The organism is Rhodococcus sp. NPDC078407 (assembly GCF_044542515.1).
In the GTDB taxonomy this organism is placed as follows: Bacteria; Actinomycetota; Actinomycetes; order Mycobacteriales; family Mycobacteriaceae; genus Rhodococcoides.
Map to the genome: position 1 here is coordinate 1 of NZ_JBITUQ010000025.1, position 57,374 is coordinate 57,374.

At 63.8% G+C, this 57,374-nt stretch carries 49 protein-coding genes and 3 tRNA genes (1 of these 52 running past the window's edge); 25 read left to right on the top strand and 27 right to left on the bottom strand.

Features of this window, described 5'->3' with window-relative positions; all coding sequences use genetic code 11:
- Positions 1 to 144: 144 nt before the first annotated feature.
- From ACIGGF_RS20810 to ACIGGF_RS20825, 4 genes are all read right to left on the bottom strand, one after another.
- Entirely contained in the window at positions 145 to 3,462 is a 3,318-nt protein-coding gene (locus ACIGGF_RS20810) for an arabinosyltransferase domain-containing protein (RefSeq protein WP_397523057.1), read from the bottom strand.
- Between the two features lie 75 nt (positions 3,463 to 3,537).
- Positions 3,538 to 6,741, bottom strand: coding sequence for an arabinosyltransferase domain-containing protein (locus ACIGGF_RS20815; protein WP_397523058.1), 3,204 nt, complete (start codon positions 6,739 to 6,741; stop codon positions 3,538 to 3,540).
- Positions 6,719 to 8,488 (bottom strand): glycosyl transferase, encoded by a 1,770-nt coding sequence (locus ACIGGF_RS20820; protein ID WP_397523059.1) that lies wholly within the window; start codon positions 8,486 to 8,488, stop codon positions 6,719 to 6,721. The genes ACIGGF_RS20815 and ACIGGF_RS20820 overlap by 23 nt, the downstream gene beginning before the upstream one ends.
- 157 nt (positions 8,489 to 8,645) lie before the next feature.
- A complete protein-coding gene (locus ACIGGF_RS20825) occupies positions 8,646 to 9,344 on the bottom strand; it encodes a nitroreductase (RefSeq protein WP_397523060.1) in 699 nt (232 codons plus the stop codon).
- A 79-nt stretch (positions 9,345 to 9,423) separates the two neighbouring features.
- On the opposite strand from ACIGGF_RS20825, the gene ACIGGF_RS20830 reads away from it, so the two are divergent.
- Entirely contained in the window at positions 9,424 to 9,876 is a 453-nt protein-coding gene (locus ACIGGF_RS20830) for a winged helix-turn-helix transcriptional regulator (RefSeq protein ID WP_397523061.1), read from the top strand.
- A 45-nt stretch (positions 9,877 to 9,921) separates the two neighbouring features.
- On the opposite strand, the gene ACIGGF_RS20835 is transcribed toward ACIGGF_RS20830, so the two are convergent.
- Genes ACIGGF_RS20835 through ACIGGF_RS20845 form a run of 3 tightly spaced genes read right to left on the bottom strand, consistent with a single transcriptional unit; the run spans position 9,922 to position 14,028 of the window.
- A complete protein-coding gene (locus ACIGGF_RS20835; RefSeq protein WP_397523062.1) occupies positions 9,922 to 11,811 on the bottom strand; it encodes a galactan 5-O-arabinofuranosyltransferase in 1,890 nt (629 codons plus the stop codon).
- 4 nt (positions 11,812 to 11,815) lie between these two features.
- Positions 11,816 to 12,580 carry a decaprenylphospho-beta-D-erythro-pentofuranosid-2-ulose 2-reductase gene (locus tag ACIGGF_RS20840; protein ID WP_397523063.1) on the bottom strand — a complete coding sequence of 255 codons (765 nt, stop codon included), beginning with the start codon at positions 12,578 to 12,580 and terminating at the stop codon, positions 11,816 to 11,818.
- Positions 12,577 to 14,028, bottom strand: a complete 1,452-nt coding sequence (locus ACIGGF_RS20845) for an FAD-binding protein (RefSeq protein ID WP_397523064.1) — start codon at positions 14,026 to 14,028, stop codon at positions 12,577 to 12,579. The genes ACIGGF_RS20840 and ACIGGF_RS20845 overlap by 4 nt, the downstream gene beginning before the upstream one ends.
- 47 nt (positions 14,029 to 14,075) lie before the next feature.
- On the opposite strand from ACIGGF_RS20845, the gene ACIGGF_RS20850 reads away from it, so the two are divergent.
- The gene (locus ACIGGF_RS20850) at positions 14,076 to 14,594 is read left to right on the top strand and encodes a GtrA family protein (RefSeq protein ID WP_397523065.1); all 519 of its coding nucleotides are present in this window, start codon (positions 14,076 to 14,078) and stop codon (positions 14,592 to 14,594) included.
- Positions 14,595 to 14,768: 174 nt separating this feature from the next.
- Positions 14,769 to 15,797, top strand: a complete 1,029-nt coding sequence (locus ACIGGF_RS20855; protein ID WP_397523066.1) for a TerC family protein — start codon at positions 14,769 to 14,771, stop codon at positions 15,795 to 15,797.
- Positions 15,798 to 15,860: 63 nt separating this feature from the next.
- On the opposite strand, the gene ACIGGF_RS20860 is transcribed toward ACIGGF_RS20855, so the two are convergent.
- From ACIGGF_RS20860 to ACIGGF_RS20880, 5 genes are read right to left on the bottom strand one after another with little or no spacing between them, the layout of a single operon-like run.
- Positions 15,861 to 16,442, bottom strand: a complete 582-nt coding sequence (locus tag ACIGGF_RS20860; protein ID WP_397523067.1) for a dTDP-4-dehydrorhamnose 3,5-epimerase family protein — start codon at positions 16,440 to 16,442, stop codon at positions 15,861 to 15,863.
- On the bottom strand, positions 16,439 to 17,311 hold the full coding sequence (rfbA, locus tag ACIGGF_RS20865) for a glucose-1-phosphate thymidylyltransferase RfbA (RefSeq protein WP_397523068.1): 873 nt from the start codon (positions 17,309 to 17,311) through the stop codon (positions 16,439 to 16,441). The genes ACIGGF_RS20860 and rfbA overlap by 4 nt, the downstream gene beginning before the upstream one ends.
- 51 nt (positions 17,312 to 17,362) lie before the next feature.
- The gene (locus ACIGGF_RS20870; RefSeq protein ID WP_397523069.1) at positions 17,363 to 17,689 is read right to left on the bottom strand and encodes a hypothetical protein; all 327 of its coding nucleotides are present in this window, start codon (positions 17,687 to 17,689) and stop codon (positions 17,363 to 17,365) included.
- A 44-nt stretch (positions 17,690 to 17,733) separates the two neighbouring features.
- Positions 17,734 to 18,942 (bottom strand): WXG100 family type VII secretion target, encoded by a 1,209-nt coding sequence (locus tag ACIGGF_RS20875; RefSeq protein WP_397523070.1) that lies wholly within the window; start codon positions 18,940 to 18,942, stop codon positions 17,734 to 17,736.
- Positions 18,939 to 19,715: a hypothetical protein gene (locus ACIGGF_RS20880; RefSeq protein ID WP_397523071.1), complete on the bottom strand. Its 777-nt coding sequence runs from the start codon at positions 19,713 to 19,715 to the stop codon at positions 18,939 to 18,941. Before ACIGGF_RS20880 ends, ACIGGF_RS20875 begins: the two co-directional genes overlap by 4 nt.
- Positions 19,716 to 19,912: 197 nt before the next feature.
- Here ACIGGF_RS20880 and rfbB point away from each other — a divergent pair, with 197 nt between their 5' ends.
- Complete coding sequence (gene rfbB / locus ACIGGF_RS20885; protein ID WP_397523072.1) at positions 19,913 to 20,920, top strand: dTDP-glucose 4,6-dehydratase; 1,008 nt, start codon at positions 19,913 to 19,915, stop codon at positions 20,918 to 20,920.
- Here the strand turns inward: rfbB and ACIGGF_RS20890 are convergent.
- Entirely contained in the window at positions 20,917 to 21,909 is a 993-nt protein-coding gene (locus tag ACIGGF_RS20890) for a YbhN family protein (protein ID WP_397523073.1), read from the bottom strand. The genes rfbB and ACIGGF_RS20890 overlap by 4 nt on opposite strands.
- Positions 21,906 to 22,649 (bottom strand): DapH/DapD/GlmU-related protein, encoded by a 744-nt coding sequence (locus ACIGGF_RS20895; protein WP_397523074.1) that lies wholly within the window; start codon positions 22,647 to 22,649, stop codon positions 21,906 to 21,908. The genes ACIGGF_RS20890 and ACIGGF_RS20895 overlap by 4 nt, the downstream gene beginning before the upstream one ends.
- A gap of 153 nt (positions 22,650 to 22,802) precedes the next feature.
- Here ACIGGF_RS20895 and ACIGGF_RS20900 point away from each other — a divergent pair, with 153 nt between their 5' ends.
- Both ACIGGF_RS20900 and ACIGGF_RS20905 read left to right on the top strand, forming a co-directional pair.
- The gene (locus ACIGGF_RS20900; RefSeq protein WP_397523075.1) at positions 22,803 to 23,903 is read left to right on the top strand and encodes a DegT/DnrJ/EryC1/StrS family aminotransferase; all 1,101 of its coding nucleotides are present in this window, start codon (positions 22,803 to 22,805) and stop codon (positions 23,901 to 23,903) included.
- Positions 23,903 to 24,859 carry a Gfo/Idh/MocA family oxidoreductase gene (locus tag ACIGGF_RS20905; protein WP_397523076.1) on the top strand — a complete coding sequence of 319 codons (957 nt, stop codon included), beginning with the start codon at positions 23,903 to 23,905 and terminating at the stop codon, positions 24,857 to 24,859. The genes ACIGGF_RS20900 and ACIGGF_RS20905 overlap by 1 nt, the downstream gene beginning before the upstream one ends.
- Here the strand turns inward: ACIGGF_RS20905 and ACIGGF_RS20910 are convergent.
- Positions 24,853 to 27,021: a hypothetical protein gene (locus ACIGGF_RS20910; protein WP_397523077.1), complete on the bottom strand. Its 2,169-nt coding sequence runs from the start codon at positions 27,019 to 27,021 to the stop codon at positions 24,853 to 24,855. The two genes, ACIGGF_RS20905 and ACIGGF_RS20910, sit on opposite strands and share 7 nt — an antisense overlap.
- 94 nt (positions 27,022 to 27,115) lie before the next feature.
- On the opposite strand from ACIGGF_RS20910, the gene ACIGGF_RS20915 reads away from it, so the two are divergent.
- Genes ACIGGF_RS20915 through ACIGGF_RS20930 form a run of 4 tightly spaced genes read left to right on the top strand, consistent with a single transcriptional unit; the run spans position 27,116 to position 31,210 of the window.
- Positions 27,116 to 27,916, top strand: a complete 801-nt coding sequence (locus ACIGGF_RS20915) for a glycosyltransferase (protein WP_397523078.1) — start codon at positions 27,116 to 27,118, stop codon at positions 27,914 to 27,916.
- A 59-nt stretch (positions 27,917 to 27,975) separates the two neighbouring features.
- Positions 27,976 to 29,778, top strand: coding sequence for an amidohydrolase family protein (locus ACIGGF_RS20920; protein WP_397523079.1), 1,803 nt, complete (start codon positions 27,976 to 27,978; stop codon positions 29,776 to 29,778).
- Positions 29,775 to 30,380, top strand: a complete 606-nt coding sequence (locus ACIGGF_RS20925; RefSeq protein WP_397523080.1) for a TetR/AcrR family transcriptional regulator — start codon at positions 29,775 to 29,777, stop codon at positions 30,378 to 30,380. Before ACIGGF_RS20920 ends, ACIGGF_RS20925 begins: the two co-directional genes overlap by 4 nt.
- Positions 30,377 to 31,210, top strand: a complete 834-nt coding sequence (locus tag ACIGGF_RS20930) for an alpha/beta fold hydrolase (RefSeq protein WP_397523081.1) — start codon at positions 30,377 to 30,379, stop codon at positions 31,208 to 31,210. The genes ACIGGF_RS20925 and ACIGGF_RS20930 overlap by 4 nt, the downstream gene beginning before the upstream one ends.
- Positions 31,211 to 31,216: 6 nt before the next feature.
- Here ACIGGF_RS20930 and ACIGGF_RS20935 read toward each other — a convergent pair whose 3' ends face one another.
- From ACIGGF_RS20935 to ACIGGF_RS20960, 6 genes are all read right to left on the bottom strand, one after another.
- Positions 31,217 to 33,094, bottom strand: coding sequence for a glycosyltransferase (locus tag ACIGGF_RS20935; protein WP_397523082.1), 1,878 nt, complete (start codon positions 33,092 to 33,094; stop codon positions 31,217 to 31,219).
- A gap of 97 nt (positions 33,095 to 33,191) precedes the next feature.
- Positions 33,192 to 34,061, bottom strand: coding sequence for a TylF/MycF/NovP-related O-methyltransferase (locus tag ACIGGF_RS20940; RefSeq protein ID WP_397523083.1), 870 nt, complete (start codon positions 34,059 to 34,061; stop codon positions 33,192 to 33,194).
- 39 nt (positions 34,062 to 34,100) lie between these two features.
- Positions 34,101 to 35,015 (bottom strand): glycosyltransferase, encoded by a 915-nt coding sequence (locus ACIGGF_RS20945; RefSeq protein WP_397523084.1) that lies wholly within the window; start codon positions 35,013 to 35,015, stop codon positions 34,101 to 34,103.
- A complete protein-coding gene (locus ACIGGF_RS20950) occupies positions 34,996 to 35,808 on the bottom strand; it encodes an ABC transporter ATP-binding protein (protein WP_397523121.1) in 813 nt (270 codons plus the stop codon). Before ACIGGF_RS20950 ends, ACIGGF_RS20945 begins: the two co-directional genes overlap by 20 nt.
- Positions 35,809 to 35,826: 18 nt before the next feature.
- Positions 35,827 to 36,663, bottom strand: a complete 837-nt coding sequence (locus ACIGGF_RS20955) for an ABC transporter permease (protein WP_397523085.1) — start codon at positions 36,661 to 36,663, stop codon at positions 35,827 to 35,829.
- 94 nt (positions 36,664 to 36,757) lie between these two features.
- A complete protein-coding gene (locus tag ACIGGF_RS20960; RefSeq protein ID WP_397523086.1) occupies positions 36,758 to 37,336 on the bottom strand; it encodes a bacterial proteasome activator family protein in 579 nt (192 codons plus the stop codon).
- A 221-nt stretch (positions 37,337 to 37,557) separates the two neighbouring features.
- Between ACIGGF_RS20960 and ACIGGF_RS20965 the strand changes: the two genes are divergently transcribed.
- On the top strand, positions 37,558 to 38,763 hold the full coding sequence (locus tag ACIGGF_RS20965; RefSeq protein WP_397523087.1) for a cysteine desulfurase-like protein: 1,206 nt from the start codon (positions 37,558 to 37,560) through the stop codon (positions 38,761 to 38,763).
- A gap of 30 nt (positions 38,764 to 38,793) precedes the next feature.
- Here the strand turns inward: ACIGGF_RS20965 and ACIGGF_RS20970 are convergent, their stop codons facing one another.
- Positions 38,794 to 39,783 carry an NAD(P)H-quinone oxidoreductase gene (locus tag ACIGGF_RS20970; protein WP_397523088.1) on the bottom strand — a complete coding sequence of 330 codons (990 nt, stop codon included), beginning with the start codon at positions 39,781 to 39,783 and terminating at the stop codon, positions 38,794 to 38,796.
- 81 nt (positions 39,784 to 39,864) lie between these two features.
- Complete coding sequence (mgrA, locus tag ACIGGF_RS20975; protein ID WP_397523089.1) at positions 39,865 to 40,899, bottom strand: L-glyceraldehyde 3-phosphate reductase; 1,035 nt, start codon at positions 40,897 to 40,899, stop codon at positions 39,865 to 39,867.
- Positions 40,900 to 40,976: 77 nt separating this feature from the next.
- On the opposite strand from mgrA, the gene ACIGGF_RS20980 reads away from it, so the two are divergent.
- The 3 genes from ACIGGF_RS20980 (at position 40,977) to ACIGGF_RS20990 (ending at position 42,556) form a co-directional block, all read left to right on the top strand.
- The gene (locus tag ACIGGF_RS20980) at positions 40,977 to 41,489 is read left to right on the top strand and encodes a MarR family winged helix-turn-helix transcriptional regulator (protein ID WP_397523090.1); all 513 of its coding nucleotides are present in this window, start codon (positions 40,977 to 40,979) and stop codon (positions 41,487 to 41,489) included.
- 58 nt (positions 41,490 to 41,547) lie between these two features.
- A tRNA-Ser gene (locus ACIGGF_RS20985) sits at positions 41,548 to 41,637 on the top strand.
- A 106-nt stretch (positions 41,638 to 41,743) separates the two neighbouring features.
- Entirely contained in the window at positions 41,744 to 42,556 is an 813-nt protein-coding gene (locus ACIGGF_RS20990; protein WP_397523091.1) for a formate/nitrite transporter family protein, read from the top strand.
- Between the two features lie 7 nt (positions 42,557 to 42,563).
- Here ACIGGF_RS20990 and ACIGGF_RS20995 read toward each other — a convergent pair whose 3' ends face one another.
- The gene (locus ACIGGF_RS20995) at positions 42,564 to 43,484 is read right to left on the bottom strand and encodes a pseudouridine synthase (RefSeq protein ID WP_397523092.1); all 921 of its coding nucleotides are present in this window, start codon (positions 43,482 to 43,484) and stop codon (positions 42,564 to 42,566) included.
- 78 nt (positions 43,485 to 43,562) lie between these two features.
- Positions 43,563 to 43,889, bottom strand: coding sequence for an excalibur calcium-binding domain-containing protein (locus ACIGGF_RS21000; RefSeq protein ID WP_397523122.1), 327 nt, complete (start codon positions 43,887 to 43,889; stop codon positions 43,563 to 43,565).
- 172 nt (positions 43,890 to 44,061) lie between these two features.
- On the opposite strand from ACIGGF_RS21000, the gene ACIGGF_RS21005 reads away from it, so the two are divergent.
- Positions 44,062 to 44,265: a DUF3072 domain-containing protein gene (locus ACIGGF_RS21005; protein ID WP_366235876.1), complete on the top strand. Its 204-nt coding sequence runs from the start codon at positions 44,062 to 44,064 to the stop codon at positions 44,263 to 44,265.
- Positions 44,266 to 44,556: 291 nt separating this feature from the next.
- The gene (locus tag ACIGGF_RS21010) at positions 44,557 to 45,603 is read left to right on the top strand and encodes an alpha/beta hydrolase (protein WP_397523123.1); all 1,047 of its coding nucleotides are present in this window, start codon (positions 44,557 to 44,559) and stop codon (positions 45,601 to 45,603) included.
- Here ACIGGF_RS21010 and hisC read toward each other — a convergent pair.
- The gene (gene hisC / locus ACIGGF_RS21015) at positions 45,592 to 46,656 is read right to left on the bottom strand and encodes a histidinol-phosphate transaminase (RefSeq protein ID WP_397523093.1); all 1,065 of its coding nucleotides are present in this window, start codon (positions 46,654 to 46,656) and stop codon (positions 45,592 to 45,594) included. The two genes, ACIGGF_RS21010 and hisC, sit on opposite strands and share 12 nt — an antisense overlap.
- Before the next feature lie 84 nt (positions 46,657 to 46,740).
- Between hisC and ACIGGF_RS21020 the strand changes: the two genes are divergently transcribed.
- The 3 genes from ACIGGF_RS21020 (at position 46,741) to ACIGGF_RS21030 (ending at position 47,846) form a co-directional block, all read left to right on the top strand.
- Positions 46,741 to 47,505, top strand: a complete 765-nt coding sequence (locus ACIGGF_RS21020; RefSeq protein WP_397523094.1) for a dienelactone hydrolase family protein — start codon at positions 46,741 to 46,743, stop codon at positions 47,503 to 47,505.
- 123 nt (positions 47,506 to 47,628) lie between these two features.
- Positions 47,629 to 47,718 (top strand) — tRNA-Ser (locus tag ACIGGF_RS21025).
- A 55-nt stretch (positions 47,719 to 47,773) separates the two neighbouring features.
- Positions 47,774 to 47,846, top strand: a tRNA-Arg gene (locus ACIGGF_RS21030).
- Positions 47,847 to 47,940: 94 nt separating this feature from the next.
- Here the strand turns inward: ACIGGF_RS21030 and ACIGGF_RS21035 are convergent.
- On the bottom strand, positions 47,941 to 49,122 hold the full coding sequence (locus tag ACIGGF_RS21035; RefSeq protein ID WP_397523095.1) for a lipase family protein: 1,182 nt from the start codon (positions 49,120 to 49,122) through the stop codon (positions 47,941 to 47,943).
- Between the two features lie 162 nt (positions 49,123 to 49,284).
- On the opposite strand from ACIGGF_RS21035, the gene ACIGGF_RS21040 reads away from it, so the two are divergent.
- The 6 genes in view from ACIGGF_RS21040 to ctaD are tightly spaced (at most 6 nt apart) and all read left to right on the top strand, a layout consistent with a single transcriptional unit that may run on beyond the window.
- Entirely contained in the window at positions 49,285 to 49,590 is a 306-nt protein-coding gene (locus tag ACIGGF_RS21040) for a hypothetical protein (protein ID WP_397523096.1), read from the top strand.
- Positions 49,587 to 52,841, top strand: coding sequence for a formate dehydrogenase (gene fdh, locus ACIGGF_RS21045; protein WP_397523097.1), 3,255 nt, complete (start codon positions 49,587 to 49,589; stop codon positions 52,839 to 52,841). The genes ACIGGF_RS21040 and fdh overlap by 4 nt, the downstream gene beginning before the upstream one ends.
- 6 nt (positions 52,842 to 52,847) lie before the next feature.
- Positions 52,848 to 53,738 carry a 4Fe-4S dicluster domain-containing protein gene (locus ACIGGF_RS21050; protein ID WP_397523098.1) on the top strand — a complete coding sequence of 297 codons (891 nt, stop codon included), beginning with the start codon at positions 52,848 to 52,850 and terminating at the stop codon, positions 53,736 to 53,738.
- A complete protein-coding gene (gene nrfD / locus ACIGGF_RS21055; RefSeq protein ID WP_397523099.1) occupies positions 53,738 to 54,808 on the top strand; it encodes an NrfD/PsrC family molybdoenzyme membrane anchor subunit in 1,071 nt (356 codons plus the stop codon). Before ACIGGF_RS21050 ends, nrfD begins: the two co-directional genes overlap by 1 nt.
- Complete coding sequence (locus tag ACIGGF_RS21060; protein WP_397523100.1) at positions 54,805 to 56,406, top strand: phytoene desaturase family protein; 1,602 nt, start codon at positions 54,805 to 54,807, stop codon at positions 56,404 to 56,406. The genes nrfD and ACIGGF_RS21060 overlap by 4 nt, the downstream gene beginning before the upstream one ends.
- Before the next feature lie 2 nt (positions 56,407 to 56,408).
- A protein-coding gene (ctaD, locus tag ACIGGF_RS21065) for a cytochrome c oxidase subunit I (RefSeq protein WP_397523101.1) crosses the window boundary here: on the top strand, positions 56,409 to 57,374 show its 5' portion. 771 nt of this gene lie beyond the right edge of the window; only the first 966 of its 1,737 coding nucleotides appear in the window; the start codon lies at positions 56,409 to 56,411; its stop codon lies off the right edge, out of view.

The following is a 57,374-nucleotide window of genomic DNA, read 5'->3' on the forward strand; positions in this document are numbered from 1 at the left end:
CGCTGATCCTCGGTAAGCGAACTTCGTACACGCATACACACGCTCCCCAATAGTCGGAACTGAATTACTCAGTCCAACTTTCGGGGAGCGGTGCAATGCAAGGGTCCATTGACGCGGCGCGGGGCGGGGGTGGGCGGGGCGGGGTCAGTCCTCGAGCACTCGCAGTTGGCCGTCTTGATAGAAGCCCGAGCGAGTGACGTCGGCGGTGTCGAGTTCAGCGGGCACCGCGTTGGGGTAGTACTGCTCGTAGCGTTCCAGCGAGCCCCAATCCCTGGCCCAGTCGTTTTCAAGGTACGTGGGGACGGTGACGGGCTTGGCGAGTAGTTCGGACCAACCCAGGGGGCCGCCGTTCTCGCCCGATTGCCAGGTGTCGGTGGAGCTCACGGCGAGTGGGCGGTCGGGGAGGATGCGGTATTCGGGTACCTCGGCGACGCCGTATCGGTGGTCGAAGGGTCGTTGGCACGGGAATTGCAGTCCGACGGCCCAGTCGAGCAGCACGGGCTGGTCGCTGCCGATCATGGTGTTCAGGTTTTCCATCACCGGTACTCGCGGCGGGGTGAACGCGAGCCACTGGTCGCCGGTGAGGTTGGGGTCGTTGGCGACGATGCGGACGGCGTCGGCGTCGGGTGCGATGTCCGCCAACGGGATTCGGAGGTTACGCCAGGAGGGCGCGGGTCCGATGTCGCGTGGGAGGTAGGTGCCCTGAGCCTGGACGGTGCCGTCGGGCTGACGCTTGCCGTATTCGAGCAACAGCGACTGTCCGTAGGTGAGGGCGCCGGTGTCGTCGTAGGACCAGATGCGTCCGGCTGCGGAGAAGACGACAAGCGGCGCGTCGTCGCTGCGGGCGGGTAGCTGGTACCAGCTCGAGGTGGCCTCTGCGGGCTCCTGGATGCCTTCCTGGTACGAACCGAGTACCGGAGTGGTGGCGGGGTCGAGGCCGAAGGGTAGGGCGGCGTTCGAGCCGTTGACGCCCACTGCGCCGGTGCCGCCGGCAGTACCCGAACTCTGGCCTTCCTCGAAGGCGGGTCCGACGGCCTGCTGGTCGGTATTGCCCTGTCCTGGTTTGACTTCGACGGCGTCGGCGCTGAGGTCGCTGGGCACGCCGTTGGCGGTGAAGTTGCGCAGGGTGGAGCTGGATCCGCCGAGGGGGCCTGCGACGGGGTCGAACTCCTCCGGCAGCGGGCTCAGCACACCTGCGTTGGGGTTCGACTCGACCAACACATCGTTGGCGAGACCGCACGAATTGCCCAGCACCGACTGCACATTGGAGCGTGCGAGCGAGTATGCGGGATATTGCGAGACGGCACCCTTGACGAGGGAGAGCACCTCGAAGAGCACCATGATTCCGGCGATGACGGTCAGTGGTGCGGCAGCGAACTTTCGAATGCGTTGTCCACGAGCCGATGTCGGCTTCGGCACCGGCGGCGCGTATCCCTCGCGCAAGTATTGGAAGGCCGCGACGGCGAGGACAAGTCCGAAGAGAATCAGGAAGAGGGTGCCGGATTCGTTGCCGCTGAGCGAGACGGTCTTGTCGAACCACGGCACGCCGTAGCTCGAGACGTACCAGTAGCCGTTGATGCCCGAGAATGACAGTGCGAGAACGAACATCAGCCCGGCCGCGAACAGTGAGCGATTGCGACGCGATCGCAGGGCGCTGGCCGAGACGGCGACGGCAGTGAGGGCCGCGAGCCCACCGGCGATTCCGGCGTAGGAACCGAAGTGGTGAGTCCACTTGGTGGGGTTGAACATCATGAAGAAGATGGTGCCGAGTACGACGCCGAGCAGACGCCACGCGGGTCCGTTGGAAATGCCGGGGATTCGGCGACGACGCAGCAGTACGAACAGTGTCGTGAACAGGCACAGGAGCATGGCCAGGAACGCGAATCGGCGCGCGACCGAGCCGTCCACGGTCTGGACGAAGAGATAGTAGTACCGCAGGAAGTCCTGGTACCACGCCTCGTTGGGGCCGATGATGGTGCGCACTCGGGTGGACTCGATGACCGTCGCATAGGTCTGGTCGGCGAAGACCACGACGAGGACGAGCACTCCGGCCGCGGCCAGCGGTGCCAGCAGTGCGAGGGTGCCGACCTGGCGGTGACGTCGTACGACGATCCGTGCGATGGGCCGAGCCCCGGCGAGCAGTGCTGCCACACACATCAATCCGGTCGGAGCGGCGGCGAGCGTGAAAGCTCCGATCAAACAGGCTGCGGCGGCGGGCAGCAACCTGCCGGTGGCGATGGAGCGTTCCACCGAGCACCAGGTCAGCAGCGCACCCAGGGCGACGATCGGTTCGGGGCGCAGTCCGTTGTTGTACGGCAACCAGAACGCGAGGAACACCAGTCCGCCGGTCCACAGGGCGACGTTGGATTTGCGTACGGCGCGGCCGAGGCGCGGGACCACCTCCCGGCTGATCACCATCCAGCACAGGACTGCGGCGATGAGGGCGGGCAGACGCATCCACGGGCTCGCGGTCGAGACCTTGGCGAAGACGGCGAGCACGTCGTAGTACCAGCCGAACGGCGCTTCGGGCACGCCGAACCAGCGGAAGTAGTTGGCCATGTAGCCGGAGTGGTCTGCGGCGCGAGCCATCGTGAGCAGATAGCCGTCGTCGGAGGTGTTGGCTCCGACGAAATGCCATCCCACCAGCACGCCGAGAACGGTGACGTCGACGCCGGTGAACTTCCACCAATGGGACGGGAAGAATCTGCGGTGCGCGCGACCGTCGGTGCCGTCGAGTCGTCCGAGTGCGCCGATGGCCAACAACGTGCAGGCGATCGCGAGAATCATGATCAGCGACTTGAGCAACGTCGGCGTCGACGAGAACCGCGAGTCGACGTCGATGGTGACGGACATGTCGGCGGGAGCCGCGCCACTCAGATCGCTGAAGATGCCGACGACCTGGGGACGCAGGTCGCCGTCGAGCCGGCCCTCGCGAGGTTGGCCGTCGTCGTCGGTCAGGCCGGTGAAGGCCGCGGAGGTGTACTCGTCGTTCGAGGTGATCTCGATGGCCGCGCAGCGTGTGCTCTGGACGTCGGCGCGAGGTGCCGTCGCGACCACGACGTTGCGATCGAGAACGTCGACGTTCGATTCACCGACGCGAACGAACAGGCTGTTGAGTGCAGCGCCTTCGCCCTGCGGGGGTGCCGTCGCCAGCAACAGCCCGCCCGACGCGGGGAGTGCAGCGACAGCAGAGCACGGCAGCGTTGCGGTGAGGCTCACGGGTGCCTGGGACACCAGCGGGGCGTCCACGTCCTGCAGGAGGCCGTTCTGCGGCCACGAGATGGTCGCAGTGGTCTGGCTGACGGGCGCGAACGGAGTGATCAGGGCGAAGAGCACGCCGAGGATGCCGGCAACCATCGCGATCAGCCGGGGTATCCGTACCTGAGCACGAAGTTCGTCCGAGGCTCGCAGAGGAGCGGGGACCGGGGGACCAGCTGATGAATCTGTCACGACGTCGGGCACGAGAGTCGATGTTATGCGAGCGTGACGAAGAGGTCACACAGGCACCGTCCCCGTATCCGTCCCAAAAACGGGTAATCAGTCGGTTTTCATCGGTCCGTCGCTGGACAGTCCGGACCGCGACTGCTGCTCGACGGTGATCCGAGCGGCTGCAGCGTCCGGATCGAGTGGCGTGAATCTCTCGATCGATCCCCAGTCGCGGGCGTAGTCGTCGGCCAGATACGACGGCAATGTCTGCGCTCCGAGCAGCAGCTCGGTCCAGCCCAGTGGGCCACCGCCGATCGAGTCTTGCCAGGCGTTGGTGGACTCTGCCCCGGTGCGGTCGGGCAGGATCCGGTACTCGGGCACCTCGGCCACTCCGTCACGATGATCGAACGGGCGCTGGCACGGGAAGGCGAGTCCAACGGCCCAGTCGAGCAACACCGGATCGCTCGATCCGACGAGTGAGTTCAATGTCTGTGTCTTCGGGACACGCGGCGGCGTGACAGCGAGCCACTGATTTCCGGCGAGATCGTCGTCCCCGGCCACGATGCGAACGACATCTGCCTCGGCCGGCAGGTCGTTCATCGGGACCCGCAGATTGCGCCACGACGGCGACGGGCCGATATCCAGAGGCGTGACGCGGCCCAGCGCGGCCACGTCGTCACCGTCGCGCCGTCCGTATTCGAGTTCGACGCGTTGGCCTTCGGTGACGATGCCGTCCGCGTCCACCGACCGGATGCGGCCTGCGGCGGCGATGGCGATCAGGTCGCCGTCCTCGGGTAGCGAATACCACCCCGAGGTCAGGGACGCGGGCTCGGTGGCTCCGAAGCTGCCGAGAACCGGCGTGGTGTCGGGGTTCAATCCGAACGGCAAAGCGACTGTGCTGCCGTTGATTCCGACGTTGTCGACCGTCCCGCCGGAGGTACCTGCGGAGTTCGACGACGTCGCTGCCGCGCTCTCCTCGGAGTCTTCGGGGCGAATGGAGTTGGCACCGCCCTGGGCGGTGTCCTCGGAGTCTGCCGTGAGGTCCTCGGCGACGCCGTCGGGTGTGAAGCCGGTATTCCCGCCGGCACCCAGGGCGTCGGCTTCGGGACCGATCGGTTGGAGTACCGACCCGTCGACGTCGGTCTCCACCTGCACGTCACCGGCGAGTCCGCACGAATTGCCGGCGAGGGCCGAGAAGTTGGAGCGGGCGATGGAGTATGCCGGATATTGCGCCACAGCACCTTTGACGAACGACAGAACCTCGAAGGCGACGACACCGCCGGCGACGACGGTCAGCGCGGAGGGGGCGAAGCGTCGACGCGTGGTGGGTTCTTTTCTGCGATAAGGCAATCGGACGTGCTGGTAGGCGGCGTAGGCGAGCGTCAGAACCGTCAGTCCGAGCAGAATCGTCGAGAAGCCCTTTCCGGCAATGGACGGCGGCTTGTCGAACCACGGAATGCCGTAGCTCGAGACGTACCACCACCCGTTGGAGCTGGTGAACGCTACCGCCGTCAGGAACAGTACGGCGGCGGTGAACAGCGTTCTGTTGCGCGGAGATCGAACGGTCGCCGCAGTGACGGCCACCGCCGCCAAGGCGGCCACCGATGCCGCGAGACCGGCGTACACACCGAAGTGGTGCGTCCACTTGGTGGGCGTGAACATCATCAAAGCCAGTGCGCCCAGGATGATTCCGAGTATTCGACGCGACGGCCCGGTGGCGGTGCCGGGGATGCGTCCGTTCTTGCGGAGCATCACCGCGATGCAGACGATGATGCACAGCAGCATCGCGAACATCCCGAACCGCCGCGCGAGCGAGCCGTCGGGGGAGATGGTCATCAATGCGTCCCAGCGCACGCGTTCCTCGAACCAGGGCACGTTGGGTCCGATGGCCGAGCGCACTCGGGTTGCTTCGAGCACGGTGCTCAGAGTTTGGTCGGCGAAGATCGCGATGACCACGGCCAGTCCCGACGCGATCAGCGGCGCGAGGACCGCGAGTAGGCCCACCTGGCGAGCTCGCTTGACCACGATCATCACTATCGGACGCAGCCCCGCGAGCAGAGCTGCGACGGCGATCAGGCCGGTGGGTCCCGCGGCCAGGGAGAATGCGGCGATCAGGGTGCCGATCGCGGCCGGCAGGAGTCGTCCGGTTGCGATGGCTCGTTCGATCGAGCACCACGTGAGCAGCGCGCCCAGGGCGATGATGGGTTCGGGGCGCAGTCCGTTGTTGTACGGCAGCCAGAAGGCGAGGAACACCAGGCCTGCGGTCCACAGTGCAACACGGTTGGTCAGTACCGCCCGCCCGAGGCGTGGGATGACCTCACGGCTGATGACCAGCCAGCACAGCAGGGCCGCGATGGTGGCGGGCAGGCGCATCCAGATGCTGGCGGTGCTGACCTTGGCGAGGGCGGCGAGCATGTCGTAGTACGGCATGCCGAACGGTGCTTCGGGAACGCCGAACCAACGGAAGTAGTTGGCCATGTAGCCGGCGTTCTCGGACACGCGAGCCATGTTGAGCAGGTAGCCGTCATCGGAGGTGTTCGCGCCGATGAAGTGCCACAGCACCAACACGCCCACCACGACGGCGTCGACCCCGGTGACGGACTTCCAGCGCGACGGGAGAAAGCGGCGGTGGCGTCGGCCGTCCAGGCCGTCGAGCCGATGCAGCGCGAACAAGGAGGCGATGACGGCCATTGCGCCGACGATCATCGCCAGCAATTTGAAGGTCGTGGGACTCGAGGAATAGCGCGAGTCGATGTCCGCACGCACGTTCAGCCCGTCGACCGGGGCGGTGAGGTCGGTGTAGATGCCGACCACCTGCGGCCGAATGTCGCCGTCCACCGTGCTTGTTTCACCGTCGAGATCGACCACCGTGCTGGTGGCGTTCGAGGACACCGTCAGTGCGCAGTCCTCGGACAGCTCGGACACGGGAGCCTCGGCGAGAACACGATCGCGCATCAGCACCTGAAGCCGGCCGTCGTCGACTCGCACGAGCAGTGCTCGCTGTTCGGTCTTTGCCGCTGCGATGGGAGCGGTCGACATGACGGTGCCCCCGTCGGGGAGCTGGGTGGCAGTGCTGCACGGGATCGTCGCGTCGAGATCGAGCGGGGCGTAGCTCACCAGCGGCGCGTTGACGCTGCCGAACGAGCTCTGCGGCCACGACAGGGTGGCGACGTCCTGCTGAACCGGTAGCAGGGGCGTTGCGATGGCCAGGACAGCGCCGATGATTCCGGTGATGATCGCGATCAGCCGGGATGTCTGGAGGTTCGTAGCGGTCGCGGGCACGCCGACGATGCTAGGGGACGAGCGTGCGCACATCCCACACCCACACGCCGCCGGTGTACCGCGGCTCGACACCGATCAGGTCGGTGACGGTGGTGCGCAGGGCAACGGTCCGTTCGCTGGGCGGCAGTACCACGACGTCTGCCTCCCAGAACGTCAGATCCTCGACGGCCTGCTCGCGTTGATCGTCGGTGATTGCCGGGACGGTGCCGTTGTCGTAGACCGACCCCAGCAGCAACGCCGTCGGCCGGTCGACGGCTCCGTACTTGGCGACCTTGTCTTCTTTGTCGCTCGGTCCGACGAAATATCCGGCAGCCAGTGTGAAGCCCATGTCGGCATCCATCTGCCAGCGCAGCGGGCGCGCGTCCTCGGGCCGTGGGAGGGGGACGGTGACGACGGAACCGTCGTCGACGTAGCTCTGCCACTGGCCGTCGGCGAAAAAAGCCGGCGTAGGAGACTTGTCGACGGCAACCAGTGGCGTCGGGATCAGAGGAACCAGCGCAAGAGCCAGTCCGGCGATCCAGAACGCAGGCATCGGACGTAGCCCGTTGCGGAACGTCCGATCGGTGGCCAGCACGAGCAGCAGGGCCAGGGCAGGCACCGCACCCAGTGCGAATCGGGTTTCGAGGACGGACTCGACGAGCGGATACTCGGCGAGTTTCGTCCACGGCAGCGCGATGCCGGTGTCGTCCTTGCCGATCACCAGCGTGGCACCGAGCGAGAGGACACTCATGACGATCGCGGTTGCGGCGGCGGCGCGGGCGCAGGCAACGCGCCACATCCAGACCGCTGCCACCAGGCACAGCACCAGCAGCGGCCAGCCGAAGTACGCGTTCTCCTCAGTGGCGTTGATGCGGACGTTCTGACCCGGCGTCGCCTCGCCGCCGAGGGACTGCGTCGGGAACTGGAACAGTGCCTTGGCGTCGTTGCCCATCGGACCGTGTTCGAGGAATGAATACGACTGCGGGCCGAAGAACTGCCACCAAAGCGGAAACGCCACGAGCGTCAACGCGATACCGGCCGACACCGCGAGCCGGGGCACGGCATTGCGGACGGCCGGCCACAGCAGGCGTGGCCTGGATAGGTAATAGACGACGGCGAAGATCGCGAACGACATAGCGAAGATCAGCAGCGGCTCTTCGCCGAGCAGGATCTGCAACGCAACGATCAGGCCCAGTCCGACGGTGTTCTTGGTGGTTCCGCTGCCGTGGGCGATGCGGATGACGAGCATCGTGATGACCGGCAGCAGAAACAGCACGACGAAGTTGGGGTGGCCGTTGGCGTGCGAGATCGCTCCTGGTGCGAAGCCGCACAGCGCGCCGCCCATGGCCGCGGCACCCTTGGATGCATTGAGCTGGCGGGAGAACAGCCAATACCAGGCGAACGACGTGCCGGCGAGGCCCGCGGTGAGTGCGATTGCCCAGGTCACCGTCGGTCCGAAGAGCAGGGTGATCGGTGCCAGCGGAATCGAGATGCCGAACATCGCCGTGTTCGCCATCATGTTGACGCCGAGCGGGTAATTCTGCAGATCGCTCGACAGCGGATTGTCCAGATGCGCGACGGCATGAGCGGCGACGGAGAAGAACCACTCCCACATCGTCTGATCCTGGCCGCTGTTGTAGAGGTAGCCGCCCGACAGATTGCGCCACTGACCCTGCAGGACATACACCGCGGCGATCAGAAAGCCGACGGCCGCAACAGCGTCACCACGCCCGACGCCGGAGTGCCGAGCCGGTGCCGTGGTCGGCTGCCGCTCGAGAACGCTCTGGTCGTGGGTGGTCATCGCGTCGAGGTTACAGAAAGATCACGGGGGGAGAAAACTCGAACGATCGATGCGACACCGTTGGGAGGGGGCTGCGGGCTGGTCACGCGACCACTTCGCCATGATGGCGTACCGCTTAGGGGCCTTCCCGCAAGTATTGGTTGCCGTCGGCCCTCGATCAGCTGCCGATCCAGGTGGTGACGGTCTTCAGATCTGCCCGGTCGGTTCGGAACGAGTTGATCGGGTGCTCCAGGTCTGCGTATCCGAACGAGATACCGAGCACGATGCGCCGGTGCTTCGGTATGTCGAAGTAATCGTGCAGAAATCCGGAGTAGGACGCGAGGGCGGCCTGTGGGGCGGTGGCGATGCCGAGGCTGTGTGCGCTGAGCAGAAAGGTGTTGACGTACAGGCCGCAGTCGATCGCTCCGTACTCGCCGAGATCGGCCTCGGTGGTGATCACGGCGACGTGTGGGGCATCGAAGAAGTCGAAGTTGCGGAGCATCTGAGCAAGGGCCCGCGGATCCCCCTTCTCGATGCCGACACTGTCGTAGAGCTGCAGTCCGCACGCACGGCGACGGTCGCGATAGTCGCCGGCGTACTCGGTGGGGAAGGGGATGTCACTCTGCACGGCACCGCCGCTGCGGACGTGGTCCTGAAGTGTCCGGCGAAAGCGGTCGGTCCCTTCCCCCTCCGTCACGATGACCTGCCACGGCTGGGTGTTGCACCACGACGGTGTGCGCTGGCTCAGCGCGAGCACACGCTCGATATCGCTGCGCGGTACTGCATCCGACCGGAACTGGCGGCACGTCCAGCGTTCCTCGAGAATTGCGGAGAGTGCCGCAACTTGCTGCCCTCGATCGTTTGTCACAGCGTCCATATGCACCCCTGGTCTCATTTCGAGACTACAAAGTAGCAGCAATAGTCTCATTTCGGGACTGCTGGGTAAGCTCGTCGGTATGCGTCATGCGGAGCTGGCCGATGTGCCCTGCTCGATTTCGAGGTCTCTGTCCGTTCTGGGTGACCGGTGGACACTGGTAATTCTCAAGTGGTCGTTTGCAGGGGTCCGTCGTTTCAACCACTTTCAAAGCGCCATGGGAATCTCGCGAAGCCGCTTGCAGGATCGCCTCGACCGCCTTGTCGAACACGAGATTCTGGCCAAGGTGCAGACCGATTCCGCATACGCGGAGTACAGACTGACCCCTAAGGGTCACGACATCTACCCGGTACTCATGGCCTTCAAGGACTGGGGCGACGAATACATGGCACCCGACGGTGTTCCCGTGCACTACACGCACCGCGACTGCGGGGGCAACGCTCATGTGAGGCTCGGGTGCGATGTGTGCGGCGATGAGATCACAGCTCGTCAGGTGCTGCCGACGCCTGCCGCGGGTAACCCGCTTGTGCCGTGACGTACTCGGCCTGCGGCCGCGGTCTCGATTCGGCGCGCGCAGCGATTATGTAGTGCGTACGACCAGCGCGAAGGGCCCGATGTCGGTCACCGTGAAGCGTGGATCCTCGAACAGCGCCTCGGGGAAGGTGACGGTGTAGCGGCGCACATTGGGGTCGTTGGGGTACACATCCTCGGCCAGGCGCAGGGTGTAGCCGTCGGCTCCGCGGCGGAACAGGAACGCATCGGGCGCGCGCCACTGGCTGTTGTCGAGCGCGTCGATCAACTGATCGGGTGTCTCGAGCTCGGTCCACTGCTCGATGGCCTCGGCTCGCTGATCGAACTGCGCCAGTGGGTTCGCGTAGTGCGAGGTCAGTCCCTGGAATCCGAAGTACGGGTAGTAGCTGAGGAACGACGTGTCGGCGGTCAGCAGGATCGTCTCGTCGCGAGGGCGCTGGGTCTGCTCGGTCAGAGCCTCGTCGACCTCGCGGTAGTACGAGACCGCACTCGGTGGACGCATGTCGGCGCGGTTACCGTCACCATCGGTGTCGGAGTACGCAACGGTGATCTCGGTCTGCAGCACCTGGGGGATGTTCTGCGCGAAGGCCATCGCGCCGACGGCAGCGACAACGACTGCGGCGATCCGAAACCTCGGTGGCTCGTTGATGGCCTGGTAGATCGCACGGCTTCCTTCGAGGAAGCCGAAAACGCCTGCGCTGCCGAGTAATACGATCAAAACCGCTTCGAGGCGGAACGAGAGCAATGTGGTGCCCGCGGCCGTGGCGGCCATGGAGAGCAGCGTCCACAGGTAGATGGATACGACGCCGACGCCGAGTGCTTGCGCGCGACGTGAGGAGGAGAAGCGCACCGCTACCCACACTGTGCCGACGAGGCACAGCATCCCCATCAGCGAGAACTCGAACATCGGAAGGGGAAGCGTTGCACCGGCTTCGGGGAGGTAGTGCAGTGCGGTACCGGAGGTGGACGGTGCGCCGCGCAAGAAGTCGATCAGATACGGCAGCCACACGGTTGCAGCGATGAGGCCCGAGATGGCGGCAATCGCGGCGACCTTGATCGCGATGGGCACCACGACGTTCCAAGACTTCCGCTCGCGATAGGCGAGAACGGCGGCGAACAGGGCCATGAGTACGACGGTAAATGCCGCCAGTCCGAGATAGAGGGTGTAGAACGTCGCGGCCAGGCCGAGAAACAGTCCGGTGCCCACTACTGCGCCCCACCCGCCAGCTGCTGTCCGGTGCAACGCACCCCACGCGAGAACAAGTGCCGGGGCGAACAGCAACACGATGACCGCGCTGTAGGCCTCGGGGGAGGCGTGAGCGACGACCAGTGCCGTGGTCACGGCGCTGACGGCAACGGCCCAATCGCTGCGAATCAGCGCTTTCCACAACACGAAGGCGATCACCGACGTCACGGCGAGCAGCCCGATCGCGTACGGCTTGAACACTTCCCAGCCGTCCATGCCCAGCAGGTTGCCGACCCGGCCACCGAGCCAGAACCATCCGGCCGGGTAGAACGGTGGGATGTCGGCGTACGTCATGTCGCGCAACGACGCCGAATCCGTCAGTCGCGTCAGGTATTCGGTGCGGAACTCCTGGTCGACCGAGATGCCGAACAGATACAGCTTCGTTGCCGCCAACGGCATTCCGAGAGTGACGGTGACGAAGCCGGACAAGCCGATCCACGCCGACAGGCGAGCGATCCAGGGCCACTTGTGAATTCGATACAGGTAGATCGACGTGGCGAAGAGCGCCGCAGCCACCACCTGGCCGAGAGTCGTCAGAGCGCGAGTGACATTGGACGAGTTGAACGCCGGCCACTGAACCAGTGAGAAGGCGTACAACCCGACCGTCGCCACCACGACAGCGACAATCACACCGAGAACGATTTCCCCGACGGCAGACGCAGTTCTGCGCGCCGGCGCAACCCCGACAGTCATGCAGTTAGATGGGCAGCTTGCGGAAGATCGGCCGCGGTACGTGTCGCAGGACCATCATCACCAGACGCCACGGTGCGGGAGTCCAGATGAGCGGCGTGCCCTTGCGCGACGCGTTCACGGCAAGCTTCGCGATGACCTCCTTGTCGACGGTCATCGGCGCTTCCTTGACGTGCGCGCTGAACTTGGTGCGCACCATGCCCGGGCGAACGACGGTGACCCGAGGTCCGAACTCGTGCAACGCTTCTCCGAGTCCGAGGTAAAACCCGTCGAGGCCGGCTTTGGTGGAGCCGTAGACGAAGTTGGAGCGACGCACCCGCTCGCCTGCCACCGAGGACATGACGATGATGCGGCCGTAGGCCTGCGCCTTCATCTTCTCGCCCAGCAGCACGCCGACCGAAACGGAGGCGGTGTAGTTGATGTTCGCGGCGAGGACGGCCTTGCGCTGGTCCTGCCAGAGCTGCTCGGCGTCGAAGTCGACGGCGAAGGCAACGATGGCGACATCGACGTCACCCTTGGCCCACGCCGCGTCGATCACCTTCGGGTGCGAGGCGGTGTCGAGTGCATCGAAGTCGATGACGTCGACGGACTTCGCACCCTTGGCGGTCAGCTGGGCAACGGCACTGTCACGCAGCGGATCGTTCGGCAGCGCAGCGAGAACGACGCGTGCCGGAGACTTCGACAGGTACTCCTCGGTGATCGCGAGACCGATCTCGCTGGTACCACCCAGAACCAGAATCGTCTGCGGGTTACCTACGGCGTCTATCGTCACAGCAGTTCCAGCCTTCTAGCCATATCGGAGGCGAAAACGCCTGTGGGGTCGACGGATCGGCGGACCTTGATCCACTCGTCGATGCGCGGGTACATCGAGTGGAAGGTCTCGGCGTCGGTGCGCGAATCCTTCGCGGTGTAGAGACGACCGCCGAATTCGAGGACGCGCTTGTCGAGTTCGCGGACGAACTCGTTGAGGCCCGGCTTGATCGGGAAGTCGACGCAGATGTTCCAGCCCGGAATCGGGAAGCTCAGTGGCGCTTTGTTTCCCGGCCCGAAGAGCTTGAACACGTTGAGGAACGAGTAGTGGCCCGACTTCTGGATATCGACGATGATCTTCTTGAACTCGTCGACGGCCTCCGGCGGCACCACGAACTGATACTGCAGAAAACCCTTGGAGCCGTAGGCGCGGTTCCACTCGCTGAACATGTCGAGCGGGTGGTAGAACGCCGTCAGTGACTGAACCTTGTTCCGGTAGTTGCCGGCCTTCCGATACCAGGCCTCGCCGACCGCGGAGAACGTGTACTTGTTCGCGAGTCCGTTCGGAAAGATGTCGGGGAACTTCACCAGCGGCTTCGCGTTGAAGCGCAGCGGGTCCTTCTGCAGCTTCTCGGGCAGCTGGTCCAGGCGTGCCAACGAACCACGGGAGAGGGCTGCACGGCCCAGCTTGGGGGGCGGGGCGACCGCGTCGAACCACGCACTCGAGTAGTCGTAGTTGTTCTCGCTGCCGTCGCTGTGCAGGGCGATGGTTTCGTCGAGGGTGCTGGTGACGTCACCGTCGGCGATGAAGTAGGCCGTCTCGGTGGGTGTCATCTCGATGGTCGCGCGCAGGATGATGCCGGTCAGGCCGTTGCCGCCTACCGTCGCCCAGAAGAGCTTGGCGTTCTTGCCCGACGGCGTCAGGTGGCGGATCTGACCGTCTGCGGTGAGCAGTTCCATCGAGCGGACGTGGTTGCCGAAGCTACCCGCGCTGTGATGGTTCTTGCCGTGGATGTCCGTACCGATCGCACCACCGATGGTGACCTGACGAGTACCCGGCAGAACAGGAACCCACAGGCCGAACGGCAATGCAGCCCGCATCAGCTGATCGAGGTTCACACCGCCGTCGACATCGACGATGCGCGTCGACGCGTCGATGCTGTGAATGCCGTTGAGCGCATTCATGTCGATGACCAGGCCACCGGAGTTCTGTGCGTTGTCACCGTACGAGCGGCCGAGGCCGCGGGCGATGACGCCGCGTCGAAGGTACGACGGCTTGGAGTCGTTCTGCTCCGCGACCTGCTTGACCGCGCTCGCGATGAGTTCGGGGTCGGAGGTCGAGAGCACCTCTCCGGTGGAGGGCGCAGTGCGGCCCCAACCAGTGAGTGTGCGGGTCTGCGTGGGTAGCGGCGCAGTGTTCCCGGCCTGTGGTTCCAGGGGGAAGAGTGCGTCGTCGGCTGTCGTGGACATCGCTCAAGAGGGTACCCGCATTGCGGTAGCAGCTAATGTCAGTCCTCGTGTCCACTCCCGACCGCTCCTCAGAAAACGGCTCGACGGGCGACGACTGGTCGCCCGAAGACGAAGAGTTGCAGCATCACGTCCCGCTGCCCGTCGAGCTGCCGCTGACCGAGAACATCGCCGACGCAGCACTCGACCTCAAGACTCAGGTGCTGCGGTTCCTTGCGACGGGTGTGCTGTCGGCGATCGTGGATCAGGGCGTCAATCTGATCCTGCATTTCGTGTTCGGCGTCGGAGTGACGCTCGCCAAGGCGATCGGCTTCGTACTCGGAACGACTACGGCCTACCTGATCAATCGCCGGTGGACGTTCAACGCGGCACCGTCGCGGGCCAGGTTCATCGCCGTCGTCGCCCTGTACGGCGTTACCTTCGCCGTCCAGGTGGGCATCTACACCTGGCTCTACCAGGCTCTTCCTGACGGTTTCTGGTACGCGAACGTGGCTTTCGTCATCGCGCAGGGCACAGCGACGGTGATCAACTTCCTGGTCCAGCGGTTCGTGATTTTCAAGATCCGGTAACTACTGTCTGGCGCTAAGTTTCCTTGATCCTGGGCCGAAGTCCTGGTTCAATATGGCCCCAGGAGGGGAGTATCCCCCAGCAGCTTCGTCGTCACCACGGCCCGGCAATCCGGGCCCGGCGAGCGGCCCGCGTAGGGCGGGAGAGACCTCCAGTTCACAGAACTGGAGGTTGTCATGTCCGTTCCATTCTGGGCTTGGTTGGCAGTGCTCGGCTTCATCATCGCCATGCTCGCGGTCGATCTGTTCGCCCATCGGCGAGCACACGTGATCGGAGTGCGCGAAGCGGCCGTCTGGTCCGGTATCTGGGTGGCTTTCGGCGTGGGCTTCGGAGTGCTGGTCTGGGCCACTGCCGGTGCAGAGTTCGGCCAGCAATACTTTGCCGGCTACTTGATCGAGAAGTCGCTGGCGGTCGACAACGTATTCGTGTGGGCCATCATCTTCACGTACTTCGCGGTGCCCAGAGAGTTGCAACACCGCGTCCTGTTCTTCGGAGTACTCGGTGCTCTGGTCTTTCGTGGCATCTTCATTGCCGGGGGATCTGCGCTCATCGCCAGCTTCAGCGCCGTGCTTTACCTCTTCGCCGCGTTCTTGATCTTCACCGGCTACCGCATGGTGCGTCAACGCAACGAGCACCTCGATCCCGAACAGTCTCGAGCTTTGCGGCTGTTTCGTCGGTACGTTCCCATGACCGATGCCTTCTACGGGCAGAAGTTCGTGGTGCGCATCGGTGGCGCTGCGCTGGCCACTCCGCTACTGGCAGTACTGGTGCTCGTCGAAGTCACCGACATCGTCTTTGCCGTCGACTCCATCCCGGCAATCTTTGCTGTGACCGATATTCCTTTCCTGGTGTTCACCGCCAACGCATTCGCCATTCTCGGACTGCGTGCAATGTACTTTCTGCTCGCTGACCTGATGCACCGGTTCGTGTACCTGAAAGTGGGCTTGGCATTGGTGTTGATCTGGGTCGGAATCAAGATGGCACTCAAGGTCGACGTGTTCTACATTCCCACCGCCGTCTCGCTCGGCGTCATCTCGTCGATTCTCGCGATCTCCGTGGTGCTCAGTTTGAGAGCCACTCGAGGGCAGGTCGCGGGCTCGCAGGTCGACCGATCAGCGTCTCCGTTCCGGGCGGCGACAGAAGCGGAACTTGTTGCGGCTCAGCCTTTGTGGAGCAGTCGCGGTCGACGGAAAAACCATCTGTAGCTTGCGCATCGAGTGTTGGGGCGACGCCGGCACGGCCGCGGTGTCGCCCCGACGACGATGTACTCAGAAGGTGGGCAAGTTCCCTGCTTCGAGGGCTTCGGCGAGTGTGGGGGCGGCTTTGTCCTTGTCGGAGAGTTCGTAGGTGAGGGGCGATCCGTCGCGAGCGGTGGTGGGCCAGTCGATGCCCAGGGCGGGGTCGAGGGGGTTGATGTCTCGGTCCAGTGCCGGGGTGTACTCCAGGGAGCACAGGTACATGACGGTGGAGTTGTCCTCCAACGACAGGATGGCGTGGCCGAGTCCTTCGGAGAGAAAGACCGCTTTGCGGTCGATGTCGTCGATGAGCACGCTGTCCCACTGCCCGAACGTCGGTGACCCGACTCGCAGGTCGACGATGACGTCGAGGAACGCCCCGCGGGCGCAGGTGACGTATTTCGCCTGCCCGGGCGGGTTGGTGGTGAAGTGAATCCCGCGTAGGACACCGGCGGCGGAGACCGAGCAGTTCGCCTGCTGCAGATCCAACGCTCGTCCGGTGGTCTCGGCGAAGAGGCCGGCTTTGAACCACTCGAAAAACACGCCGCGATCGTCGCCGAACTGGCGTGGGGTGTACTCGTAAGCGCCGGAAATTCTCAGTTCGCGGAAGGTCATCGGTTCCCTCGGTCGATCAGCTCGAGCAGGTAGCGGCCGTAGCCGGATTTGACGAGCGTGTCCGCGCGGGCGCGCAGTTCGTCGTCGGTGATGAATCCTCGACGCCACGCCACTTCTTCGGGGGATCCGATCTTGAGTCCTTGGCGTTGTTCGATGGTGCGCACGTAGTTGGAGGCGTCGAGGAGGGAGTCGAAGGTGCCGGTGTCGAGCCAGGCGGTGCCGCGCGGGAGGACTTCGACCTGGAGGCGGCCGGCGTCGAGGTAGTGGCGGTTGACGTCGGTGATCTCGTATTCCCCGCGGGCGGAGGGTTCGAGGTCGCGGGCGATGGCGATGACGTCGTTGTCGTAGAAGTACAGGCCGGGGACGGCGTAGTTCGATTTCGGGGCGGCGGGTTTTTCTTCCAACGAGATGGCTTTGCGGTTGTCGTCGAATTCGATGACGCCGTAGGCGGTGGGGTCGGAGACCTCGTAGGCGAAGACGGCTCCGCCGTCGATGCGCTCGAAGCGGGAGAGTTGGGTGCCCAGGCCGGGGCCGTAGAAGATGTTGTCGCCCAATACGAGTGCGGCGGAGTCGGTGCCGATGTGCTCGGCTCCGAGGACGAAGGCTTGGGCGAGGCCGTTCGGCTCGTGTTGGACCTTGTAGGTCAGGTTGATGCCGAATTGGGAGCCGTCGCCGAGGAGGCGGGTGAATTGGTCGGCGTCCTGGGGGGTGGTGATGATGAGGATGTCGCGGATCCCGGCGAGGATCAGCGTCGAGAGCGGGTAGTAGATCATCGGTTTGTCGTAGACCGGGACCAGCTGCTTGCTGACGCCCATCGTGATCGGATGAAGCCGCGAGCCCGTGCCGCCCGCCAGAATGATTCCCCGCATGAGGGCGAAGTCTTCCAGACCCCACGATCACCCGCTCGGTTGTGTGGGCGGTCACTCCCAGGGGATTCGGTAGGGCTCAGATCCGAATTCGGACTCTGTGGTCGATGTCGGCCATTCCGATGGCCACACGATCTGCGGATCGGCTTTGAGCTCCTCGACTTCCGGGGGCAGCGGGTCTGCGTCCACCTCGATGCGTTCCCAACTGCATTCACCCGATGCGACGCGGCCCGCGTAACGGATCAGATCGGCTGACGCCCGGGGCGACAACGCCAGTCGGGCCAGCAGTTCCGCGGTGACGGTACGGGTCCCCATTCGGGCCTTCAGGTCGGTGTCGAGGGCTCGCGCGCGTGCGGCCTCGAGGTCGCTGCACGAAGTCATCAGACGGTCGTATGCAGCTCGCGCGTGCGGAGGCATGTCCTCGATCATGCATCCCGCCATGGTTCGTCACCGGTTCCGACGGAGAAGTCCTCGTCCGGCGTGTCGAGTACCGGTCTGATATCCGCGGTCTTGCCTGCTTCGACGGCCTGCTTGCCGTAGTCGAGGAAGTCGTTCAGCGGTCGCAACGTGTTGTCGATTTTCTTGCCCACCTGGCCTTCGGGGTCGCCGAGCGCATCGAGGAACGCGCCGAAGTCGTCGACCACCTGCTCGATCTTTCCAATGAGATCCTTGGTTAGATCCATTGCTTTCCAGCACATTTCGATGATGCTTTCGACCTGCCAGGCGGTGCCGACCACCGGCACTTTCTTGACGACGACCTTCAATGCACCGCGGGCGTTGTCGACGGCCACTTCGGACTCGAGCAATTCGACGATCTTGCGCACCACGGCGAGAGCAGCGTTGCGCAGTTGTTCGGATATCACTGCGCACACTGCGGAGATCGTCCGTCCGGCAGGCCCTTCCCATCGCATTGCGGCCAGTTGGCGGTCGGCATAGTCAGTGAATGCCTGTGCGGCAGCGCCGTTCCAAGAGCTGTCGACTCGGCGCACTCCTGCGGCAAACGATTCACCGGCAGCTTCCATCGCGTCGCCCGCGATCTGGTAGGCCTGGCCGATCCGCCTGATCTCGTTCCAGTTCCCGGTGATCGGAATGGTCGCCTCGTTCAGCGGGCTCCACCCGGAGAGCTCGAAGATCGTTCTGTCGATCTCTCCGAGCCAGCTCGCAGCTTCGTCGAGTAGGTCTCGGATGTCGTCGATCACGGGATTCGGTGCGGGATAGTCGATTCCCCGGGGCCGTCCGTAGTCGGCTGCCCCGTCGAAATCATCGACATGTCCGGCCGCGGCGTGGTCAGAGCTGCCTCGATCGATGCCCGGAAGCGGTGGCAGAGATGTGTGCGCGTTGAGTAGATCGTAGTTCTGTTGATCTTGATCGGCATACAACCAGGCAGCCTTGCAGAGCTCGGCACCCATCTCCCCGCAATTGACGGACAAGTGAACCTGTCGAGTGCGTGTCATCTCTTGGAAGCGTGCGAGATACGGCTGAAGTCGCTGCAGAATCTGCCCAACCACGTTCTCGCCCAGGCCCGCGTTGTCGAGCAAATAGAGGTGACTGGCCAGGGTATCGGCACTGATGCGATCGAGAAGATTTCCGAGGCCGGCGATTTCCGAGGATCTGGCGATCAGCGGTTCGGTCACTGCGTCGCGCTCCTTCTCAAAGACGAAATGAGGCGTTCGACATCCTCGTCGGAGATTGCGTTCTCGACGTCACGGTCGGCGAGCACGACGAAGACCGCGACTTCTGCGGTGGCGAAACCTGTAGTGGTGACTACGTCGAAGGTGGCGCGGGGCGGAGGGCAATACGGCGAATCCGGTATGTCTTCCACCAGGGCTGTGTAGCGGACAGCCGGGACTCCGTCGACCTGCAGATACTTGGGGTCGCTGATCTGAACAGTGGGTGTTTCGGACCCGTCTCTGTTGGTAAAGATCATCGACGCTTTCTGCGCCTCTTGGTACGCGAGGACCGTCAAGTCCCCGGCTCTACGACCGGTCATTCCGCTGATCGCCGAAGACTCGAACTCACCGCCCTCGCAATCGAATCGGCCGTAAAGGCCCATCGCGCCGTAGGTTGCGGTCGTTCCGTCCTCGCCGACCCACTGCGAGAATCCGTCATTCCAATTTTCCCAGTCCGCAGGAATGTCGTAGGTCCAGCCGAATTTGGTGGCGATGGGCTGCGGCTGCCCGTCGGGCACCTCGATCTTCGGTGGCGGCCGGTTCATCGACGGAAAGCCCGGTGGCAGTGGCGGCGGGGCCGTCGTCGAGCCCGTGGGTGTTGGGGACACCGGCGGCAGAGCCTGCACACCCTCGTACGGTTCCGGTACCGGCGGTGCCAACTGCGGAATTGCCCACATGAGCCCGAACAGCAGTGCCACCGATGCTGCGAGACGAATCAGAATCTTGCCGAGACCCATCAGTTGTTACTCCCCCCGAAGTCGAACAGAAGCTAGCACGCGCTTCCGACATGTCCGGTCCTCGGCGGAAGCGGTGCAACTTTCGCTCCACTCGAAGGTCTCATCGCCATAATCCTTGTAGCTGGGGCGTCGAGTGGAGCCTCCCGTGCAACGACATGACGGGCCCGCACGAGCGTCCGCCGGTAAAGTGCCTGTTCATGAGAATTCTCGTCACGGGTGGGGCCGGGTTCATCGGCGCGAATTTCGTACATCAGACCCTGGCTCAGCGTCCCGATTCCCAGGTCACCGTGCTCGACAAGCTCACCTACGCCGGCAACAAGGCCTCCCTGGACCCCGTCGCCGATCGCATCGAGTTCGTGCACGGCGATATCGCCGACGCCGACCTCGTCGACCGCCTCGTTCGCGAGACAGACCTCGTCGTCCACTTCGCCGCCGAATCCCACAACGACAATTCGTTGACCGATCCGTGGCCGTTCGTGCACACCAACGTCATCGGCACCACCACCTTGCTCAACGCGGTCCGCGAACACGACGTGCGCTATCACCACATCTCCACCGACGAGGTCTACGGCGATCTCGAACTGGACGATCCGGCCAGGTTCACCGAATCGACTCCGTACAACCCCTCGAGTCCGTATTCGTCGACCAAGGCATCGAGCGATCTGCTGGTGCGTGCCTGGACCCGCTCGTTCGGCGTCCGCTCCACCATCTCCAACTGCTCCAACAACTACGGCCCCTACCAGCACGTGGAGAAGTTCATCCCGCGTCAGATCACGAACATCCTCAGCGGATCCCGGCCCAAGCTCTACGGTGCCGGTCAGAACGTGCGCGATTGGATCCACGTCGACGACCACAACAGTGCCGTCTGGGCCATCATCGACGGCGGCCGCATCGGCGAGACCTACCTCATCGGAGCCGACGGCGAAGCGAACAACCGCACCGTCCTCGAAGCGATCCTCGAAGAGACCGGCAACGCACCCGACGCCTTCGACTTCGTCACCGACCGGCCCGGTCACGACCTTCGTTACGCGATCGACTCGACCAAGCTGCGCACCGAATTGGGTTGGACACCAACCTATATCGACTTCCGCGCCGGATTGAAGGCCACCATCGATTGGTACCGAGACAACGAGCAGTGGTGGCGACCGCAGAAGGATGCTACCGAGGCCACGTACGCAACGAAAGAGTCCGTACTGAACCGCTAATTGCCGGTCGGCTGGCTGTGGGCGGCAGGAATGCGAGAGTCGCTGTGTACCAACATGTTACGCAGGACGCGTGAGCCGGACACAGCGGCGACAACGCCGGCCAGTACCTCGCACAGTGTGAAGACGAGTCGGGACGCCAGAGCCAGTCCCAACGCGACACCCGCGTCCATGTACGGCGACAGCGCGGCGACCACCACGGCCTCGCGAACACCGATGCCGGACGGTACGACGACGACGAGCACGCCGGCGCACATACCGAGCGCGAGCGCGCCGATGCATTCCATCAATCCGCCGATCCTGAAGCCGGCCGAACTCGACGCAAGAATCCACAAGTGGGTGCCGTAGAGGACCCAACTGGCGGCACACCAGCCGAGCGACAGAGCGATTTTTCGAAAGGCCAGTGGTGACTGCAGCGGCGCGCGGCGAAGAAGCTTCAGCGCGACGTTGACCAAGCGGGTCAGGATTGGCGGGTACGCGCAGGTCAACGCGATCGGCACCAGCACGATGACTGCGATCGCGGCGATGGTGCTGACGTCGAACAGTGCGGGAAGACCCAGAAGCCCGACCACGAGGGCAGACGTGGTGCTCAGTCCGACCGTGACGAGAACGGCGACGAACCCGGCGGCTCTGGTCACCCCGGCCCGCCTGACCAGTTCGGTCTGGAGAACGAATGCCCAGACGCTGCCCGGCAGATATTTGCCCAGTTGGCCCACCAGGTAGCAACGCGCCGCGTCGAACGCGGGTATCGGATATTCCAATGCCCCGAGAGCGTGCTGCCAGGCGCGCACGGCGGCACCCATCCCGAGAAACACCAGCAGTGCCGACCCCAGAAGGGACCAGATTCCCAGCGACAAGATGGTTTCGCGGACCTCGGACCACTGGGATCGCACCGCCAAGACGATGGCGACGACGATCGCCAGGGTGACCATGACGCGCAGCACGTTGCCCGCAATCTTCTTTCCGCGCGAAGCGGCTACGCCGTCGGTCATGTGATCAGGGGCTTGGTCGACAATCCCTGCCACCAGGTGAAGGCCGAGGAGCTGGCTTCGCCGAGTGCGGCAAGTTCCGGTAGCCGGGCGGCGGAATAAGCGGACGCAACTACCTCGATCTCGGCGTCGTCATGGCCCTTTCGCGTCATGCCGACGGAGTTTGCGCCGTGCAGCAGAGCTGGATTGCCGAAGACGGTGGCGAACGGTGGAATGTCTTTGGTGATGACCGATCCCATCCCCACCATCGCGCCGTTGCCGACAACTCGGCGTTGGTGCACGGTGCTGTTCATGCCGATGTTGCAGCCCGATCCGAGTGTCACATGACCGGCGAGGGCGGTTCCGGCGGCAGCGATCGTGCCGGGCCCGAGTTGGCAATCGTGTTCGATCGAGACGCGATTCATGATGAAGGAATGCGCGCCGACGACTGTCGGCCGCTCGCTACCCTGGTGGACGGTCGACAGCTCTCGGATGATCGAGCCCTCCTCGATAACGACGCCGAAACCCGCGCTGCGGTCGGAGTACGCGGCGAAGTGCTCGAATCCGAGGATCTCGGGGGGCGTGCCGATGACCGTATGCGCACCGATCCAACAATCGTCTTGGATGGTTACTGGGCCGACCAGGACGGCACCGGGTCCGATGGTGACCCGGTCGCCGATGACGACGCCGTCGCCGATGACGGCTGTCTCGTGGATTCGGCAGTCCTGGCCTATATCGATCGGCACCTGAATTCGGCCTCCCACGTTTTCGCTCGTTTCGCTGCGCTGTTGTAGAAAATAACGCTACCCGCGGCAAGGCTTATGACCGGGACCTCATCCCAGGCGATAGTGTCGACGGGTAAAGATGCGAATCGGTACGTTTTCCGTCGCACCCAGGTCGGTCCGAGGGGTAAGTCAGTGATTGCAATTTCCAGTGTCGTTTTCGGCGAGGATGTCGAGCGTGAAGTGCTCGACACTCTTCGATCGGGCATTGTCGCGCAGGGCCCCAAGGTCAAGCGCTTCGAGGAGCAGTTCGCAGAGCTCGTCGGTGCCGATCATGCTGTGGCGGTGAACAACGGCACGACCGCGCTCGGTGCAGCGTTGGAAATTCAGGATCTGCAGCCCGGCGACGAAGTTCTGACCAGTCCGTTTACTTTCGTGGCGACATTGAACGCAATTCTCGACACCGGGGCAATTGTCCGCTTTGCCGATATTTCTGCGAATGACTTCAATATCGACCCCGCCGATGCGGCGTCGCGAATCACTGATCGCACGTCGGTACTCATGCCGGTTCATCTGTATGGGCAGTCTGCAGACATGGCCGCGCTCGGTGACCTTGCTCAACAGCATGGCCTTGCCATCGTGGAGGATGCCGCGCAGGCGCACGGTGCGACGTTCGACGGCCGGGGAGTCGGCACGTTCGGGCTCGGCTGTTTTTCCTTCTATGCCACGAAGAACTTGACCACCGCCGAAGGCGGGATGATCACAACCGACGACGCGTCGCTGGCCGATCGCTTGCGAGTCCTCCGTAATCAGGGAATGCGGGCCCGGTACCAGTACGAGGTCGTCGGTCACAATTATCGAATGACCGATCTGCAAGCCAGTCTCGGTCTACCCCAGTTGGCCGGTTACCGGGCGCAGGTGGAGCAGCGTCGACGCAACGCGGACATGATCACCACCGGGTTGAAGGACGTGGCCGGACTGGCTCTCCCCGCGGAGTTGGAACGCAGAGGGCACGTCTGGCATCAGTACACCGTGCTCGTGGACGAGAATGCGCCGATCGATAGAGACGAGTTGGGCTCGAGACTTGCGGAAGCAGGCGTGGGTAGCGGCATCTACTACCCGAAAACTGCCTACGACTACGACTGCTACCGAGAGCACCCCAACGTTGTCATCGAAGACACACCGGTCGCCACGTCGGTCTCGCAACGATGCCTGAGTATTCCGGTGCATGCGAACTTGACCGTCGACGAAGTCGACACCGTCGTGTCGGCTGTCCGAACGGCGATGGGGCAGTGATGAATCCTCGGGTTGCGCTGATCGGGTCGGGTCGCATGGGGTCTTTGCATGCCAGGGTCGTTGCACAGTCGGAGCGCTGTGATCTGGCGGTGCTCGTCGAGCCTCGTGAGGATCAAGGTCGGGCTGTCGCCGAGCGCTTCGGTTGCGACTGGTCAGCGGAATTCGACGACCTCGCCGGTATCGATGCGGCGGTTATCGCCGCCGCGACTCCTGCTCATTACGACATTGCGTCGAGAATTCTCGCCCTGGGCAAGCCTGTGTTGGTCGAGAAGCCCTTGGCCGCCACGTACGAGCAGAGTACGGAGCTGGTGGACAAGGCTGCGGCCGGGGATATCCCGTTGATGTGCGGATTGTTGGAGCGGTTCAATCCGGCCGTGCGTACGGCTCGGGAGTTCGCGGGTGAGGTGTGGCAGGTCAACGGCATTCGGCATTCTCCCTTCGTGTCGCGCATCTCGACGGGAGTAGCGACCGACCTCCTCATCCATGACGTCGATCTGGCCATATCTTTCGTCGGGTCCGAGCCGAAATCCGTTGCGGGGGAGTTCGGGTACTTTCATCCGGCATCGAGAGAGAACCATGCCGAGGACTGCGCAGATGCGATCTTGCGGTTCGAGTCGGGCGCTGTTGCAACGATTTCGGCTAGTCGGATCAGTCAGCGCAAAATCCGGCAGTTGTCGTTGCTCGAGTCGGATCGGCTGATCGAAATCGATCTGCTGCGACGGGACATCACCGTCTACAGGCACATCGACGACGACATGCCGTCCGATCGAGACGGATACCAGCAGCAGACGATCATCGAGATCCCCACCATCAGATACAGCGAAGAGCCGCTCTCGGCTCAGCTGAATCACTTCCTCGATCTGGTTTCAGGATCAGGAGATGTTGCAGCAGAACGTAACTCGATTCTGCCGGCACACCGCGCAGTGGACGAAGCGACGCGGTCTGCGGCTCACTGATCCACTCGTCGACGGCGTCTGACTCCGACCACGGCCGACTGGGCGAGCGCAAGGACGAGTCCACCGGCGGCGAGCGCCACTCCGCCGGTGGTGCCGGGTGGGGTGTATTCGATCGTCGCAGTCGTACCTCCGTTCGGTAACACCACCTGAAGCAAGCCGCCCTCGGTTGCCCGCACCTCGGCCGGGTTCCCGTCGACAGTGGCCGTCCATCCGGGCCACGCGAGCAAAGCGAACGTAGCGACCCCGGAGCCGTTGTATTGCAGTGTCTCTCGGGTGTCCGTCTCGGCATCGTCCGCCAGCACGGTGACCCCGTCGTCGACAGACGACAATCGTCCGGTCGGCCAAGGGAGAGGTGTCCGACGGTGTGCGACGGTGACGACGTCGGATGCGGTGATCATCCATTGTTCCGCGGGGAGTCGGTCGAGTGCGCTCGTGTTTCCGTAGGGGCCGCTGTTCTGCACGATGATCGTGTCGAGCCGGAGCGCGTCCGCCCATGACACATCGGTTCCGGGTGCCGTTGCCAGCAACCTGTCCACCGCGTCCGAGCAGGTGACTCCGCCGTAGTAGTTCAGACACAGCGCGTCGACGAAATCCTCGTAGCTGATGCCGGCGTAGCTGTTGACGGCGTCCACCCCGGAGGCTTGCCACGCGTTGCCGAACACCAAGTCACCCCATTGCGACGTGGAATCGTCCTCCGAAATCGACTCCGTGTCGGCGATGGCAAAAGTGTTCCCCGTGTACCGGCTGTCCAATCGGTCCTCCAGGAACGCGACCTGGCGGGGGAATCGCCAGGGTGTCACGTTGTCGTTGCCTTGGAACCATGCGTTGGTCTGCAGCGCCAGTGTTGTCACTATTCCGACTACGAGGACGCCGCCGAAGACGCGGGGTGCTCGTAAGCCTGCGGTGACAGCGGCGACCGTCAGGAGGCCGCAGACCAACAAGGCCACGGCATGGATACCGAGGTCGTCCGGAACACTCGACCATGCCAGGTAGAACTGCAGTACGAGAAGTGCGGCCGTGATCGAGACTCGCAGCCGGAGCTTTTCGCGGTGCAGCCCCGCGCTGGCCGCGACGGCGGTGATGACCAGCAGGGGCAGTTGTGCGTACTCGATCAACCGAACAGGCCAGCGGAACAGCCACAGGTTCGACGGTCCGAGGAGCAGCACTGCATAGATCCCTCCGAAGACGGCCAGCGATATCGCGCTCGTCTTCAGGCTGGCGAGGGTTCGCCATCGGATCCACGGGCTCAGCGGCACGAGGAACCAGACGAGGTATCCGATGGGGACGGTCATGAAGCTGGCCCCGAACGACTCGACCATCGGTAGATGCGTCGGGCTGCTCACGTTGATCAGATCACCGAGGCCGGGACGGAGCGTGCCGTCATTGGACACTCCGGACTGGTTTCGCACCGACACATCGGTGGTGAAAGCAAGCGGAAGGTAGACGATCAGCGACAGTGCCAGGATTGATACTCCGCTGATTATCAGCGAGGTGATCCGCCGGTAGCGGCCCAGTGCTACGACCTCGGCAATGACGGCGAGGTAGACCACGGCCACCGCGACAGCACCGTAGGGGTTACCGGTGGTCATGGCCATGAAGCCGAAGAAAATGGGAACGATGGGGTTGATCCGACCGAGACCAGCGGACCGCGTCGACCACCAGACATGCGGAATCCACGCGAACGCGAACAAGCCCGAGGCCCAACTCGAGGCGTCGAAATACAGCGTGTAACCGGCGAACGGCATAGCGAAGCCTGCGACGAATGCCATCGACGTACGCGCACCGTACTGTTTGGCCAGAAGATAGACGCCGACGGCGAGAATTGCCATGAATTGCATCTTGACCAGGGTGATGCCGATGGCCAGATTGGGAATCGCCGCGATGAGAGCCGAGTTCGCCAACAACAGCGGGTTGTAGGTGCCGTAGAGGGCTTCAGCGGTGATGTTTCCGCCTGCCCACAGTTCGGGTATGAGCGTCGGCCACGACCCGGACAGCAGTCTTTCGCCGATCACTCGCCATCCGGGTGTGAAGGCCGCCGCGCTGTCGTCCCAGTAGTAGAACCATCGGTTGGTGAGCATCGGTATCGCCGCGGCAACAGCGACGGTCAGGGCGAGAACTACGGGCGGGAGTACCCGCGCCGCCCAGGGGCGATCAGAAGTCACGAAACGCCTTCGTCGGTGATGGTCGGTGAGCATCGGACAGTCCGTTGCAGCGTAGTGTTTCGTCCGTTCGTAGTATTCGACAGGCGCTGAAAGGGTGACGGTGTCCTCTGGTCCCGCTTCGAGTTCGCGGCCGGAACCGGTCGAACTGTCGGTGGTGATACCGGCTCACAATTCCGCCCGTGTCATCGAGTCGACGGTGGACGCGTTCGTCGACTATCTGTCCGGAAAAACTGCAGAGATCATCGTTGTCGAGAACGGTTCGACCGATTCGACCGCCGACATCTGCGCTCGCCTTGCGGCCGACTGGGCGCATCCCACAGTCGCGCTGTCCGTGTTGACCAGTGCAAAAGGCATGGGCAACGCGCTTCGGCTGGGCGTCGAGCAGTCGCGCGGTGACAGCATCCTGCTGACCGCCGACGATCTACCGTTCGGGTTCGACGACCTGAACGCGGCTGCGCAATGGACGTCCGAAGCCGGGTCGACACCGCTGGTGGCAATCGGTTCGAAGGCGCATCCCGAATCTGCCGTGCAACGTGGGGTACTTCGTGCCGTGATGACTTTCGGTTTCACGTCGCTGCGCAGAATCGTGCTGGGCACTCGAACGAAAGACCCGCAGGGAACGTTCATCGTCGACGGCACCCTCCTGCGTGCGGTGGCTCCGCGGCTCATCGAACCGGGTTTCTTGTTCACCACCGAGTTGGATTATGCGGTGGAGTTGGCCGGCGTCCGTCCTGTGGAGTTGCCGGTCCGTCTGTCCGAATCGCACCGGAGTGAGCCCAGTCGGGTTGCGTTCGGGGATGTCGTGAAGATGGCCCGTGGTCTGCTGTCATTGCGTGGGCGTCGTCACGAATTGCGAGCGGCAGCACAAGCAGGTCGTCACGCGGTCGACGCGTGAATCGAGACGTAAGGAGCTATTGCGAGTGACCACTCTCTAAGTTAGAGTTTCGTCATTCTATGACGGAGGTCACAATCAACTCGAACGCTTCTTTCGACGTCGTCATCACCGGCGGCACCGTCTACGACGGATCCGGCGGTCCCGGAGTGCTGGCCGACGTGGGCATCGTCGACGGCGTCGTGCGGGCCGTGTCGTCCACACCGCTTGAGGTGGGCGCCTCGACCGAGGTCGTCGACGCCACCGGCAAGTGGGTCACGCCGGGCTTCGTGGACGTGCACACCCATTACGACGCCGAGGTGCTCGTCGGTCCGGGCCTCGAAGAATCCGTCCGGCATGGGGTCACGACGGTCCTGTTGGGGAACTGCTCGTTGTCGACGCTCTACTCCACTCCAGTCGACATCGCGGATCTGTTCAGTCGGGTCGAGGCGCTGCCACGTGATCATGTGCTCAAAGCCGTCGATACGCACAAGACGTGGAACAGCCCCGACGAGTACATCGCGGCGCTCGAGAACTTGCCGCTCGGCCCCAATATTGCTGCACTGGTGGGCCATTCGGATCTACGCGCGCACGTCATGGGTCTCGACCGCTCGACCGATCGGAGTCAGAAGCCCACTCGCGAGGAATGGCGCGCCATGTCCGACGCGCTCGAGCAGGCGCTCGACGCCGGGCTGCTCGGAATGTCGACCATGACGAACCCCTGGGACAAGCTCGACGGCGATCGGTACCGGTCTCGATCGCTGCCGTCCTCGTACGCACGCTGGAGCGAATTCCGTTCCCTGCACAAGATTCTGCGCCGACGCGGCCGCTTGCTGCAGAGCATTCCGAACCTGAACACCAAGTACGACATGTTGTTCTTTCTGGGCTCGGCCACCGGAATCGGCCGCACTCCGCTCAAGATCTCGCTGCTCGCAGCGGCGGACGCGAAGGCGTCGCCCTGGATTCATCGCATCTTCGGTCCGCTCGCACGCATCGTCAACGGACCGGGCAAGGGCCAGTTCCGTTGGCAGCACCTGCCCACCACGTTCGATGTCTATTCCGACGGTATCGACCTCGTGGTGTTCGAGGAGTTCGGCTCGGGACGAGCAGCTCTGCATCTGCGAGAGGAGTTGGGCCGCAACGAGTTGCTCTCGGACGAGGCCTACCGTCGCTGGTTCCGTGCCGATTTCGAGAAGAAGTTCAGCTCGCGGGTCTGGCACCGTGACTTCGCGGACGCACAGATCACCGAGTGCCCCGACGCGTCGGTCGTCGGAAAGAACGTTGCGGAGGTCGCGGCCGAACGTGGTGTGCACGTGGTGGACGCATTCCTCGATCTGGTGGTCGAGCATGGCCGAAAGTTGCGCTGGCACACAACAGTTGCCAATCATCGCAAGAAGCAGATGGACAAGCTGATCAACCAGCCCGGAGTGACCGTCGGATTCTCCGATGCCGGTGCTCATCTGCGCAACATGGCGTTCTACAACTTCGGCATCCGATTGCTGCACCGCGTGCACGAAGCCCAGCGTGATCGCACGCCCTTCATGACCGTCGAAAAAGCAGTGCACAAGCTCAGCGGCGAGTTGGCCGACTTCTACGGTGTCGACGCCGGACATGTGCGGGTGGGCGATCGTGCCGACATCGTGGTGATCGACCCGGCGGGCCTAACCGAGGAAGTCCTGGCGTACCGCGAGGAGACCATGCCGGAGTTCGGTGGTCTGAGCCGGATGGTCAATCGCAACGACCGTGCAGTGACCGCCACTCTGATTGCGGGCCGAGTGGTGTTCTCCGGCGGCACCTTTGCACCCTGGTTCGGTGTCTCGGAGCGGGCAGGGAGTTTCCTCCGGGCGGGTACCCCTACGGCTCCGCGTCGCCGGGAGCGCGTGTGAGTCCGAGTCAACAGCAGCGTCGAACCGAAACGATCGGAAAACTACTCGACGCGGCCATAGAATCGCTGTGCGAAAAAGGTTATGCGGCAACGAGTGTCAATGAGATCGTCAGCCGCGCCGGGGTGTCGTCGGGTGCCATGTTCCGGCACTTCGACACCAGGCTCGATCTGATCGTCGCCGCAGCCGACGAGGTTCGACGACGTCAATTCGTGGAGTTTCGCCGCGGCCTGTCCGGTTTCGGCAGCGCGTCCATCGAACACTGCCTCGAACTGCTCAGGGCTGCATGCCGAGCACCGATCAATGGGGCGTGGTACGAGCTCCTCACCGCCGCTCGCAGTGACCAGGATCTGCGAGAGAGGCTGCAGCCCTTCACGGTTCGGTATCACGAGCAGATCGCCGAACTCGCTCGGACGCTACCGGTTGCCGGGGCGATAGATCCACGACAGCTCGAGACAGTGATCCTCACCGTGGTCCACATGCTCGACGGCGAGGCGTTGGCGGCTGTGGTGCATCCGCAACCCGAGCAGGAGGCCATGCGGCTGAAGATGATTGCGCACCTGTTGCGTGGTGGAAGCCTGCACGCTCTGAGCGACGCCGGATGAGCCAGTGGACGGTACGCATCGCCGGTGCCGAGCTTCCCGTCTTCGAATACGGGAATCCGTCTGCACCCTCGACGGTGCTTCTGGTGCACGGGTATCCCGACAATCATCATATGTTCGATCCGCTGATCGCCGAGCTCGGCGACACCGTTCGGGTGATCGCCTACGAGACGCGGGGCAGCGGCGCGTGCGTGCTCGATTCCACGGCGGATGTGTCGATCGAGCAATTGGCGCGGGACGCCTTCGCGGTGGTCGAGTCCATTCCAGGGCTGTCGGGGAAAGTGCATGTCTTCGCGCATGATTGGGGGTCGCTTCAGCTGTGGGAGGCGATGGCCTCGCCCCGCGCAACCACCGTGTTCGCGTCGTACACCTCGGTGTCCGGGCCGAGCCTGGATCATCTGCGGCGGGTGGCGCGGTCGCGGCTGGTGCGGCCGCAGAAGTGGCCGTCCCTGGTGGGGCAGTTGGCTCGGTCCTGGTACGTCTTCGGGTTCCATGTGCCCGTCCTACGCACCCGCGTGCCCGCATTGCTGGCGCGACTGCGGGCCGAGGGTGAGCCGACGCCGACGGTAGCCGACCAGCAGCGCGGCATCGGACTGTACCGGGCCAACATCATGCGGCGTCTGGTCAGCGGACCCGAGCCGCGTTGCCCTGTGCCGACCACCGTGGTCGTACCGACCCACGACCGCATGCTGTCGACGAACCTCACCGAGGGTCTCGATCGATGGATCCCCGACCTGCGCGTGGTTCAGGTCGATGCGGGCCACTGGTGGCCGTACACGCACCCGTCCGACGCCGCCCGCGTCCTGCTGGAGCGGGTGCGGGCTACGGAATAGCCTGGGCTACTTGCCGAACAACCGCGCCCAATTGGAACGGCTGGTCATCGACTCGAATTCACGACGGTAGCTCTCGCGAATCTGCGGAGCCCGCGACCGCAATGTCCATTGCGCACGGAGCCCCCGGACGAGCAGCTGCTTCATCAGTTCCGCGTTGTGCCGACGAACACGTACGCCTTCCTGGGAGGCGTCGGTGACGACGGCGTGCCCGAAGAGCGAGACGTGCCACCAATGCGCATCGCGGCTGGCGATGGCCACGGGATGTGGGTTGACGCGTCCGCGCAGCTGCTGCATCAGACGCTTGGCCAGGACGAGGCCTTCCATGCTGGGCCACGGTGCTGCGCTGGCGATCTGGTAGTCGGCGTTCTGCAGTTCCGGTGCGTGCGCAGCGGAGTGCCGCACAGTCTCGGAATACATCGCGCGTTCACGGCGAATGCCGGCCGCCGCCGCGACGCCGCCGTCGTGGAAAACCTCGGGCCCCTGCACGAAGTCCTCGATGGCCTTGATCTGAGTGAAGGCCAGGCCGTATTGCATTCCGACGAGAAACCGCAAGAGGTCGCGAGAAAGACTGCGGAACAGTACTTTTCCGTCGAACTCGCTGTGCAGTGCGGCAGTCAGCAGGCCGTTGCGAATGTTGAAGTATCGATGCCACTCGTCCCAGTCCTTCCAGGAGAAGTCGGCGTGCCACACGCCTGCCCCGGGAAGAGTGACGGTGGCGAATCCGCGGCCGCGGGCGCGCAGTCCGTATTCGACGTCGTCCCACTGGAAGAACAACGGAAGGGGATAGCCCACCTGAGCGATGATCTCGGACGGGATCAGGCACGTCCACCAACCGTTGTAGCCGGCGTCGACGCGAATGTCCTGGCTCTTCTTCACGACGCTGGAGTTGACGAGCGCGTTGGTCGAGGGAATGCCGACCTTGGGGCCGGACAGGTCGGCGTGCTCGGCCCCCACGAGGATTCGATCGGGGTGGAACAGCCCCAACATCTGGGCACCGACGATGGCGGGCTCCACCGTCATGTTGGCGAAAGCGTTGACGCGCAGGACGGTTTCGGGCTCACACAGAATGTCGTCGTCCATCAGGATCACGTTGGCGTGGTCGGCTCCGACGACGTCGGTGACCTCGTACATGCCGCGGGTGAAACCGCCGGCACCGCCGAGGTTGGGCTGGCGGATGTAGACGAGCTTGTCGCCGAGCACCTGTGCGATGCTCTGGAACTTCTCGCGTGTCTCGACCGGGTCGGTGCCCTGGTCCACCACGTACACCGCATCGAGACCGTCGACCACCTGTGCGTCGTTGCCCAGTACGGCAACGGTTTCCGCGCATTCGTCGGCGCGGTTGAAGGTGCACACGACGACGGCCGCGGGTCGGATCTTCTCCGGGGAATCGACGCTCCAGGCAACGTTCGAGAGCTTCAGAGTGGTTGTGTGCGTGTTGATTCGGATCCACATGGCGCCGCCGTCGACGAAGCGGTCCAGCAGGCCGTTCACTTCGACGGTGCCGCTGCCGTCCACATCCACGGCGTCGACTGTGCGATCGCGGCCATCCGAGTCCGACGCGACCAGGGCGATGCGTCCGGCCCCGTCGTACGACAGCTGAACCCGCACCTCGGTGACGGCCGTCCAGCGTTGCCAGTAGCTCGCGGGGAAGCGGCCGAAGTAGGTGTTGGTATCGATCTCGGCGTTGGGCTCGATCGCCACTTCATGGCGCGACCGGTAAGCCAGACCGCTCTCGATGTGGGTGTAGAGGTCGTCGTCGATCAGGGTGGACGGACCCGAGAACAGTCCGCGCTGGACGACGAAGCGCGACTGCGGGTCGTGCTCCACCAGACGCGACCGCACATCGGAACTGCTGTGTGCGATGTCGGGGGCTGTATCGGTCATCAACGCTCCATCGATTTCGTGCGGTTTCACGGGATCCTCGTGAGACCTCCGCGTTGCGATCCTACCTGCGGCGGGTGATCCTTCTGTGCAGGCTCGATCAGCGACGGGCACCCGAAACGCGGGGTGCTGTGCGGATCCGTACAACGACCTGTTCGTTGTCGACCGTGTATCCCAGATAGTCGAACTCGGTGCCGGTACGGGTGACGAATTCCGTCCACGCCCGGTACTCGTGGTTGCGCCAGCCGGGGAAGTTGAAGTACTCGTCGAACACGATGACGGTGCCCACCGCGAGTCGGTCGGCCACCAGGTCCAGCACGGTGACCGTCGACGAGTACAGGTCTACGTCCAGGTGCAAGAACGCCAACTTCTCGTGGTGACCCTTCAAGAATCCCGGCAGTGAGTCCTCGAAAAGTCCGGGGACGATCTGTGCGCCCGGCACCTCGGGGATGGTGTCCTGCTCGAACAGGCCCTTCGGAAATCCGGTGCGCCAGGTCTCGGGGAGACCGGAGAACACATCGAATCCGGCGACGACGGTGATGTCCTTGCGCGCTCCGAGCTCGGCGGCGATGATGTCGAGCGTCGTACCACTGGCGACCCCGAATTCCAGGGCCATGCCGCGAATGGAGACCTCCCCGAGCGCGAACCGCAATGTGGCGTGCGGCAACGGAAAAGTGGGAGCTTTCGACATCATTTCTTCGGCGAATTCGGCACTCTGGGCGGCGGCCTCGACCTCGGAAGCGAAGAACAGGTCGCGGCGCATGCGGAGCTCGAGCCCGCGCACGAACCCGCGTAGTTCCTCGATCTCGCGACGTTGACGTTCGAGGACGTCGAGCAGTGTCGCTTGTCGGTCACTCGTCTGCTCGGCCAGCTGAGCCGTCTGCTGCTCCAGAACCTCGCCGATCGCTCGTTGAAGCTTCTGCCGTGCCGAAAACTTGATGCGATCAGCGAGCTTCCGAGGTTCCGTCATGGGCACACGGTAGCCGGTGGGGCGGCGTTCGCAAACACATCACGGCCTACGAAAGTGTTCCCGACGCCCCAGCCCGCGCAACCGGAACCACTCCGCCAGACCGCGCGGGTTCCTGGTAGTGATCAGGAAGAACCAAGTAAAGCGAATCCACTCCTGCGGCAACAGCTTTCGCATGCCGGGCTGCGACATCAGGTACCCGCGATTGCGGTAGGTGAAGTAGCGCTTGGTCGCATCCTCCGGGTACTGCGTGTGCATCCGGCCACCGAGGATCGGCTTGAATTCCTCGGCCCCGTTCGGGTGGACGTAGGCAGCGGTGAGGCAGGTACCGAACTTCAGGCCCGAGCGTTGCAGTCGACGGTGGACTTCCACCTCGTCGCCGCGGACGAACAGCCTCAGATCGGGCACGCCCACCGCGTCGATGGTCGACGCCTTGAACAGTGCTCCGTTGAACAGTGACGCGATGCCTTCGAGCAGATCGTCTTGGGGATTCTCCGGGTCGATCAGCTCCGACCGAAGTCGACGCCATTCGACGCCGCGTCGCAGCGGAAATGCCAGCCGATCAGGATCCTCGATATCGCAGACGACGGGGGAGACCTCGTCGAGTCCATGCGTGAGCGCGCAGTCGTAGAGAGTCTCGAGCACGTTCGGGCCCTCGGGGCGGCCGTCGTCGTCGGCGAGAAACACCCAATCCGCACCGAGTGAGAGGGCGTAGAGAATGCCGAGCGCGAACCCGCCCGCGCCGCCGAGATTGTGTTGCGAGCCGAGATACGTCGTCGGCAGCGCGATGGACTCGACCAGTTCCCGTACTGCAGGCTCGTCGGCATTGTCGACGACGACCAGATGATCGAGCGGACGCGTTTGGGCACCGATGACGTCCAACGACAGAGCCAACAACTCACGCCGCTTGTGCGTGACGATGACCCCGACGATCTTGTCAGCCACCGGCTTGCCCATCAGGTCCGTCTTCCCGCTCGATCTCCTTCAAGATCTGCGCGACGTGGTCTCCCGCGTCGTTGCCCTCGTAGGCGCGCACCACATCCTCGATGCCGCCCTGCTGGCGGATCTGACCGTGATCGATCCACATCGCGGTATCGCACAGCTGAGCCAAGAACTCGTTGGAGTGGCTGGCGAACACCAGGATTCCCGAGCGCTTCACCAACTCCTGCAGGCGGTGTCGAGCCTTCTTCATGAATTCCGCGTCGACCGCCCCGATGCCCTCGTCTAGCAGCAGGATTTCCGGGTCGATGCTGGTGACGACACCCATCGCGACCCGCACCCGCATGCCCGTCGAATAGGTGCGCAGGGGCATGTCGAGGTAGTCGCCGAGTTCGGTGAAGTCGGCGATCTCGTCCATCTTCGCGAGCATCTGCTTGCGAGTCTGGCCGAGAAACAGACCCCGGATGATGATGTTCTCGTAGCCGGAGATCTCCGGGTCCATACCGACGCCCAGATCGAACACCGGCGCGACACGGCCGCGAATGGTGGCACTGCCGCGCGTCGGCTCGTAGATGCCCGAGAGCAGCCGCAGCAGCGTCGACTTGCCCGCGCCGTTGTGCCCCACCAGGCCGACGCGATCGCCGTCCTTCAGATTCATGGTGATGTTCTTGAGTGCCTCGACGACGACGACGTCGGAGGAGTTGCGGTCGATGGCACCGCCGGCTTTACCGAGGAAGGCCTTCTTCAGTGACCGCGTCTTGGCGTCGAAAATGGGAAAGTCGACGCAGGCGTCATGGGTGCTGATGCTGATGGACAACTCGAGAAACCCCTATACCCAGTAGGGCACGCGGGCCCGGTACTTCTTGAGAGCGAGAATGGCCAGCGCCCAGCCCACGACGGTGAAGCCGAGCACGATGTACCAGTGGTACGCCTGTTGATCCTCGCCGATCAGCGGGGCGCGGATGATGTCGAGGTAGTGGAACAGCGGGTTGATCTCGACGAGCTTGGCGCGGTTCGCGGCCTCGCCGCCCATCGACTGCAAGCCCGAGGTGGTCCACACGATCGGCGTCATGAAGAACATCAGCGTGACGAAGCTGCCCAGGATCGGGGCGATGTCGCGGTAGCGGGTGGCGATGATGCCGAAGAGGATGGACACCCACACCGCGTTGAGCAGGATCAGCACGAGCGCCGGGATCGCGAAGACCACGGTCCAGTGCAGCCCACCCTCGGGCCAGAAGATCGCGATGATGATCACGTAGATCAGCATGTTGTGGCCCAACAGGAGTAGCTGACGCCAGACCAGCCGATAGACATGCACGCTGAGCGCGCTCGGCAGCTGCTTGATCAGGCCTTCGTTGGCAACGAAGACGTCTCCGCCCTCGAGAATCGAGGCGCTGATCAATCCCCAGACGATTAGGCCGACGGTCACGTGCGGCAGGAATTCACGCAGATCGATGTTGAGCAACACCGAATACAGCAGGCCCATCGCAATCGCCTGGACGCCGGTGGCGATCGTGATCCAGAACGGACCGATCACCGACCGCCGATAGCGCTGCTTGATGTCCTGCCAGCCGAGATGCAGCCAGAGTTCGCGCTGGTTGAAACCGGTCTTCAGATCGCCGAATGCGCGCCGATAAGTCTGTGAGTCCGAAACCGGAGCAGGCATCTGTTCTCCTGCCTCACTCTCGGGATCCTTCGCTGGTGCCGACACGACGGTCGACACTACCTGCTCTCAGCGTGGGGAATCATTTCCGAGCGTGTCACAGATACTGGCCGGTACCGTTGCCGTGGCCGGCACCTGGTGCGCCCATCACTCCCGGCGGCAACGCGCCCTGCCGCATCTGCTCGAGTTGGGCGCGGGCGGCCATCTGCTGCGCGAACAGGGCCGTTTGAATGCCGTGGAACAGACCTTCGAGCCAGCCGACGAGCTGAGCCTGTGCGATGCGGAGTTCTGCGTCGGTGGGCACCACGTCGTCGCCGAAGGGCAGTACCAGGCGCTCGAGCTCGTCGCGCAGTTCCGGGGCGAGGCCCTGTTCGAGCTCGTGGATGGACGACTTGTGGATGTCCTTCAGGCGCGTCCGGCTGGCGTCGTCGAGCGGTGCGGCGCGCACTTCCTCGAGAAGCTGCTTGATCATCGTGCCGATGCGCATCACCTTCGCGGGCTGCTCGACCATCTCCGACAGACCCGAACCGTCGTCCGAATCCTCGTTGGCAGACGATCCAGCAGCGCGCGCCGCAGCGGCTGTGGCTTCCTCACGGCTCAACGCGAGGGGTTCGCCGTTGGGACCGATCACAACGACGTGGTCATCGGGGGCACTGTTCGACTCGGATTGGGTCATGTATCCATCTTTACGCGTCGCTCGTCGTTGCGCGATCGTCCGGGGCGATTATCCTGGTTCGGTCGTCGGGAACAGCAGTTCGTCGAGAACAGCGAAAGCAGGGAAGGATCGAGCGTGCGGAGTGGGCAATCTTTCCCTGGCGAAGCGGAGTGGGCAATCTTTCCCTGGCGAAACGGGACGTGGAACACATGCTTCACCGGTCGGCGCTTAGAGTGTCCGGCATGGGTTACGACGTCGCACGAGTGAGAGGGTCCATCCCCTCTCTCGGTGACGGGTGGATTCATCTGGACCCTCAGCTCGGGCAGTTGACACCTGATCGCGTATCGACCGCGGTGTCCACGGCGTTCCGCCACAGCGCGTCCAACCACTCGGCCGGTAACACCGCCGCCAAGCGGAGTGCGGCTCTACTGCAATCCGCGCGCGTGGCGATCGCCGACCTGGTGGGCGCGTACCCGTCCGGGGTCGTCATCGGACCGGATCGCGCGACGCTACTGTCGTGGCTCGCCGAATCGATGAGCTCGCGGCTCGGCCTGGGAACCGGCCTGGTGCTCTCCCGTCTGGACGAGGAGGCGAACGTAGCTCCCTGGCTGCGGGTGGCCAGCCGGACCGGCGCGCACGTCAAGTGGGCCGAAGTCGAGATCGATACCTGTGAGCTGCCCACGTGGCAGTTCGACGAACTGATCACCTCCACCACCAGGCTTGTCGCAGTCACCGCGGCGTCCCCGATCGTGGGGAGCGCACCCGATGTGAGAGTTGCGGCAGATCTGGTGCACGCGGTCGGCGGGCTCATCGTCGTCGACGCGGCCGGAGCTGCTCCGTATGCGCACGTCGACATCAAGGAACTCGGAGCCGACGTCGTTGCGATCGATGCTGCTGCGTGGGGCGGCCCGTCCGTGGGCGCGCTGATCTTCCGCGATCCGACGCTGCTGGAACAACTTCCGTCGATGTCGCTCGACCCGACGGCCAAGGGGCCCGAGCGGCTCGAGGTCAGCAGTCACCAGTACGCGTTGTTGGCCGGCGTGGTGGCCTCTATCGACTACCTGGCCAATCTCGACGACGCCGCCACAGGAACTCGTCGTGAGCGTCTGGAGCTCTCGATCGGATCGCTGCAGCACTACCACGACGGGCTCTTCGACTACTTGATGAAGGCGCTCAACGAGCTGGATCACGTGATGGTGCTGGGCAATGCACCCACGCGTGTCCCCACCGTGAGTTTCACGGTCGAGGGTGTGCCTGCGGTGAAGGTGTCCGAGCAACTCGCGCAGGCGGGAATCGGCAGTGTCAGCGGAGCCCACGGCGGCAGTCGTCTGCTCGACGCACTCGGGGTCAACGACGAGGGTGGTGCCGTATCCATCGGTCTGGCCCCGTACACCACCCGCTACGAAATCGATCAGCTCGTCAAAGCGCTCGCTGCACTCGCTCTCTGAGCGGCTGCGCCGCACGACCTCAGGCGTACATCACTGCACGCGCAGGATGACCTTGCCGATGGTGTCGGACTCGTCGAGCATTCGATGCCCTTGCGGCGCTTCGGTTATCGGGATCTCGGCGTGCACGACGGCGGTGACGCGTCCCTCGGAGATCATCGGCCACAGGTGCTCGGTCATATCCGCGACGATGTTCGCCTTGCTCGACGGTCCCGTCTCGGGTCGCCCGCGCAACCCGGCTGCGTGAACCGATCCGCGCTTGGCGAGGAGTTTGCCGAAGTTCAACTCGCCCTTCACTCCGCCCTGCATTCCGATGGTGACGACGGTGCCGTCCATGGCCAGAGCGTCGAGATTTCGATCGAGGTACTTGGCACCCATGTTGTCCAGGATCAAGTCTGCTCCGTGATCCTTTGTGTGTGAACGAATCTCGGCGACGAAATCCTGGTTCTTGTAGTCGATGAGGATGTCTGCGCCGAGATCGGCGCACATGTCCAGCTTGTACTTCGAGCCGGCGGTGACCGCCACGGTGACGCCCATCTGCTTGGCCACTTGAATCGCGTGGGTACCGATTCCGCTACCACCGCCGTGGATGAGCAGTATTTGGCCCGAGCGCATGTGCGCGTCCATCACCAGGTTGGACCACACCGTGGAGGCCACTTCCGGAAGTGCCGCTGCCACATGCAGATCGAGACCCTCTGGGATGGGAAACAGCTGGGTGGCGGGTACGGCGACCTGCTCGGCGTAGCCCCCGCCGGCCAACAGTGCGCACACGCGGTCGCCCACGTTCCAACCGCTGACGCCCTCGCCGAGTTCGGAGATGATGCCCGAACATTCGAGGCCGAGAATGTCACTGGCACCCGGCGGCGGCGGATAGTTTCCTTGCCGCTGCATCAGATCGGCGCGGTTGACGGCGGTGGCCGAGACATCGACGATCACCTGCCCGCGATCCGGACGAGGATCGGGAACCTCGGTCCACTCCATGACGTCGGGATCGCCGAATTCTTTCAGTGTGATGGCACGCATGCCTCCATAGTGCGCCTCCGGCGCAGTGGTGGGGTTAGGTGCCCCAGAGGGCACTTAACTCCACCACTGCCGCAGGCACTCCTACAGGTCCCAGAGGTTGATCCCGAAGTCCTCGGCGTGCTGGTCGATCTGCGTCAACTCGTCGTCGGAGAAGTGCAGGTTGTCCAGTGCCGCAACATTGTTCTCGAGCTGTTCGACGCTCGATGCGCCGATCAGTACCGACGTCACGCGCGGGTCGCGCAGGGCCCAGCTCAGCGCGAGCTGTGCGAGGGATTGGCCCCGCGTCGAGGCGATGTCGTTCAATGCCCGTAGGTGTCCGATGTGCTCGTCGGAGAGCCAGTCCGGGTTCAACGATTTACCCTGTGCTGCCCGTGAATCCGACGGAATACCGTCGAGGTACCTATCGGTGAGCATGCCTTGGGCCAGCGGTGAGAACGCGATGACGCCCGCCCCGATGGCGTCGAGGGTGCCGAGCAGTTCGGGCTCGATCCAGCGATTGACCATCGAATAGCTGGGCTGGTGGATCAACAGGGGAACGCCAGCGGCGGCGAGCAGATCCGCCATCTTCTGCGTCCCCTCGGGCTTGTAGGAGCTGATGCCCGCGTAGAGGGCTTTGCCCTGCTGCACTGCGCTGATCAGCGCACCGGCGGTCTCCTCGATGGGGGTGTCGTGGTCGGGCCGATGGCTGTAGAAGATGTCGACGTACTCCAGGCGCATGCGTGTCAGTGATTGGTCCAGCGAGGACAGCAGGTACTTCCGCGAGCCGCCGAACCCGTAGGGGCCCGGCCACATGTCCCAACCGGCTTTGCTCGAGATGATCAACTCGTCGCGATAGCCGGCGAAGTCCTCCGAGAAGATGCGGCCGAAGTTCTTCTCCGCGCTGCCGTAGGGCGGGCCGTAGTTGTTGGCCAGATCGAAGTGCGTGATGCCCAGATCGAAAGCGCGACGAAGGATTGCGCGCTGGTTCATCAGTGGTATGTCGTCGCCGAAGTTGTGCCACAGCCCCAACGAGATCGCCGGAAGCTTCGGCCCGCGGGAACCCACTTGCCGGAAGAGCATGGACTCGTATCTGTCGGCTGAGGCAACGTATGGCGGGTCGATATTGGGATCTGTCATAACTCGACCCTAGGTCGCGGACGCGAATCCGACGTTCGACAAGCGCAAGCTACTCGTCGGTAGATTTCTTGCCTAGGATGTCACGCGTGACGGCCGAACTAGCCATTGGTTCCGGGGGGGACCCGCAGTGGCTCGACACTGCGGAAATGAAAGCATGGCGCGCCTACATGGACGGCGGGCAACGATTGATGGGGGTACTGAACAGGGATCTGCAGGACGGCCACGATCTGTCGATGGCGGAGTACCGCATTTTGGTGATGTTGTCCGAATCGGTCGACGGTTCCATCCGGATGAGCGAGCTGGCCGACGGGGTCCTGTCCTCGAGAAGTCGGCTGACACATCAGATCCGGCGAATGGAGCTCGCGGACATGGTCTTGCGCAGTACCTGCGTGAACGACGGCAGAGGTGTGCTCGCGACGATCACCAAGGAAGGCCGCCGACGACTGGCGGAAGCGGCACCCACTCATGTGCGCGGTGTCCGTCGACATCTCGTCGATCTGCTTTCCACGAAAGAGTTGGAGGTGCTCGGCGACATCTTCGAGAAGGTCGACGCCTCGACGCGCACCGCCGCAGTGGCACCGCGGCGATGAGCGGCGGACAGTGAGGGGCGATTGGGCCTCCGGCCGGCCGGCCGTTAAGATCGCACACGGAAGCGTGGCAGAGCGGCCCAATGCACTCGCCTTGAAAGCGAGAGACGTGTAAAAGCGTCCGGGGGTTCAAATCCCTCCGCTTCCGCCACCAGGGCTCGTGAAGTCACGCGCCCCGGCACACTTGCGGAAGGTCTCGGCGAGACGATTACCGGCGGGCTGGTATCAATTTCGGCTCCACGGGGTAACTGCTGCTGATGAGCGAACAAGCGCGGCGCAACGACGGCGACAACCCGGGTCCCTTGGAAGAGGAACTCGAGGAGAGTTTCGACGCTGTCGTCACCGAAGGTGCCGAGCGATTGCATCGCACCGTACGTACCGTCCTGATCACCGGATTGTTCGGTGGACTCGAAGTCGCCCTGGGTGTGATGGCGTATCTCGCGGTGCTGGACGAGACCGACAGTCATCTACTGGCAGGACTGGCGTTCGGCATCGGGCTGGTGGCCATCTACCTCGCACACGGCGAGCTGTTCACCGAAGACTTCCTGATGCCGATTGCGGCGGTGGTGTCCCGCGACGGAACGCCACTGCAGCTGGTCAAGCTCTGGGTCGGGACACTGCTGGCCAATCTGATCGGCGGTTGGCTCGTGATGTGGTTGATCGCGCAGGCGTTTCCGCAGTGGCTCGAGGTGTTGTCCGAGTCGGCACATCACTTCGTCGACGCGCCACTGAACCTTCAATCGATCTGCTTGGCTGTTCTCGGTGGCAGCACGATGACGCTGCTGACCCGCATGCAGCAGGGAACCAATTCCGACGTGGCGCGGATCGTCGCCGCCATGGCAGCCGGTTTCCTACTGGCCGGATTGCAGTTGTTTCACTCGGTCCTGGATTCCCTGCTGATTTTCGGGGCCATCCACGCCGGCGCGGACGTGAGCTACGTCCAATGGATCGAATGGTTCGGCTACACGGTGCTGTTCAACATCATCGGCGGCGTCGTACTGGTCACCGCTCTGCGTCTGGTGCGTACGAAGGAACTCGTGAAATCCGAGCGACAGACCGATCCCGAGTAGTCAGAAGCTACGGCTCGTCCGATACCCAACGCTCCAAGCTCGATCGGGACTCGAAGCGTCGTAACGACTTCGAGATCGGGTCCGTGAATTCGAGTGCACTGGCGAGTAATTGGAGTGGTGCCGTGAAATCGTCGACGGCTCGGCCGGTGGGCGTCGGGTAGAGATCGTCGCCGAGGATCGGCACACCGAGTGAATTCATGTGCAGTCGCAGCTGATGGGTGCGTCCGGTCGACGGAGTCAGCTGGTAGCGACCTATGCCGCCGCGATGTTCCAGGAGTTCGACGGCGGTGTGCGCGTTGGGTTCTCCGTCCACCTCGCGTGCAGTGAACTCGCCCTTGTCCGAGACGATTCGACTGCGGACCACGTTGGGAAGTGTCAAAGACGGTTCGTACGCCGCGATGGCCTCGTACTCCTTGTGTACCTTCCGGTCCTGAAACAACGTCTGATACGCCCCGCGCACAGTGGGGTCGACGACGAACAGCACCAGCCCGGCCGTGACGCGATCGAGTCGGTGGGCAGGCACCAAGTGCGGCAGGTCCAGTTCGAGGCGCAGTCGCACCAGTGCCGTCTGCAGAATGTGGCCGCCGCGCGGGATCGTCGGGAGAAAATGCGGCTTGTCGACCACCAGTATCGCGTCGTCCCGGTGCACGATCGAGGTGTCGAACGGCACCACGGTTTCCGACGGCAGATCGCGGTGGAACCAGACGGCCTCGCCGGGGACGTACGGCGCATCGGCGGACACCGGGCCGCCCATGTCGACGATCCCGCCCGCCGCGAGCATCTCGTCGATGCGCCCCGGCGAGATTCGCTGTTGGGTGGCCGTCAAGAATTCACGGACAGTGGGCCACGTGCCGTCTTCCGGCATGCGGACGCGTGCGGGGTCGAGACCGTGCCGCTTCGCCAGGGGCGGTTGCTGGCGTCGTCTCACCGAGTGAGCGTATCCGCCCCTCGAGATCGCACTTGTGCAGTCAGATCGTCGCGAAATGCCTGCACAACTGCGAACTCGCTACTCGCAGCCGATGCCGTCGTCGTCGCGGTCGAGGTGGGGGCCGTAGCCGTATTCGTCCCGGTAGACGGGTGCGGCACCGGCGTCGCGCGCAGCATCGCAGTTCTTGTACTGGAATCCGCTGGGCCGAGGTGCCGGGGCCGGCGCGCCCTGCTGCTGCGGGGCGGGTGCGGCCTGCGGTGCAGGCGGGGGCGCGAACGCGGCGGGCGGAGGCGGGAGTATGCAGAACTGCGCCGAGCCATTGGCGCACAGGAAATCGGTGATCGGGTCGGCCGAAGCGACGGCGGGGGCGGTGACCAGGGCTGCCGCGGCAATCACACTGGACATACCAATCTTGAACAGCAGGTTATTTGTCTTCACTGGGTTCCTATCGAGGGGGTGTGAGAGGAGCCTTGTCGGGCAGTCATTGAACTGTCAATCAAGTTCATTCGCTCGACCTACGTCGGCGCGTCATCGACGCGGTGTTTGGAACACGTCCGTTCGGCGTACTTACGAACGTATGAGCGAAAACGAGCAGGTCAATCAGAACCCCGAGAAGGATCCCGACGATTGGGTCACCGGCGACGAGCCGATGACCGGCCCGCAGAAGAGTTACTTGAGCACTCTTGCTCAGGAGGCGGGCGAAGAAGTTCCCGAGGACCTCAACAAGGCACAGGCGTCGGAAATGATCGACAAGTTGCAGGGCGAAACCGGCCGCGGCTGAATCGACGTCCCAGAAGTCCACTCGATGTGACATCGACCCCCGAAAGGGCCACCGGATGTCACATCGAGTGCCTTTTCGGTGCTGGTGCCACCGACTGCATCGGACCAGGTAGACCGTTATATCTTCGGTAGATGTAACAAAGGATTACGCAGACTTTTGTACCCGCTCCCCCGCGGCTATTGTGAGCGGACCCACAGCTTCGGCGTGCGCGCGGTTCGGTGGGTAGGTTGTGTAACAGATGTGGTTTGTGTTGCGCCCGACGAGGTGCGCAGGGGGAGGATGGGCAATCAGATGCACCGTCGTGTGTTGGCACTAGCGGGAACTGCCCTGGCAGTGTCCTTGCTGGGGTCCGGTCTTGCCGGAGCGCAGCCGCTTCCCGGTACGGGCAGTTCTGATGGTGGAGGCGCAGTTCCCGGCCTCGAGGCCCAGTCGCTTCCTCAGGCGTCCGCGCGAATCGATCGTGTCGATATGTTGACCGACCGTCGCGCTGCGGTGTGGGTCGACTCGCCTTCCATGGGCCGCGCCATCCAGGTCCAGGTTCTTCTTCCGGCCGCGCAGGCCGTGTCTCGTCCGACGCTCTACATGCTCGACGGTGTGAGTGCGGGCAAGGAATCCGACTACAAGGAAAGCACCTGGACGCAGAAGACCGACATCGTCGATTTCTTCGCGGACAAGCAGGTCAACGTCGTGCTTCCTGTCGGTGGATCGAGCAGTTACTACACGGACTGGAACGTGCCGGATCCCGTGCTCGGTGTGAACAAGTGGGAGACGTTCCTGACGTCGGAATTGCCGCCGCTGATCGATGCACGCTTCTCCGGTAACGGCACCAACGCGATCGCGGGTGTCTCGATGGGCGCGCAGGCCGCGATGGACCTCATCACGCGTCACCCCGACCTCTACACCGGTGTCGCCGGACTGAGTGGTTGCTACGACAATTCGCAGCCCAACTTCAAGGACGCCGTCCGCGCGACCGTCGCGACCAACGGCGGAAACGCGTCGAACATGTGGGGCGAGAATTCCGACCCCCGTTGGGTGCAGCACGACCCGTCCGCCAACGCCGAGGCTCTGCGCGGCAAGGACGTCTACATCTCCGTGGGAACCGGGTTGCCCGGTCCGTACGAACTCGGTCCCGGCGGCAGCGGACCGGAAGCCGCGCTGATGGGCGGACCACTCGAGGCCGCCGCGCTGTACTGCATGACCGTGTTCGATACGCGACTGCGTGCACTCGACATTCCCGCGACAACCGTCTATCGCCCCTACGGAATTCACGGCTGGCCGTACTGGCAGGACGACCTGCGTGAATCCTGGCCGACGCTCGAACGCGCGCTAGGCCTGTAGGGCGAACTTCAGAAACGCGTCGTTCTCGTGCGGGTCGCCGATGGTGACCCGCACTCCGTCGTTTCCGTAGGCGCGCAACAGCACGCCCTGCTCGGCGGCTGCAGCGGCGAATGCGCCGGATCGCTCGGCCAACGGCAGCCACACGAAGTTCGACTGCGATGCGTTGACGTCGAAGCCGCCTGCAACCAGCGCGTCGCGCACTCGGTCGCGTTCGACGATGAGTGCGTCGGTGCGGGCCAGTAGCTCCGCAGAGGCCTCCAGCGACGCCAACGCGGCCTGCTGCGCAATGGTGCTGACCGCGAACGCGATGCGCACCTTGGACAGCGCCGTGATCACGTCCGGATCAGCTACCGCATAGCCCACCCGCAAGCCGGCAAGACCGTATGCCTTCGAGAAGGTCCGCAGCACGATCACGTTGCGTCGTCCACGTGCGAGTTCCACTCCGTCGACATGATCGCCGTCGGCGGCGGGGCGGGTGTACTCGAAGTAGGCCTCGTCGAGCACGACAAGAATGTTCGACGGCACCGCGTCGAGGAACGCTTCGAGCGCGGCACGCTGGACGACGGTTCCGGTCGGGTTGTTGGGGTTGCACACGAACATCAGACGAGTGCGGTCGGTGATGGCCGCGAGCATGGCGTCGAGATCGTGCACGTGGTCTGCGGTCAGTGGAACCTGGACGGGCGTCGCACCGGCGACGCGCGTGATGATCGGGTACGCCTCGAAGGAGCGCCATGCGAACAGCACCTCGTCCCCGGGGCCACACGTGATCTGAACGACCTCTTGGCACAGTGCAACCGAACCGTTACCCGCGGCGACGTTCTCGGTCGCAACTCCGAGCTTCTTCGCCAGCGATTCGACGAGTGCCGTCGCCCGAATGTCCGGGTAGCGGTTCACTCCGCTCACGGCCTCGGCGATGGCGGCATGCACGCTGGGCAGCGGGCCTTGCGTTGTCTCGTTGCTCGCCAGCTTTATTGCCCCCGGAAAGCTACGGCCGGGAATGTAAGCGGGGATGGCGTCGAGGTCGGGGCGGATGTGCGCGGTCACGGTTGCCATTATGCGCTCGAGTTCGGGGTTGACTTCTACGTGTCCGTGTTATTGCTGTGCACGAGCGGACCGTTCGTCCTATCTTCGATAAGTATGTCGGGAATCTTCAGCGACACCGCAGTCCTTCGGTCCGCCACCGCGCCCACTGTCGGCGCGGACGACGAGGTGGATACGTCCGCGCACGAATCTCCGCCGGGAGAGAAGGTGCCTCTGACGGTCGTCGAACCGGACGGCACGCCGCGCGGCGGAATCATCGTTCTCCACGAGGCGCGGGAAGTTCCCCAATCGCTGCTCGACCTGCTGCGTGCACTGGCGCTGGAAGGGTGGCTTGCTGTTGCCCCGAATCTCTTCCATCGAGGTCATAGCGACGACAGAGAGGTATTCGGAGACGACCTCTTCGCAGACTTCGACGCCACCTCCGACTGGCTGGTCCAGCGCGGCGTCTATCCGGATTGCGTCGGTGTCATCGGATTCGACGACGCAGGCACTGCTGCGTTCATCGTGGCCACCAGTCGTCCGGTCGGCGCGGCGGTCAGTGTCGCCGCTGCCGGCATCGTCGAGCCGCTCAATCCGGAGGCGGTTGCGTTGGTCGAGGCTGCACCCAAGCTGCAAGCGCCCTGGCTCGGTCTCTACGGCGAGGACGACCCGCACACCCCACCCGAACACATCGAGGCCCTTCGCGACGCTGCCACGCGCGCCTCAGTGGCCACGAACATCGTCAGCTATTCGGGTCTTCAGCATCGGGCCGACTCTCCCCAGGAACAACCGGGTAGTACCGACCACTCCGACCCGGCCGAGGCCGCTCTGGTGGACGCGCAGACGCGCATCTTCGATTGGTTCGACAGCTTCATGCGGTGACGAGCAACAAGCATCTTTTACGCGAACGCCGCGCGAACCAGAGGCGTCGACCAGCCGTTTTGCCTTCTGGCCTTTGCCGTGTGTAATCTCTTTCCTCGGCGGTCCGAGAGGGCCGGCAGCCTAGGAGGCGTGCCAGAGCGGCCGAATGGGAGTCACTGCTAATGACTTGACCCTTCACCGGGTCCGGAGGTTCAAATCCTCTCGCCTCCGCCACGCTGATCCGCAAGGATCGGCACGTCGGTTCCTTGGAACCGGCACAACTGAACATGCGCCCGTAGCTCAACGGATAGAGCACTTGACTACGGATCAAGAGGTTAGGGGTTCGAATCCCTTCGGGCGCACAGAAGGAGAAGCCCCGAACTGCAGCGATGCGGTTCGGGGCTTTTCAGTGTGTTCGATGAGCCTCGTCCAGTCGACAACGAGTGCTTCGGCCAGCTAGCTCGAACCGTTGATCGCGAATTGCTGTGCGGTCCAACGCAACATGAACGGCAGACCGGTCATGGCGCCGATGAAGTGGTCGCCTGCCACGGGCTCGTAGTGCACATCGGCACCCTTGCTGCGCCACAGCTCGATCAGGGCCGTCACGCCGGCCTCGGGGATGAAGCGATCGCCGATCATTTTGCTTGCGGAACCGTGGAAGAACGCGACCGACACCGACGGCGCGTCGGCACCCGGTCGGTTCGCGGCGATCACCCGTCGCGCGATGTCGGAGTCGAACGGGAAAGGCTCGGACGCCAAGTCCTCGATGCGCATGCGTACCAATCCGCCCAAGGCCAGGGGGAGTACGGACATGTCCTTTACCCAGGACGCCAACAGCAGCGCCTTGGGACCGAACAACTCCACCATCTCGGGATGCTCACGCGCGAGACCCATGCTCGCCGCACCCAGCAGGCCGGCCGCGATGGTGCCGTTCATGGTGTCGAGCAGCATCGAGAAGTCGGTGGGCGTTCCACCGGCGACGGCACCCACTAACCTCACGTCCGACGCGTACCTCGGATGCAGCTGGGCTGTCCACGTGGTGGCGATGGCACCGCCGCTGTAGCCGTAGGCCACCACTGGGCTGTCGGCGAGCTCCGGGGCGACGACCGTCATCCCGCGCAGCGCGTCCAGGACGGCATGCCCGGCCATCGTGCCTTCGGAGTACGACATCCGCGGGCCTTGGTGATCGGCGACGAGGACGGCGTAGCCGCGAGCGAGCCATACCGGCATCACCGGTGGGAGGTCGGCACCGACACCGTGCACGAGCCGATACGACGGCGTGCTCTTGGCACCGAGGGAATCGATGGCCACGTTGTGGGCGACGACGGGCCGCGGTCCGCGTCCGGTCCACGGCCGCCTCGGGATCAGCAGCGAGGCCGTGACGCCGGCGGGCAGACCCCGCGCGTCGGTCGATCGCACCATGAACTGTTGCAGGACGGTTCGCGGCCGGGGCACCAGACCGCGGGTCGTGCGCTGCCGGATGACCGCACCGGGTGCAAGGTCCTCGATGCCGGGAGGGGTGAGGAAGAAAGGGTCGTTGTCGATCGGGGTCGGCAGGAGCGCGGCATGCGGATCGTCGGGAGGCTCCAGGGGCAGTCCCCGAGTCAGAACGCGATCGAGCACACCGAACAGAGTCATGATCCCCCGAAATTCGTCTCGATCCGTACCGATCCCCGCGGTCACCGTACAGCTCGAGGCGGTCGCCGAACGCAGAAATGGATACGTGCTGCCGTTCAGGTTTATCGCGTTTTTTCCGGGTAGGTCGAATTCATCGGTGTACTCCAACGCGGAAGGTGACCCATGACCAGAGCCGACAGAATCCGATCCCTCGTCGAGAGCGGCCGCGACTACGACGAGATCGCTCGAATCGCGGGAGTCACCCCTGGCCTGGCGTATTTGCTGGCGACCGGCATGCCTGCCGACGGCGGTGACACCGCCGATGCGGAGCACCGGAACCGTCCGGGGTTCATCTCCTCCCGTTCGCAGAAACTGGCCAATCCCGAGCACCACAACCCCACCCGCCGCTCCGACGTCGTCGACTGGGTTCGGGATCGGGCCAAGGCGGACGAGCAGATGCAGCGCGCGGCGGCGGAGGCGAGAGCATGAGTGTGAGGCACTTCTTCGAGCAATGGCCGGTGTATCGGCAGCTCACCGGATCGGATCCGTTCGGGCGTGGTGCTGCGGTGCAGTCGGAGACCAGTAAGAATCTGCGTGCTCGTACCGCGACAGCCGATCGCGTGGTCAAATCGATCTGTCCGTACTGCGCTGTCGGCTGCGCTCAGAACGTCTATGTCCGAGACGAGAAGGTCGTACAGATCGAGGGCGATCCCGATTCGCCCGTCAGCCGTGGTCGGCTCTGCCCGAAGGGTGCCGCGTCGCTGCAGCTCACCACCGGTGATTCGCGTCGCCACACCGTGCTCTACCGGCGACCGCGCGCCGACGACTGGGAAGAGATCGACCTCGATACCGCACTGGACATGGTGGCGGATCGTGTGATTGCTACCCGGAAGCAGTACTGGCAGGACGAGTACGACGGTTTGCGCGTCAATCGCACGATGGGCATAGCGAGTCTGGGCGGGGCCACACTGGACAACGAGGAAAACTATCTGATCAAGAAATTGTTCACCGCTCTCGGTGTCATCCAGATCGAGAATCAAGCTCGCGTGTGTCACAGTTCCACCGTCGTCGGCCTCGGTACATCCATGGGGCGCGGTGGCGCGACGACGTTCCTGCAGGATCTGCAACACGCCGATTGCATCATCATCGAGGGGTCGAACTTCGCGGAGTGTCATCCCGTCGGGTTTCAATGGGTGATGGAGGCCAAAGCCCGTGGCGCGAAGGTCATTCACGTCGACCCGCGATTCACCCGCACCTCCGCGTTGTCCGACCTTCACGTTCCCATTCGTGCGGGATCCGACATCGCGTTTCTCGGTGCGATCGTCAATCACGTTCTGAGCGAGGAAAAGTACTTCGAGGAATTTGTCGTGAACTACACCAACGCCGCGGTGATAGTCGACGAAAAGTTCCGCGACACAGAGGATCTCGACGGTCTGTTCTCCGGTTTCGACGAGGAGGAGCGCGGTTACGATGTCGAGTCCTGGCAGTACGACGGTATGTCGGTCTCGGCGGCGTCGGGTAGTCGGGAGCGTCCGAAAGGTTCGGACGCAGGTGACGACGAATCCGTTCAGGCCAGTGGCCGAGGGGAGCAGCACGGTTCGGGCGGTGTTGCGATGTCGGGCAACCCCAAGCGCGATGAGTCCCTGCAGGATCCGCGATGTGTGTTCCAGATTCTGAAGAAGCACTATTCGCGATACACCCCCGAGATGGTCGAACAGGTATGCGGCATCTCTGTCGACGTGTTCGCCGAGGTGTGTCGTCTGCTGACCGAGAACTCCGGACCCGATCGGACCAGTGAGTTCGTCTACGCCGTCGGATGGACGCAGCACAGCAACGGTTCCCAGTACATCCGGGCAGCCTCGGTGTTGCAACTGTTGCTCGGCAACATGGGCCGTCCCGGCGGCGGTATTCAAGCGCTGCGCGGCCATGCCAGCATTCAGGGATCGAGCGACATCCCTACGCTGTTCAATCTGCTGCCAGGCTACCTGCCGATGCCGCACGCCAAGCACCAGTTGACGTTGGATAAGTTCATCGAGTCCGACGCAGCCCGAAAAGGCTTCTGGGCCAATATGGATACCTACTTCGTCAGTCTGCTCAAGGCGTGGTGGGGCACCGCTGCAACAGCGGAGAACGACTTCTGTTTCGACTATCTGCCTCGGCTGACGGGTTCGCACAGCACGTACGACACGGTCATGGAGCAACTGGCCGGACGCAACAAGGGCTACTTCCTGCTCGGCGAGAACCCGGCGGTCGGATCGGCGAACGCAAAGATGCAGCGGTTGGGCATGGCGAATCTCGACTGGCTCGTCGTGCGCGACTTCTCCCTCATCGAGAGCGCAACGTGGTGGAAGGACGGTCCTGAGATCGAGACCGGAGAGCTCCGCACCGAAGACATCGATACCGAAGTCTTCTTCTTTCCTGCTGCTGCTCACATCGAGAAGGCCGGCAGTTTCACCAACACGAACCGAATGCTGCAGTGGCATCACCAAGCCGTCGAGCCCGATGGTGATGCCCGTAGCGATCTGTGGTTCACCTACCATCTCGGCCGGGTGATTCGGGAGAAGCTCTCCGGCTCGAACGACCACAGAGACCGTCCACTCCTGGACCTCACGTGGAACTACCTCACCGAGGGGCCCACCGCCGAGCCGGTAGCCGAGTCGGTGCTCGCCGAGATCAACGGTTGGAACGCCGACGGTGAATTACTCGGTGGGTACACCGAACTCGCCGCCGACGGCAGTACAGCGTGCGGATGTTGGATCTACTCGGGCGTGTATGCAGACGGAGTCAATCAAGCTGCTCGTCGTAAACCGACGGAGGAACAGGACTGGGTGGGCGCGGAGTGGGCCTGGTCGTGGCCGATGAATCGCCGCATTCTGTACAACCGGGCATCGGCGGCACCGGACGGCTCCCCGTGGAGCGAGCGTAAGAAGTTCGTGTGGTGGGACGACACAGCGCAGGAGTGGACCGGCTACGACGTGCCCGACTTCGAGAAGAACAAGTCGCCGCACTACCGACCCGCTGAGGATGCGACGGGTGTCGAGGCACTCTCCGGTATCGACCCGTTCATCATGCAAGCCGACGGCAAAGGGTGGCTCTACACGCCGGCCGGTGTGACGGACGGTCCGATGCCGACGCACTACGAGCCCCAGGATTCGCCGATAGAAAATCCGCTGTATTCGCAACAGCGCAACCCGGGTCGGATGGTTTACGACGACGGACACAACCGATATGCACCCGACGCGGGAACTGCCGCAGCGGAAATCTATCCGTATGTCGTCACGACCTACCGGCTGACCGAACACTTCACCGCAGGCGGAATGACCAGGTGGACTCCGTATCTGAACGAGCTTCAACCAGAGGCCTTCTGTGAGGTCTCGCGTGAACTCGCCGCGGAGAGAGGTCTGGTCAACGGGGACTGGGCGACCGTTCTCACTCCGCGCGGCGTCATCGAACTCCGAGTCCTGGTGACCGATCGAATGATCCCGTTGCGCGTCGGTGAGAGAACGACCCATCACATCGGAATTCCGTACCACTGGGGGCCCAACGGGCAGAGCACCGGCGACGCGGCCAACGAACTCTCGTCCATCGTGCTCGATCCGAACTCGCACATCCAGGAGGTCAAGGCCTTCACCGCCGATATTCGGCCGGGTCGACGGCCACGCGGCCCAGCGGCGAACGAGCTCGTCGACAGCTATCGGCAGCGCGCCGACATCACCGCCGATACAGGAACAGGAGTGTGATCATCGATGCATGACGACAGTGCCGTGAACGCGGGCTACGGCGAGGACCAGAGCCCGAGATACGGCTTCTTCACCGACACCAGTGTCTGTATCGGCTGCAAGGCATGCGAAGTGGCGTGCAAGGAATGGAACGCCGTTCCCGAGGACGGGTTGGACTTCACCGGGATGTCGTACGACAACACCGGTGGCCTCGGTGCGGACACATGGCGGCACGTTGCCTTCATCGAACAGCCGAAACCTCTGGGCGAGCAGCAAGCACATGCGGGGGCAGCAGTGGACCTGGGACTTCCAGCGTTCAGCCGACCGGGTGACGAGAACACCAGCGAGCGCACGGACTTCCGATGGCTGATGTCCTCGGACGTCTGTAAACACTGCACCCATGCCGCGTGCCTGGACGTGTGCCCGACGGGTTCGCTATTTCGTACCGAATTCGGCACTGTCGTTGTGCAGGAGGACATCTGTAACGGCTGTGGATACTGCGTTCCGGCGTGCCCTTACGGTGTCATCGACCAACGCAAAGACGACGGCAGAGCCTGGAAATGCACCCTGTGCTACGACCGGCTCGGCGAAGGGATGGAGCCTGCCTGCGCCAAATCGTGCCCGACGGACTCGATCCAATTCGGCGAGTTGTCCGTACTTCGTGAGCGCGCCGATGCGCGGTTGGCGCAGATGCACGACGCCGGGATATCGGACGCCCGACTCTACGGCCACGATCCGGAGGACGGAGTCGGCGGCGACGGCGCGTTCTTCTTGCTGCTCGACGAACCGGAAGTGTACGGCCTGCCGCCGGATCCGATTGTGACGACCAGGGATCTGCCCGCGATGTGGCAGAAGGTGGGAATCGCTGCGGCCGGGATGCTGGCAGGCGTTCTCGCCACGTTCTGGGGAGGGCGCTGATGGGCGCGATCGAAGACGACACCGAGAAGCGTGGTGGAACAGGAGTTCCGCAAGATGCGGCTGCACCGCCGGAGCGAGATGCTGTCACCGGTGCCCAACCGGGTGCACTGAAGAACAGGCTCGGCAGGAAGCGTCGGGCAAACCGCGGCGAGAAGGCGATGGTTCCCGATGCGACATTCGAATCGTATTACGGCAAACCGATTCTCAACGAGCCGACGTGGAGTGCGCTCGACATTGCCGGCTACCTGTTCATGGGTGGATTGGCAGGCGGCTCGTCGATCATCGCCGCCGGTGCCGAGTTCACCGATCGCCCCACGATGGCCCGAAACTCCAAAGTGATGGCCTTGGGGGCTATAACGGCGTCCCTCGTGGCGTTGGTACACGATCTCGGCCGACCCGCTCGATTCCTGAACATGTTGCGTGTGTTCAAACCGAGTTCACCGATGAGCGTCGGTTCGTGGCTTCTGAGCGTGTACGGGCCACAAGCCGGCGTGGCTGCCGTCACCGCTGTCTCCGGCAAGTTCGTCGGACTCGGACGCGTCGCCACTGTCGGGGCTGCCGTGACGGGCCCCGCCGTGGCGGGCTACACCGCAGCACTGATGTCGGACACCGCAGTTCCCGCGTGGCACGACGGCCACCGAAATCTCCCGTTCGTCTTCGTCGGGTCGGCGACGATGGCGGCCGGAGGCTTCGCCATGGCGGCGTCGCCGCTGGCCGAGGCAGGGCCGGCGCGCCGCGCTGTCCTGCTCGGTGCCGCTGTTGAGACCGTCGCGCAGGAGTTGATGGAACGGGAGATGGGACTCGCGTCGGAGACCCTGCACAAGGGCACGGCCGGAAAGCTGACGACGCTCTCGCGAATCTTCACTGCAACAGCGGTATTGACGTCGATGGCAGCAGCACCCAGATCGAGATTCGCTGCGCTGGTCGGCGGTGCCGCAGCCTTGGCGGGCTCGGCGTGTACTCGCTTCGCGATCTTTCATGCAGGAGTTGCGTCGTCGAAGGATCCGAAATACGTGGTCGTCCCGCAACGTGAGCGGGTCGATGCGCGGCGCGAGCACGCGGCACGATGAGCAGGAGTGTCGATGCCGTCGTCATCGGAGCGGGGCCCAACGGACTCGTCGCGGCCAACATCCTCGCCGACGAAGGCTGGGATGTCCTCGTGCTCGAAGCGTCGGATCGACCCGGGGGTTCGGTCCGCAGTGAGGAGTTGACCGCCCCGGGGTTCGGAACCGATCTGTGCAGTGCGTTCTATCCGCTCGCCGCGGGATCGCCGGTGATTCGCGAACTCGAACTCGAACAGTACGGCCTGAAGTGGCGTCACGCGCCGGATGTGTTGGCGCACATACTTCCCGACGACCGAGTAGCCGTCCTCTCGCGCGACGTGGAGCGGACCGCGAAGTCCGTGAGCGCATTTGCCGATGGTGACGCCGACGCGTGGCGCGATGAGGCAGCGTTGTGGGATCGCATCGGTGAGCCGCTCCTGGATTCGCTGCTGCGTCCATTTCCGCCGGTGCGCGGGGCGGCGTCGCTGTTGCGCGAGACCGGAGCGGGCGAGGCACTGAGACTACTGCGGCGATTTTTGCTGCCCGCGCGTCGATTCGGTGTCGAAACGTTCGCCGGAGATGGAGCACGTGCGCTACTGGCGGGAAATGCGTTGCACAGCGATTTGGGGCCGGACGATGCAGCGAGCGGTGTCTTCGGATGGCTGCTGTCCATGCTCGGCCAGAGCGTCGGCTTTCCCGTGCCCGAGGGCGGTGCGAGCGCGGTGACCGACGCGTTGGTGAGTCGCCTCACCGATCGAGGCGGGGTGGTCGAATGCAGCAGTGAAGTTGCCGAGATCGTCGTACAGGACGGCCGAGGGACGGCGGTCAGAGACGTGGGCGGCGAGGAAACGACGGCGCGTCGAGCAATCCTTGCCGATGTACCGGCACCGCAACTGTACGAGCGGCTCATCGGTAGGGAACTGCTGCCGTCGTCGTTGATCCGCGACTTGCATCGCTTCGAGTGGGACGATGGAACTGTGAAAGTGGATTGGGCTCTCTCGCAACCTATTCCGTGGACCAACCCGGAAGCGTCGGGGGCCGGCACGGTCCATCTCGGTGCGGACGTCAATGGTCTCGCGACCTTTCGGACACACATCAGGAACGGAAAGCTGCCGGACACGCCGTTCATGCTTCTCGGTCAGATGACCACCGCTGACCCGTCGCGATCGCCTAGCGGAACCGAATCCGTGTGGGCGTACACGCATGTGCCACGGTCGATTCGATGGGATCGCCAGTCCGTCGAGGAGTTCGGTGACCGCATGCAGGCGACGATAGAAAAGCATGCGCCGGGGTTCGGCAGCTGCGTCATCGCCCGCGCTGTGCAGAGCCCAGGCGATCTCGAGCAGCACAACGCTGCGCTCGTCGGCGGGGCAATCAATCAGGGCACCACGGCTGTGCACCAGGAGTTGTTCTTCAGGCCCACTCCCGGTCTGGGGCGAGCGGACACCCCCATCGATCGAGTCTTCCTTGCCGGCGCGTCTGCTCACCCCGGCGGAGCTGTCCACGGTGCGCCCGGGGCCAACGCCGCGCGGGCCGCGTTGCGAAGGTCCGGACACGGGGGAATGGTGTATCGCTCGGCCATTCGACTTCTGCAGAACCGCCTCGCACGAGATGGAAGGAACTGACGATGGCTGCCGTCACCGAAACAGTGTCCGCAAGTAGGCCGTTTCCGCCGAGGCGACGTCCGCGTGGCGCGACTTTGGTGTCCACTCTCACCACTACCGATCCCAAAGTGATAGGGCTTCTGTACCTGGTCACGTCCACCGCGTTCTTCTTCGTCGGCGGTCTGCTCGCACTGTTGATGCGAGCCGAACTCGCCGTCCCCGGTTTGCAGTTCCTCTCCAACGAGCAGTACAACCAGCTGTTCACCATGCACGGAACGATCATGCTGCTGCTGTACGCGACGCCGATCGTGTTCGGATTCGCGAACTACATCGTTCCGCTCCAGATCGGAGCGCCGGACGTTGCGTTCCCGCGTCTCAACGGTCTGAGCTACTGGCTCTATCTCTTCGGCGGAATCATCGTCCTCGCCGGTTTCGCGACGCCCGGCGGCGCGGCAGATTTCGGCTGGACTGCGTACACGCCCTTGACTTCTGCCCTCAATTCTCCTGGTGTGGGCACCGACCTGTGGATCACGGGCCTGATTCTGACCGGCCTCGGCACCATTCTCGGTGCCGTCAACCTCATCACGACGGTGGTCTGCCTACGCGCTCCGGGTATGACGATGTTCCGGATGCCCATCTTCACCTGGAACATCCTGGCCACGATGATCCTCGTGCTGTTGGCGTTTCCGATCCTGACCGCCGCCCTGGCGGGTCTCGTCGTCGACCGACACCTCGGTGGGCACGTCTATGACCCGGCGACCGGCGGAACGGTGTTGTGGCAGCACCTCTTCTGGTTCTTCGGTCATCCCGAGGTGTACATCGTCGCGCTGCCCTTTTTCGGCATCGTCACCGAAGTGCTGCCCATATTCAGTCGTAAACCGGTCTTCGGATACAAGAGTCTCATCTTCGCGACTCTTGCCATCGCGGCCTTGTCCATCACGGTGTGGGCGCACCACATGTTCGCCACCGGCGCCGTACTCCTGCCGTTC

Coding starts and splice junctions, on each gene's coding strand:
- rfbA (WP_397523068.1), bottom strand. CDS start 17,311: ATGCGGGGAATCATTCTGGCGGGCGGCACGGGCTCGCGGCTTCATCCG.
- ACIGGF_RS21035 (WP_397523095.1), bottom strand. CDS start 49,122: ATGACTCTGTTCGGTGTGCTCGATCGCGTTCTGACTCGGGGACTGCCC.
- ACIGGF_RS20965 (WP_397523087.1), top strand. CDS start 37,558: ATGGGTTACGACGTCGCACGAGTGAGAGGGTCCATCCCCTCTCTCGGT.
- ACIGGF_RS20960 (WP_397523086.1), bottom strand. CDS start 37,336: ATGACCCAATCCGAGTCGAACAGTGCCCCCGATGACCACGTCGTTGTG.
- ACIGGF_RS20940 (WP_397523083.1), bottom strand. CDS start 34,061: ATGACGGAACCTCGGAAGCTCGCTGATCGCATCAAGTTTTCGGCACGG.
- ACIGGF_RS20830 (WP_397523061.1), top strand. CDS start 9,424: ATGCGTCATGCGGAGCTGGCCGATGTGCCCTGCTCGATTTCGAGGTCT.
- ACIGGF_RS20990 (WP_397523091.1), top strand. CDS start 41,744: ATGAGCGAACAAGCGCGGCGCAACGACGGCGACAACCCGGGTCCCTTG.
- ACIGGF_RS20890 (WP_397523073.1), bottom strand. CDS start 21,909: ATGACCGACGGCGTAGCCGCTTCGCGCGGAAAGAAGATTGCGGGCAAC.
- ACIGGF_RS21010 (WP_397523123.1), top strand. CDS start 44,557: ATGCACCGTCGTGTGTTGGCACTAGCGGGAACTGCCCTGGCAGTGTCC.
- ACIGGF_RS21020 (WP_397523094.1), top strand. CDS start 46,741: ATGTCGGGAATCTTCAGCGACACCGCAGTCCTTCGGTCCGCCACCGCG.
- ACIGGF_RS20920 (WP_397523079.1), top strand. CDS start 27,976: ATGACGGAGGTCACAATCAACTCGAACGCTTCTTTCGACGTCGTCATC.
- ACIGGF_RS21040 (WP_397523096.1), top strand. CDS start 49,285: ATGACCAGAGCCGACAGAATCCGATCCCTCGTCGAGAGCGGCCGCGAC.
- ACIGGF_RS20980 (WP_397523090.1), top strand. CDS start 40,977: ATGTCACGCGTGACGGCCGAACTAGCCATTGGTTCCGGGGGGGACCCG.
- hisC (WP_397523093.1), bottom strand. CDS start 46,656: ATGGCAACCGTGACCGCGCACATCCGCCCCGACCTCGACGCCATCCCC.
- ACIGGF_RS20880 (WP_397523071.1), bottom strand. CDS start 19,715: ATGGGTCTCGGCAAGATTCTGATTCGTCTCGCAGCATCGGTGGCACTG.
- ACIGGF_RS21000 (WP_397523122.1), bottom strand. CDS start 43,889: ATGTCCAGTGTGATTGCCGCGGCAGCCCTGGTCACCGCCCCCGCCGTC.
- ACIGGF_RS20870 (WP_397523069.1), bottom strand. CDS start 17,689: ATGACTTCGTGCAGCGACCTCGAGGCCGCACGCGCGCGAGCCCTCGAC.
- ACIGGF_RS20835 (WP_397523062.1), bottom strand. CDS start 11,811: ATGACTGTCGGGGTTGCGCCGGCGCGCAGAACTGCGTCTGCCGTCGGG.
- ACIGGF_RS21050 (WP_397523098.1), top strand. CDS start 52,848: ATGCATGACGACAGTGCCGTGAACGCGGGCTACGGCGAGGACCAGAGC.
- ACIGGF_RS21005 (WP_366235876.1), top strand. CDS start 44,062: ATGAGCGAAAACGAGCAGGTCAATCAGAACCCCGAGAAGGATCCCGAC.
- ACIGGF_RS20855 (WP_397523066.1), top strand. CDS start 14,769: ATGTCCGTTCCATTCTGGGCTTGGTTGGCAGTGCTCGGCTTCATCATC.
- ACIGGF_RS20820 (WP_397523059.1), bottom strand. CDS start 8,488: ATGACCACCCACGACCAGAGCGTTCTCGAGCGGCAGCCGACCACGGCA.
- fdh (WP_397523097.1), top strand. CDS start 49,587: ATGAGTGTGAGGCACTTCTTCGAGCAATGGCCGGTGTATCGGCAGCTC.
- ACIGGF_RS20955 (WP_397523085.1), bottom strand. CDS start 36,663: ATGCCTGCTCCGGTTTCGGACTCACAGACTTATCGGCGCGCATTCGGC.
- mgrA (WP_397523089.1), bottom strand. CDS start 40,899: ATGACAGATCCCAATATCGACCCGCCATACGTTGCCTCAGCCGACAGA.
- ACIGGF_RS20905 (WP_397523076.1), top strand. CDS start 23,903: ATGAATCCTCGGGTTGCGCTGATCGGGTCGGGTCGCATGGGGTCTTTG.
- ACIGGF_RS20860 (WP_397523067.1), bottom strand. CDS start 16,442: ATGACCTTCCGCGAACTGAGAATTTCCGGCGCTTACGAGTACACCCCA.
- ACIGGF_RS20815 (WP_397523058.1), bottom strand. CDS start 6,741: ATGTGCGCACGCTCGTCCCCTAGCATCGTCGGCGTGCCCGCGACCGCT.
- ACIGGF_RS20930 (WP_397523081.1), top strand. CDS start 30,377: ATGAGCCAGTGGACGGTACGCATCGCCGGTGCCGAGCTTCCCGTCTTC.
- nrfD (WP_397523099.1), top strand. CDS start 53,738: ATGGGCGCGATCGAAGACGACACCGAGAAGCGTGGTGGAACAGGAGTT.
- ACIGGF_RS20970 (WP_397523088.1), bottom strand. CDS start 39,783: ATGCGTGCCATCACACTGAAAGAATTCGGCGATCCCGACGTCATGGAG.
- ACIGGF_RS20845 (WP_397523064.1), bottom strand. CDS start 14,028: ATGTCCACGACAGCCGACGACGCACTCTTCCCCCTGGAACCACAGGCC.
- ACIGGF_RS21060 (WP_397523100.1), top strand. CDS start 54,805: ATGAGCAGGAGTGTCGATGCCGTCGTCATCGGAGCGGGGCCCAACGGA.
- ACIGGF_RS20825 (WP_397523060.1), bottom strand. CDS start 9,344: ATGGACGCTGTGACAAACGATCGAGGGCAGCAAGTTGCGGCACTCTCC.
- ACIGGF_RS20935 (WP_397523082.1), bottom strand. CDS start 33,094: ATGACCGATACAGCCCCCGACATCGCACACAGCAGTTCCGATGTGCGG.
- rfbB (WP_397523072.1), top strand. CDS start 19,913: ATGAGAATTCTCGTCACGGGTGGGGCCGGGTTCATCGGCGCGAATTTC.
- ACIGGF_RS20945 (WP_397523084.1), bottom strand. CDS start 35,015: ATGGGCAAGCCGGTGGCTGACAAGATCGTCGGGGTCATCGTCACGCAC.